Source organism: Bacteroidia bacterium (genome assembly GCA_026932145.1).
In the GTDB taxonomy this organism is placed as follows: domain Bacteria; phylum Bacteroidota; class Bacteroidia; order J057; family JAIXKT01; genus JAIXKT01.
On the sequence record JAIXKT010000008.1, the window covers coordinates 57,672 to 115,342 of the forward strand.

A 57,671-nucleotide genomic window follows, 5' to 3' on the forward strand; every position below is an offset into this window, starting at 1 on the left:
AAGACATTAGATAAGTTACTGATTATCATCACAACAGCAGGGATAGCTGCGCCCTCTTTTTTTATGGCTGTTTTGCTGATTCGGATTTTTGTTATTGATTTAGGGGGTATTACCAACTTACCCATTGCCGGCTATCTCATAGAGCGGGATATTTTTTCGGCAGACACACACATAGATTTCAGATACTTAGTTTTACCGGCATTATCTTTGGCAATCAGGCCGTTATCTCAGATTTTGCAATTGACTCGTGATGCTTGTTTGGGTGTTTTAGACCAAAACTACATCAGAACAGCCCGTGCTAAGGGATTGAGTGAAGGCTATATTTGGTTCAAACACATTTTGCCAAATGCTTTAAATCCGCTGATAACTGCAACCTCTGGCTGGTTTGCTTCGTTGCTATCCGGCGCGTTTTTTATTGAATATTTATTTGATTGGTTGGGTGTGGGGAAATTAACCGTTGATGCTATGCTTCAGCATGATTTTCCCGTTATCTTAGGAGGCGTGGTTATGTCGGCTACCATTTTTATTACCGTAAACACTTTTGCAGATATTTTAAACCGCCTTATAGACCCCAGAATCTCCTGAAAAATGTGATTTACGGCCTAAAATGTGGTTTTATTTTTTATTTTTGGCTACAACCATAATGGCCGAACCCAAAAACCAAGATTTCGCAGGAAGTCAATCAGCGTTAAACCCACAGATAATAAATGTCCATAAGTTCTTTGTATTCATATTCTGTGCTGATGTTTAGGTCTTTTAGCTTTCCGGTTCTTACGTCAAATATCCATCCGTGAATAATTGGGAAGCCTGTTTTTCTCCAAGAACGCTGAACGTGGTCAATCTTCATGATATTGAATGATTGCTCTAAGACATTTAGTTCAGCCATTTTATCAAGGCGTTTTTGGTTATCTTCGATAATATCTAGTTCGGCACGGTGTAATCTATAAACATCACGCAGGGTTTGCAGCCAACTGTTGAGTTGCCCCATATCTTCTGGTTCAAGGGCAGCCTTAATGCCCCCACATTCATAGTGCCCGCAAACGATTATATGCTTAACTTTTAAGTATTCTACGGCATATTGAACGATAGCATTCAGATTATTATCGGTGCTAACAACGAGGTTAGCGATATTTCGATGAACAAAGACCTCTCCGGGGTCAGCTCCCATGAGTTCTTCGGCTGTTACGCGGCTATCAGAGCATCCAATGTATAAGATTTCGGGAGATTGTCCCTTAGATAAATTTTCAAAATATTCCGAATCCGTAGCTAACTTTTCGGCAATCCAATTTTGATTATTCTGAAAGATTTCCTCAAAGTTCATAACAATATCCCCAATTATTGTGCGAAACTATGCAAATATTGTTCTTAGGTTTAAATGAACAGTTAAGATTTTAGAATTATTTATTTAGGCCCCAAAAAATACTTAGGCAGTAAAGTTTTTACCAAGATATTTGTATTGGCATTTACTTTGTGGTTACTTGGGTTATGAAATACATCAAAATATTCATTTTAGGGTTTATCTGGGTTAATATAGCTGTTTCGCAGGAGCTTATAGACCAGACTACTTTTTCGGCAGATGCTTACAACATAAATAAGGTTGGGTATCCCTCCCGAATCTGTGCTGACGGGCGCGGAAACGCAGTTTATGTGGAGCATTTTCAGGCTACAAACGGCAGAAGAACGGTTAATCGTTATATTCAGGCAGTTAGCCCCAAAAAGTATGAAGAGCTTTGGGCTAAACCGATTACCAAAGAGGGGCAACCCACGATGAATTTTAAGGACATTCGCCGCTTAGACCGTTCCTTTTTGGTATTTGGAACCCAAGAAGACCCCAAAACCAAAAGCTATAAAGTTGTAGGGCAATTCTTTTCTTTGGCGGGGTCAGAAATCGGGCCGCTTCAAAATATATCTAATTATGAAACTTTTGATACAAAGTCTAAAGGCTACGTAGATGAGTATGCTATTTCGCCTGATAGCACCAGATTTCTCTGGTTAGGAATGAATCCCGATGAAGATCCTAAAAAAAGAAGGCATTTTGCCTCTGTTTGGGGAGGAGACGGGCGTTATGTATGGTCGCAAGAATTACAGTTGCCTAAAACTACTGAACGTTATGTGGTTCGCCAAGCCCTCGTTGATAAAAGAGGAAATGCTTATTTCTTAATGACTTATGAAAAATATACGAATACTGTTGCCGATACCGCCAAGTTACCTATCATCGTTAAATATGACTATAAGCAAAAAAACTACGCCGAGTTTCCAATCGTCTTAAACGGAGCGTCTATTCCGGCTATAGAGCTTTTTTTAACTACCCAAAACGAAATGGTCGCTATCGGCGTAAGTGCCAAAACCTCCGGAAACGGAATCCTAAACGGCCAAAAAGCTTACAATACAGCCATTAAATGGAATGAATTTTTCTATAAAAAATTCAATATCATGGAAGGAATGCGCCTAAAACAAGAAAATTCTCTCGAAATACCTAAATCTTGGGTTGATAAATACAAAGATGGTGCAAACTTCACCCAAACAAAAGTAATCGAAAAAAACGGCCAATTACTTTGGCTCTTAGAAGAGGCTTATACCCAAAATAAAGACGGCGGAATCCAGTTTGTCCGTTATGATGTGGGAATTGTCTCCATTGACCTCAATGAAGGAAAAATCCAATGGGCTACGACTTTTGAAAAAAGACAGCGAGATTTTAACAATGATTTCCTTTTTTCTTACACCCCGGTAGTGGTTGGCGAAAAACTACATTGTATCTATGTAACCGAAAAAGGCGCGCAAGGTAAATTAGTAGCTACTTCTGTAAGCCTAACTGACGGAGAAACCACAACCAAAGAACTTATCTCAAACCAAGAATCATTATATTACTTTTTCCCAGCTCGCTCCGGCCTGATAGATAGTAAAGTAGTAATTCTGATGGGAGTAGGAAACCCAACTGCCAATGAATACAAACTGATAAAGTTGAAGTTTTAACGATAAAATTGATTTTATCTTACAGAAGCTCTATTCTGAGCTATTTCCTATTTTGGTAAAGTATTACGCCCTCCCAAGAGGAGTGGTTAAATTATTTCTAAACTTTTTTAATCCCTGAAAAAAACTAAGTTATATTTGGGCTGTGCATAGGTTTTACATCGTTTTTATTTGGTGGTTATTTTTTTACGGCTCTTTTGCGCAGGTTCAATTACCGGGGGAGCCGTTTAGTGTAAATTTTACCGCAAAGCAATATAATGCTTCTTCTCAAAATTGGGCAATTACCCAAGATGCAAGAGGTATCATCTATGTAGCCAATCATTCTTATGTCCTTGAATATGACGGGAGTCAATGGCGGCAAATTTTAGTAAAACTAAATGCACCAATTCGTTCTTTGGGTGTGGATTCCGCCGGAAAAGTATATGTGGGTGCCGCCGGCGAATTGGGATATTTAGCATCTGATAAAACCGGAAAACAATCCTTTGTTTCGTGGCTACCTAAAATACCTGAAAAGAACCGCGATTTTGCCGATGTTTGGCAAACCTATGCCACCAATCAAGGTGTTTTTTTTAGTACCGATAAATATCTATTTCACTTTTTGGGAGATTCTTGTACGGTATTTCAAGCCCAAGAATCTTTTCATTTTTCTTTTTGGGTCAATGGTCGCCTCTTAATTCGTGAGCGCGGAAGAGGTTTATTAGAGTTCAAAAACAACCAACTAAACTTAGTGCCGCTTGGTGAGCGTTTTGCAGATGAACGAATTTATACCATCCTCCCACTCAACACAACAGAACTTCTAATCGGGACACGCGAAAAGGGGCTATATCGTTATACTGGCCGTGAGTTGATTCCTTTTGATCCAACCTTAAATTCATCAATAGTAGAAAACCTACTTTATCACGGTGTGAAATTAACCGAAGATTTATTTGCTTTTGCAACCCTTAGATCCGGCGTGATTATCATCAACCAGCAAGGAAAAATCATAAAGCAGTTGGGAAAGTCCACCGGACTTTTAGACGATATGGCACTGTTTTTATACAAAGACCAAAGTCAGGCACTATGGATTGCGTGGAATAACGGTTTGTCTCGGGTAGAATATCCCTCTCCATTTAGCAGAATTTCAGAGATAAACGGGCTTGTGGGAATCCCGCTAATCGTTTTTCCCCGCCAAGAAATGGTGTATGTGGGCACCAGCACCGGCCTTTTTAGATTTGATAAATCAACTCAGCAAACATTTTTAGAACCGGTAAAAGGCATTCAAAGCGAATGTTGGGATATTAAAGAGCAGGATGGTAAGATATATGCTGCAACCTTAGAAGGTGTTTTTGAAGTTAATTCAAAAAAAGCTACGCTAATTTATGATTGCAGGGCGCAATGTGTGCTGCCCTCTAAATATTTTTCAGGAGATATTTGGGTGGGCTTAGAATCCGGTGTGCTGAGATTGACGCGCCGCCAAAATCACTGGGTAGCAGACGCTACCCTACCAAATATAACCGAAAAGGTTCGCAATATGGTTGAAACCAAATATGGAGAATTATTGATTGGAACTGATTATCAAGGAATTATAATTATCCCGATTGCTCAAAATAAGCCTGTTTCGAGAATTACTACCCAAAATGGCCTGCCGGATGGCGAATATTATCTTTTTTCTGCTGAAAATACCGGCGTAATCGCTACTCAGCAAGGGCTATTCACGATCTCTGATACCGGAAAGCTAATTCCAGATAACCGCTTTGGAAATAAATTTCTCTTAGGGCAAAAGAAGAAAAACCCTATCTTTAATTTATACGAAGATTTTAAAGGCGATGTCTGGATAGATGGCCATGAGGGGATCGGTGTGGTACGAAAATCTCAAAAAGCCATAGAATTTGAAGAATTAGACCTAAAACGCCTTCCTACGTTCAATATTCTGGATATAGCAGTTAGCCAAGATAATGTCGTTTGGTTTTCCGGTGCAGACGGGATAATTTGCTATCGTATTCAAAATAAAAATCTTTATAATCCTGTTTATCGGGCTATTATCAGAAGTGTTACGCTTTCTGGTGTAGATTCTACGATTTATTTTGGAGCTAAAAATAACTGGACACATACAGACTTTTTGCCTTATCGTTACAATGCAATCCGGTTTGAATATTCCGTACCTGCTTTTACCAATAGTCCACATAACCAATATCAGTATTTTTTGGAAGGGTTTGATTCAGCGTTTTCTAACTGGACTTACGAAACCAAAAAGGACTATACCAACCTTCCGGAAGGTTCTTTTCGTTTTCATGTGCGGGCACGGGATACTTTCGAGCAGCTTAGCCGAGAATCTGTTTTTGAGTTTGTTATCCTTCCGCCTTGGTATAGACGCTGGTGGGCTTATTTGCTCTATACAACTTGCGGGATACTAACTATTGTTGGATTTATCCAATGGAGAACCCACAAAATTCAGGTAGAAAAAATAGCATTAGAGCGAAAAGTAGCGGAGAGAACCCAAGAAGTCTTGCAGCAAAAAGAAGAAATCGAACGTAAAAATAAAGCCCTAACAAACTCATACACAGAAATTAACAAACAAAAAACTGAATTAGAAAAGGCAAATGTCAAAATTAAAATCCAAAATGAAACCTTAATCAGCGCGAACGAAGAAATAGAGAAGCATAACAAAGATATGATGGACTCTATCCGCTACGCACTGCGGATTCAAGAGGCTATCTTACCCCGAAAAAATGTATTAGCCCAATTCCTTGACGATTACTTTATCTTCTTTAAACCCAGAGATATTGTCAGTGGAGACTTTTACTGGTTCACAGCCTTAGATAACGGAAACAAGATTGTTTTAGCTGCTGCAGACTGTACCGGACACGGAGTTCCCGGCGCATTTATGTCCCTTATTGGATACACAATGCTAAACAAGCTAATTATAGAGCGAGGCCTAACCGACCCAGGAGAAATACTGACTAAACTTAATGACGAAGTAGTAACTGCCCTACGCCAGCAACAAAATAACGATTCCCAAACTACTATGGACGGTATGGATATAGCTCTCTTCATCTATGAAAAACCAACCCGATTCTTATCCTATGCCGGAGCCAACCGCCCTTTATGGCTCTTTGAAGAGGCCAACTTAATTGAGATAAAACCGGAAAAACAACCCATTGGAGGTAACCGCCCACTTAAACAGCCATTTATCACCAAAACAAAAACGATTAAACCCAACACAAGTATTTACATCACTTCAGACGGCTTCGCAGACCAGTTTGGCGGCGAATTTGGCCGAAAATTTATGACCAAACGCCTCCTCGAAATACTCACTTCACAACAACAATATCCCCTCGCAGAACAAGAAAAAAATATCCAAAATATCTTCCAAAAATGGATGGAAGGCTACTCTCAAATAGATGACATCCTCATAATCGGAGTCAAAATGACCTAAAATTAGTTATTATCCTTTGGTTATATCGCTCAGTATCTAAACAAATAAAGCTGAAATACGGATGGAATATCAAAATATCAGAGAAGAAGAACTAAAAAACAAGGTAGCCCAAGACTACTTTTGGCTTTACGACTGCACCAAAATAATTGGCAACGTGGACTTTTGTGTTTGTATGCACCAAAGCCAAAAGGAACTTTTTGAACAAGAATCTCTACTTTGGGCAGAAGCAAAAAAAGGTTCTTCGGACATTTACAATTCTATCGTTCAGCTAATATTGACAATTGGAAAAGCAAGAACTTTTGACAAGTTTTTGCCACCAGCAATGTTAGGAGCATTTGACGGAGAAAAAATCGCTTTTATTCCTTACAACGACATTCACGAAGTTTTTTACATTAACGACTTCAATTGGAATGTAACTCCTTCAAATCACACCACAAAAGAGTTCAAACTTATTCACGAAAAAGTAAAAACAGTAATTGACAGCAAAGCATTACTATTTAACTTTTTGACTGACGACCGAGAACTAAAGAAATTCATTAAGAAGAATTTTATTGTCGGCAAATTCGGATTGACCAAAACCAAAATTGACAAGAACAATTTTATGGTCATTTACAACAAATGGCTTCAAGCTGTAAAACCGAATATTGCCGTAAACTGGGACATTGCAAAGAAAACGGGAATTATTGACGGTGACTTTTATCTTGCCGACCTTCTTTCACAAGAAAACAATACTTTAAAAGAAAAACTTTTTGTTCTGTTAAGACACGACCATTACGAACTTGACAGAAAATTCGATGAAGCAGGAATGTTTAGCAGTAAAAGGACTGACTTCAAAGACAAACAACTTTCCCATACTCAATTCTGGAACAAATACGACCGACCACCCAAAGAAGAATATTGGGATTATATTGTAGAACGAAGAGATTTACTTGTTCCGCAGGACGTAAGAGAACGAAAAGGGAGTTTTTTCACTCCGCAAATTTGGGTAGAACTTTCACAAAAATATTTGACAGATGTTTTAGGCGAAGACTGGCAGGACGAATATTATGTTTGGGACTGTGCCGCTGGCACAGGCAATTTGCTTGCTGGTCTTACAAACAAGTATAATGTTTGGGCTTCGACTTTAGACAGTCAAGACGTTGAAGTAATGCACGACCGTATTAAAAACGGTGCAAACTTGCTTGACGACCACGTTTTCCAGTTTGATTTTCTGAATGATGATTTCAACAAATTACCCAAACCATTGCAATACGTCATCAACAATCCTGAGAAAAGAAAAAAATTAGTAGTATATATTAATCCGCCTTACGCTGAAACTGCGACTTTTGGAGAAAAAAGTAAAAAGGGATTGAATAATTCGATGGTTAATACAAAATACGGTGACAAACTTGGTAATGCAGCAAATAGAGAGTTATTCGTTCAATTCCTCACTAGGATATATTTTGAAATTTCTTATTGCAAAGTCGCACACTTTTCAAAATTAAAAATACTATCTGGAGAACACTTTAGAACTTTTAGAAATTTTTTCTTTGCAAAATGGGAAAAGGGGTTTTTATGCCCTGCTAAAACATTTGATAATGTAAAGGGGATTTTCCCAATTGGTTTTTTTATATGGGATACTCATATTAAGGAGCAATTTCAAGGAGTTAATTTTGATGTTTATAACGAAAAAGGGGAATATTTAGATATAAAAAACATCCCGAATTATGATAATGACAAATCAATTAATGAATGGCTGATTCAGACTAGAAAAAGATTAGGTGAAAAGCAAATAGGTTATATGTCTTACACAGGAAATGTATTTCAGACAAATGACCAAATATTTATTAAAAACACTATTAAGGATGTAGTGATGCCAAGGGGTAGTTGGATAACAGATAAAAATTTAGTGGAAGCATGCATTTATTTTTCGGTAAGAAAATCAGTAGAAATGACATGGCTTAACGACCGAGACCAATTTTTATTTCCAAATGATGGCTGGAAAACAGACAGTGCGTTTAAAAATAATTGTTTAGCCTATACTTTGTTTAGTAATAATATTCAATCAAAATTCGGCATCAATCACTGGATTCCTTTTACAGAAAAAGAAGTAAATGCAAGAGAAAAATTTGAGAGTAGTTTTATGACAGATTTTATTAAAGGTAAGCCGCAGCCACCCAAAAAATCAGGTTATGCATTGTCTATTCTGTTTGAACCGGAAGTTCCATATAACAAAGCTTCTTTAGAATTTTCGCCGGAGGCAACAGTAGTTTTTGATGCCGGTCGCGAGCTTTGGCAATATTACCACAGACAACCAAACTGTAATGTTAACGCTTCACTATACGACATAAGAGAGCATTTTCAAGGCAGAAACGAAGCAGGTAAAATGAATAATAAGAGTTCAGACGAAACATATATGAAATTAATCGGCGACCTAAGGGAAAAACTTAGGCAACTTGCCGATAAAATAGAGCCCAAAGTTTACGAATACGGCTTCCTAAAACAATGACCAAAAGTTAAGATATACTTCGGAAAGTATGCTAAAAAAATTGGCAATAAGGAGGTAACTTTGTGATTCAAGAATACTATAAAGCCCTGATTCCGTACCCAAAGTTCTATTATCAACACTTAAAAGCCTAAGAATCTTTAAAACAAGGCAAATTGCTTCGTATTCTGTATGAAGTTGAGGCAATGGCGGTGTTTGTATAAAACGTTAAGATGTATTTTTGCACGGTGTTTAGCTGGAAAAGATGCTGTTTAATTGTTGGGTATTTATGGTTCGCTGCTAACTGTATTACGGCAAAAATATTTCCATATCCATATTCTACTGAGTTTAAGCAATCTGTTTCTATACAAGGGTATGAATTACTGTTGTCATTAAATGGCTATTGGAATACAGCAGAGGGTTTAGCGTATCCGGTTCCGTTTATCTCGGATCAGCATAGCAGGTTGGAACTCAGCTATATAATTTCGTTACCTGCTAATATTCCGGACACTATCTTTTTTTACACACAGGGTTTAGGGCCGTCTTTTTCAATCTATCTGGATGATAAACTGCTGTATTATTCACTACATAGCCGAAAAAATTTATGGTTATCAATACCGAGGAGGCTCCTAAAAAACGCCTCTACGTTAAAGATAATGCTGCAAAGAGAATCCTATTTGGCTTCAACAGCTACCCATTCTTGGTTTGGGTTATATCATCCACTCTATTTATTAAGGCGTAGCTGTGATACAATACCTTCACTACACGCTGATTCCTATTTGCCGGTTCGCGCTGTTCAGGATAGCATCATCATTTTTTCAACCCTAAATTCCTCCTATGGTTTTCATCCAGATAGCCTTTGGTTCAGAAATCAATTGCTTCATTTAAGGCAGGCTGGTTATAGGTCAGTGTTTTTTACTGAACCCTTAGATGAGTTTCTTTGGCCAATAATCACTGAATCTGAAATTTATGTGATTTTAAGCATACCCAAGACGGCAAAAGTAGCCTATTACTTTCAGTATCAAGATAGTTCTCGCTCATGGTTAAATTCCAAAGAGCAAAAAACAATTTATTGGGGAAAGTTTTTTGACCAAATACACCAGAAACAGGAAGTTATTGCGCCAACTTATGATAGCCAAATATCTCTATTTCAACGAAGTAAATACGTTATACAGCTACTAATAGTGCTGCTTATATTAACGGTGCTTCGGATATATTCTGCTAAATTATTCAGCACGTTGCACAGCTTTTGGCTAACTCCTAAAGAATTGTATAGCCAGTTGTTAGACACCCAAAAATTACGAAATAATGGGATTGTATTTTTCGGTTTAGCAAAAATTCCGTTGGTTGCTATTGGCTTAGGCTTGATTCAAGAGCAACTGAGTATGCGATTTGGGCTGCTGATGTGGCATTACTCGACAGCGATATTGTGGTTCGTTTTATTATTTGGCTACGCTATATATTATGGTACTAAGTTTAGTACAATTTTTTTCATGGCGCATATTTATCGCAAACGTTATTTAAGTCAGATGGGAACGGGGTTGGATTTAGCTGCAGGGTTTTTTACTTGGGAATTAATGTTATTGGTAGCATTAGCGAGCTATATCGTTGCAGAAAAGGTTCAGAACTTACTGGTTTTAGTATGGTTAGGACTTCTAATATTCCATATTTTTCGTCGTTTGTATTTGATAAACAGTATATTAGGCAATTATTTTCAATTAGGATATTTAGCGAGAATGCTATATCTTTGCGGCTTTGAAATTCTACCTTGGTTATTGTTGTTTTCAATTAGATGAAGTTGGTTATTGGCACACGTAGCAGTTCGCTTGCACAATGGCAAGCAAAAGAAGTAGCAAATCAACTGCAACAAATAGGAATTGATAGTGAGCTATGCTTTATCCAGACCTTAGGGGATGCTGTTCAGAATATAGCCTTAACAACTATTGGAGAAACCGGAGTTTTCACCAAAGCGTTAGATGAGGCATTGGTATCAGGTAAGATAGATATTGCTGTTCATAGTGCTAAAGATATGCCGGGGCGTTTACAAGAAGGGATTCAGGTTTCGGCTGCACTTAAGCGAGCAGATGCTCATGACGTTGTGCTAACTTGTACCGAAGATGCTCATTTAGAAAATATGAACCGCCGTTTGGTGGTCGGAACGGGATCTGTGCGCCGCCAAGCCTTTATGAAACATTATTACCCTTTTCATGAAACTCGACTAATTCGAGGTAATATAGATACACGCATTCAAAAACTCCGAAACGGAGAATACGACTTGATATTATTAGCCAAAGCCGGCGTAATGCGCAGTGGTTACCAAGAATTAATTTGCCAACAACTTTCTCTACATACCTTTGTGCCTGCTGCTGGGCAAGGTACAATAGCCATCACCACTTGCACAGAAAATAAAGCTGCTCACCAGATAATATCAAAAATTTCACATTCAGAAAGTGCTATCAGATTAGCAGCAGAGCGCGCCTTTTTACAGGAAGTTGAGGGCGGCTGCCAATTACCGGTATTTGCCTACGCTACCATTATGGTAGATAACTTAATTATATGGGGCGGAATATCATCCACAGACGGTGTAACTTTGGTACAACACTCCTTAGAGGGCGTAACCTCAGAACCTACAAAACTGGGAAAAACACTTGCCCAAAAAATCCTTACGGAATATCCACTAACAACTAAACATTAAAGAATGGCCGGAAAAGTAAAATCAGTTCTTGTATCACAACCCAAACCCACAGACGAAAACTCTCCCTACTATGCTCTTGCCAAAAAATATAGTCTAAAAATTGACTTTAGAAACTTTATCCAAATAGAGGGAGTAACTGTTAATGAATATCGTAAACAAGGCTTAGACCCGGTTAAATTTACGGCTATTATTCTAACCAGTAAAAATGCAGTGGACCATTTTTTCAGGATAGTCCGTGAACTTAAAACTGAAATGCCCCCCGACACAAAATATTTTTGCGTGGGCGAAACTACTGCACTTTACTTGCAAAAATATATTGTAGTGCGAAAAAGAAAACTCTATGTTGGTGAAAAGACAACCGGAGACCTTATCGAAATAATTAAAAAACATAAGACAGAGAAATTTCTGTACCCATGTTCAGACATACACCGGACAGATCTAACGGACTATATGCACCAAAATAGCTTTGATATTAAAGAAGCTATTATCTACCACACAATCCCATGCGATTTAGCAGACTTAAAAGGAGTTAAGTATGATTTACTCTGTTTTTTTTCTCCCTCCGGCATAGATTCTTTATTCAAAAACTTTCCGGAATTTGTTCAAGCAGATACAAGGGTAGCCGTTTTTGGCCCAACAACAGCAAAAGCAGCTATAGAAAATGGTTTACGGGTTGATATTGAAGCTCCCCTACCAAATATGCCTTCCTTAACGGGTGCTATTGAGCTATATTTAAAGAACAACAAATAATTAAATAAAAAAACTTTATCTAATTATTAAAAAAATAGGCGGCAGGCACTTGTTTTTTAATAATAATGCCTAATTTAGCGCACGATTTCACAGTCAGCTTATCCAAATTTGGAATGAAGGATATTTGTCGCTTACTTTTAGTGGGCTCCGTTTTAATAACAGGAACCGTTTTTGCCCAACAAGACCCGCAGGTTAGTATGTATATGTTTAACCGCCAATTTTTTAATCCTGCGTATGCGGGGGCTGCAGGAGCACCTAATCTAACTTTGCAAGGTCGCGAGCAATATGTTGGAATACAAGGCCACCCTCGAACGTTTAACTTAGCCGGAAGTTTACCCGTAAAAAAATTACGCGGTGGAGTTGGAGGCTATATAATGGGAGACCAAGTCGGCTTTTGGAATACAACAAGCTTAAATTTAGCCTACGCATTTCACCTGCCTGTTGGCCACAATGGATCAGCATTACAATTAGGGATACAAGGAACTTTTTCTAATAAGTCCTTAGATTTTTCTAAGCTAAACCCAGCGGAGCAGGGAGACCAATTACTATTAAATGCTGCCGGAAGCGTAAAAAGCCAGTTTGCCCCAAGTGTAGGAGCCGGTATTTATTTCCATACAGCAGAAGATAAATTCTATCTGGGTATTTCCGCTAACCATATAAATAATCCCAAAATGACCGAATTTGGGAAAGAAACAAACCTGTCCTTAGCTACGTATCTAAATGCAGGTTATCGTTTTCGTCTTAATTCAAACGGTGATATCAACTTGACACCCAGCGTATTATTTAAGATGACTTCCCCTCAGAGTCAATTAGACTTTAACCTAAATCTAAATGTTAGCCCGATGGTCTTCGGGGTATCTTATAGGGGGCTCAAAAATACAGACGCTATTTTGGGTATTGTAGGCTTTCAAGCTAATGAAAGATTATTTGTAGCCTACTCTTATGATTACGTAATGAATGGTCTTCGTTCCTCAACAAGCGGATCCCATGAATTAATTGTTTCATATACATTCCCAACAGTATTTAAAATATATCCAGCAGACCGCGGTGTGCGTGATAATAAACCATTCAACTAAATTTTTGTTTAATTCAAGTTTTTTTCAAAACTTTTTGGATAATTCAACGTTTAAGCATATTTTTGTAAACAAATAAAAAGGATTCAACCATAACTTAGAAAACTCTATTTATGAGAAAATTGGCTATACTGGCTGTTTTATCAGCATCTTTCCTATCGAGTTGCGGCTTGTTTTCAGGTAAAACTGGAAAGAACGGCGAACTGACTGGCGTTGTAAAACGCCCAAAATGGGACCAACCGACACCATTTGGTATGGTGGTAATACCTCCGGGTAGTTTTCATATGGGACAAAATGACCAAGATGTGAATTATTCACAAGTCGCCCATAATAAACAGATTACAATCAGTGCGTTCTATATGGATGATACTGAAATTTCTAATAACGAATATCGGCAGTTTATTGAAGCAAATACAGGAGATAATCCAGACGGTGCTTTCCAAGATTCTGTTTTGAACTTTTTAGACTTATATTATAGCTATAAAGTAACTCCACAGGATTATACACAGTTAATTTATCCAGACACCCTTGTTTGGACTCGCGACTTTTCGTTTGCTTATAATGAGCCTTTGGTAGAAAACTATTTTTGGCATCCTGCATTTGACCAATATCCAGTAGTAGGAGTTAATTGGTATGGTGCTCAAGCATTCTGTTATTGGAGAACAATGCTTTACAATAACTATAGAGCACAAAAAGAAATGCCACCACTACCGCGTTTCAGACTACCTACCGAAGCTGAATGGGAATACGCTTCACGTGGAGGCTTTGAACATAAGATTTATCCATGGGAAGGACCTTATATCCGTAATTCCAAAGGATGTTTCTTAGCTAACTTTAAGCCTGGACGTGGCGACTATATAGCTGATAACTTTGAATATACATGCCCTATTAAATCATATTGGCCAAATGATTACGGTCTATATAATATGCCGGGTAACGTAGCAGAATGGTGTGAAGATGACTTTGAAGAAACAGGATATGTTTATGCACACGACCTAAACCCTGTGTATAGAGATCCTAAAAAATTAAATCGTAGAAGAGTTATTCGCGGTGGATCTTGGAAAGATATAGCATACTATCTATCTTGCGGCACTCGTACATACGAATATGCAGATACCACAAAATCTTTCATTGGCTTCCGTAGTGTAGTAACTATGCTCGGCAGATCTGGTGCAGCAAATCTCTAAAAAATGACAAGATAAATAATTTAATCTATTTTATTCAATACACACATAAAACAAAATTAAAATGGCACAGAAATCACAAAGTATTTTTGAATCTAAGGGCTGGAAAAATGGAATGAAATATCTCTATGGTTGGGGGGCTGCGGTCGTTATCATAGGGGCTTTATTTAAAATCTTACACTTACCTGGTGCAAACGAGATGTTGATAGTTGGACTTGGTACAGAGGCTGTTATCTTTTTCTTCTCCGCTTTTGAGCCACTACCTCACGAAGAGGCACATTGGGAATGGAATAAAGTTTTTCCACAACTTAATGAAGATGCGCCAGCAAGAGAAATAGAAGAAGAAGTAGAAACACCTAATGTGAACTTATCCAACTCAATATCATCTTCCATTAATAAACACTTTTCAAGCGATTTTTTTGAGTCCCTCTCAGATTCTCTTAAAGGATTAAAATCTAATGTAAGTAACTTAGCCGATATAGCCGATACTACTACAATAACCAATGAATTTAGCTCTAAAATGAAAAATGCATCTGTAAAAATAGACCAACTAAGTAGCGGATACTCTTCTACAATAGAGGCTATGAAGCAATTTTCTACTTCTATCAATGAAGTTAAAGGCTATCAAGAACAAGTAGTGAAAATAACTGGTAGTTTAGCTTCTTTAAACGCTATTTACGAAGTAGAATTGAAAGATACCCAAAATCATTTAAAGACTATTAACAAGTTTTATGCTAATGTACAAGGAGTTATGAATAATATGGTAGATACTTCTAAAGACGCAGAAGCATTAAAAGGCGAAGTTGTACGTTTGGCTAAAAATATGTCATCCCTAAACAATGTTTATGGAAATATGTTGGCAGCTATGGGAACTGCAACTAAGTAATATTTTAACTATAGTTTTTTTAAACTTTTAAATTTTCTAAATTATGGCAGGTGGTAAGCTTACTCCGAGGCAGAAGATGATTAACATGATGTATCTTGTGTTAACTGCTCTTTTAGCTTTAAACGTGAGTAACGACATATTGAAAAGTTTTCAAATTCTTGCCGACTCTCTGAAAAACTCTTCTACTGTATTCGGTGATAATAATGATAAATTAGCACAAGATATAACAGGAAGTGTAGATAAAGAAGTTGCGGAAGGAAATAGAAAGAACGAATACATAAAGCCTCTTATAGCGGAACTTGATAAAAATACTGATAATATTATAACTTATATTGAGGGAATTATTAAGGATCTTGAAAAAATAGGCATAAAAAGTCCTGAAACTGGAAAGGTTACCAAAACGGATGAAACTGAGGAAAACTACCAGTATTGGATGAGTAAAGACGACATGATGAATGGCGGAAGAGGAAACGGGAAAGCTCGTGAACTTAGAGAAAAACTGAACGGCTTTGTGCATTGGGCAAATGACTGGTATGCTAAAAACAACGGTGGACGTAAACCAGCATCTGGTACCGGATTTCCTGATATATGCATAGACCCTAAGGACGACCCAGGCATATCTAAAAAAGATGAGATGAAAGATAAACCTTGGGAGTATTTCACCTTTCACCGCTCACCATTGATTGCAAATATTGCAATACTCGAAAAGTATAAGATTGATGTTAACACAATAGAAGCTGAGTTACTTGATTTGATGAAGGCTAAATTACAGCAGGTTACGTTTAAAATTGACTCTCTAATAGCAGTTGATGCTCCTATTTCGGAGATAGTTCCAGCTGGCTTACCTTTTACAACACGCTTGTTTGTGGCTATGTCTTCTAAGGATATTAAACCAACCTTTTCTGGAAGTGGGCAAATAACAACAAAAGGTAATTCTGCTGAAATGAAAATTATGGCTAGCGGATCTGTAATTCCTCCAAAAGCTAGCGAAGGAGTACAAAACTATTCAGCTACTATTACAGTCCCAAAAGCAGACGGAAGTAAAGCTATTTTGAAAGTAAATAGTAAATTTAGAGTACGTAAGCCAGAAATTCAAATTACCTCTGCCGCTATCCAAATTATGTATCGTGAATGTGGTAATGATATTAATGTTGATGTACCAGCATTAGGTGATTTGTATGACCCTGTTATTACAGCTACTTCTGCTGAAGTTGAAATTAATAAAACCCAAAAACGTAAAGTTCGGGTAATTCCTAGCGGAGCAAAAACAACCTTAACAGTTAGTTCACGGACAGGTGGACAGATTATTAAAGTGGGTGATGTTGCTTACAACGTTGTTCCACCACCAAGACCTTCTTGGAAGTTCAAAGTAGATGGATCTTTATGGGACGGTATAGCTCCTGTTTCAACAAAATCAAAATTTGAAGTATGTATTGTTGCGGATAAAGACTTTGCAGCTTCCTTACCTCAAGATGCAAGATATGCCATGAGACAAATTAAGCTAATGGTTGGTTCTGGCTTGGGTGCTCCAAAAGTAATAGATCAAATAAACACATCCCCTACCTCCAAAGAATCTTGCGTTTCTTTTTCACTCGCAGGTGTAATGAAAGGAGTAGCTCCGGGAAGCCGAATGTACATACAATCTGAAGAAATTGTACGTGTTAATTTCCGAAATAAATCAATTCCTGAAACTTTCTCTCTTGCTGAACGTACCAAATCTGCAACAGTTAAATAAAATACAATAAAAAGATAATGAAAAAAATAGCAGTTTTTATTTGCGGAACATTTGCCATTTTTAATTTAATGGCTCAGTTCCCCCCACGTTTGGATGACCATATGTGGCGCAAAAAAGTGGTTAGCCGTATTGACCTTACTGAAAAAGTAAATGATCCGCTTGTATATGCAGAGACCAACATTTACACTAAAGGTGTGTATGGTGAAACCCATGGCATTGTAAACGCCCTCATTAATTGTTTCCATGACGGAAAGTACATCGGCTATAAGCCAGATTCCTTAACCTCTCCTATGACATACGATGATTTCGTTAATTCAATGAATCAGATAAACGGTGGAACTTCTTCTTCCTCAAGCGGAGTTGGAGGTGACGAAAGTGGAGGTGACGAAGGAGGAGACGAAGGGACTGGAGATGACGAATTTGGCGGTGAAGAAACTGACGATAGCGGATCTTCTGATGTCGTAGGTGGAGCAGGTGGGGATGACTCCCGTGCTAAAAATCAATTGATAGCTCCTCTTGAAACTGTCCTTGAAATTATTGAAGATAGAATCTTCGATAAAAATCGCTCTGATATGTACTATGATATTCAATATATTCGTTTAGTTTGGATTGATCCATCAGGTGCAGTACCGGATAAAAACGTTATCTGCTTTAACTATAAAGATGTAATGGGCTGTTTGGAAGATACTCAGTGGAAAAATAGATTTAATGACGCTGAATATAGAAATATGAGAGAAATTGTAGAACTACGCTTGTTCCATAGCTATGTTGTTAATGTCTCTGGGTGGGAGCCTAACAATCTCCAGCAATCGGACTTACGTAAAAATCAGATGGTTGAGTACGAACACCACCTCTGGTGCTATTAATCTTTATTTTAATTGATTTAATGGGAACTATTTAATAGTTCCCATTTTTTTTATCTTTTTTTAAATTGCACAAAAAACTATTCTCCGATTTAGGAGTTATTATTGCATTTAATCTGCTTTTTAAGCCAATATGGATACTGATTGATAATGCTTCTCAGAATGAAATCGGTCATTATAGTTATGGAATGTTTACAGCGGCCTTCTCTTTTACATTCTTATACTACCAGATTTTGGATATGGGCATTTCGCCTTTAATAACGAAGCATATTTCTCTGAGAGGGGGGCAAGTACAAACTTTAATCCAAAATGCCTTCCATTCAAAATTGATATTATCCTTTTTGTACAGTTCTCTTGTACTATTGATGTTTTTTACCTCTTACAATAAGCCAGAACTATTAAAATTTGTTTTAATATCTTCATTATATCATATTTTTTTATCTTTTTATACTTGGCTGAGAGCTGTTTTGCAGGGTTTGCAGAGATTTAAGATAGATGCCTTTTTTTCTACATTGGATAAACTTCTCTTAATCCTATTTTTATCCTATTTATATCTGCAAAAAAAAATGAGTATTGATAATTATGCGTATTCCTTTTTATTAAGTGCAGCTATTTCCTTATTGATTTTACTATTCTATTTTTGGGTTAATTTTAAGTTTAGAACGTTTACGGTTTCATTTGCCGGTGTATATTCACTTTTGGTAGGAACGATTTTCTTAGCCCTTGTTAATATTCTATTTGCCTTTAATGACCGCTTAGTTTTTGTGCTAATTGAGGGAAAATCAAGCTTTTCTGACACTGGTTTGTATTTTGCTTCGTATAGGTGGGTGAACGCAATTTCTACTTATATCTGGACAGTTTTGCCTTATTTTTATGCAAAATTTTCTTACGAATATACTTTAAAAGATTATCATAATGACTTTAGTTTTCATATAAAGCATTTACTTACGTTTATACCGGTTTTATTAGTTGCAGCTTTTATATTTACCCGAGGAGAAGTTCTTTTTTGGCAATTGAAAAAAAGTACTAATGAAGAACTTACTATTATGAAAAACCTCCTCTCTATTCAGATGATTGGTCTGTTAATTAATAGCTGGCTAACTATTTTTGGAACATTCTTAAATGCCACGAATAACGAACGTCTTGTATTTTATGTATTATTAATTGGGACTGTAATAAATTATGTATCAATATATTACGGTTTGGAATATTTTGGTGTCTATGGAGCTGCGTGGGCTGGCGTATTTTTTTATTGCCTAATTGGATTTGGCTTTTATGGGTTTTTTAAGAGCCGAAATCCCTATCAATATCTTCCCAAACACATAGTTAGCCAGTTTATATCAATCGTTATATTCATTGTATCTTGCTTTTTCATCAAAAAGTTTTCATTACCGATTTTGGTTCCTGAGATAATTTCAGTTTTATTATTCTTCGTATCTATGTTTCTTTTGGGAGAACTTAGACCAAATATGTTCCGAGAACTTTTTAAACAGATGTAACGAAATCTTAGCTGAGGGTTTTTGTTTTGTGCAAAGTAATATGCGTTATTTCCGGTAAAATACCTACCCTTCCCGGAAAGCCAATAAAACCAAACCCACGATTAACGTAAAGATATTGATTTTCAACTTGATATAAATCAGCCCATTTGGGATATTTATATTTGACGGGGCTCCAACGGATATTACCAAGTTCTATCCCAAACTGAAGTCCGTGTGTATGTCCCGAAAGCGTCAGATCTGCTCGATATTTATCTTTAGATTTTGTGATAACTTCATCAAAATGTGTTGGATCGTGGGACAATAAAATCCGAAATGGGGTATCGCTGATTTGATTAATAGCTTGCGCGATGTTTCCTTTTTGTGGAAAGGGAGGAAGCCCCCAATTTTCAACACCTGCGATACCAATCTTTTCTCCATTACGCTCAATCTCAACACCGGAATTTAAAAGTAATTGAAAACCAAGTTCTTGATGGTATTTTATTAATCTGTCTAAATTATCTTTTTTGGCTTCGCGACTTGGCCAACTGACGTAATCCCCATAGTCATGATTTCCCAAAACAGAATAATTTCCATATTTACTTTTTAAGTTACTTAAAATATTGAAGAATGGTTCAATTTCGTCAGCACGGTTATTTACTAAATCTCCGGTAAAGGTAATAATATCCGGCTTTAACTGATTGACCATACTGATACCTTCAGCAATAGCTGTTGTGTCAGAAAAACTACCTATGTGTATGTCCGAGATTTGAGCAATAGTAAAACCATCAAAACTATCGGGTAAATTAGGGAAAAAGATATTCACTTTTCTCACTCTAAATTGATAGCGTCCTCGAACGATGCCGTATCCTACGGCTGCCATTGGGATTGTTACTAATAAAATCCCCAAACGGCTTAAAAACTCTGACCGTGTGATTAAGAAAACGCTTTCATTACCACCGTATGCCGGGCTTGCTATTTGAGAAGCCAAACCTCTTGTTACCCGAAAAATATCTTCACCCAGTAAAAACAGAACGACTACTAGCTTCGGAACATACCAAAATACAAAAAATCCCATAATGAACTGGATGATTTGCTGCCCTTTACCTTCCCTTAATGAAGGTTGGGCTAAACCAACAGCAACTAACACAATGAAGGATATATATGCAGACCAGTAAAAAAAGTAAATCCAATTCCGAAATGATACACGCTGAAAAGCAATCTTGACTGCCTGAAATACATACCAATCTAAAAGCAGTAACACTAAGGCAACAAGTCCGGCTCGAATCAAAATAGAAAATACAGAAGTAGGCATTGTATTTGGTAAATGTAATTACAAACAAAAAACGACGTTTAAAAATCTAACAGCTAACTATATAATCCTGTTAAGTAGTTGTGCATCAATAGAGTTAAGGTTTAAAGTTAATGGCAGTAAAGAAATTCTAATTTTTGTTGTTCATTTTCCCAGTTTAAAATTTGGGCAGCTTTTTGGGTGTTTCGGCAAAGCCGTTGATATTCTGCGTTATCATTAAAAAGAAATTGTATCAAGTTAGCTAACTCTTTAGGGTCTCTTTCTTTCAGAATAAGGCCAATTTCGTAGTGGTCCACGATTTTTCGGATTTCCGGTAAATCAGATGCAATTACAGGAATACCGGCCTGAATATAATCAAACAGTTTATTAGGCAACGATAGCTCCGTGTTTAGGCCGGATTTATCTTCCAATGTTAAACCAATTCTTGCTTGGCATGTGATTGGATACAGATTTTCAAAAGGAATAAGCCCCCAAAAACGTATTTTATCTTCAACTCCCTCATGATGAATGAGATTCTTTACAGTATCTAAATAATCGGTGCCTCCTCCGATAATCCAAAGTTGAACATTCTCTAAATACCGCATAGATTTTACCATAAGTTCAATCCCACGCCCCAACTTAACATTTCCTTGATAAATAACAACATTAGATGGCTTCGAATCAGGTGTACGCTGTGTTTTAGAAAGCGGAACATTCCGAATAACAACAATTTCTTTGTTGTATTTTCGCGCGTAAATATCGGCGATGCTTTCGTTTACGGTAGAAATGTATTGCACACGGGGAAATAATAATCTTTCTAACCATAACCATGCAGATCGGGTCCAGCGGCGGTTTGCTAATTCCGGAACCTCCGTAAAGTATTCATGGGTGTCATAAATGAGCCGAGACTTATGCCAACGAGCTACCAAAAAGTTGGGTAATAATGTATCTAAGTCATTGGCGGTATAAACATCGGCTCTATGAAACAATAAATACCAAAATAAACGAATTGTAAATTCAAGGTAAAATAACTTTCCTGTATCAAACCACATAAGAATCCGGTGATAAGAATATGGACGCGATTGCAGTGGGAGGGATTTCTTTCGTAAACGGCCAACCAACTCCACTGAAAAGCCTAACTGTATCAACGACAACGCAACCTTGTGAACCCGCTGATCGTTAGTCAAATCATTAGTTACCGAAAGAATGACACGCAAAGCCAAATTTTTAGTATAGCAAAGTTACATTTTTTTCAGATTTATCAAAAACCTAACCGATTAATGGTTGAACTATTTGGTTGAAATAGGTTGCTGAATAGTTTAAGGCATGATTTATTCCCATTCAATCACAGCTTCTACGGCAAAATGGTCAGAAAGTTCTAAGGCCATCTTGGAATGTGCATCCCGCTTGCGAAATAAATGAATAACAAAATCACGGGCTTTAAAATATCTACCTGGGTTACGCCGGAACAACACATAATCAAAAAAGCGTTGATACTTAAGATGGTTCGCTTTTACAATAGCGTTGGAGTCAGAATCATAAGTAAAATCACTTTTATCTTTTTTACTACGGTGCGAATCTTCGGCACCAAAAATATCCAGCATACGTTTGTAAAATGGCCTTTGGGTAACTTTACAGGTATTTAAGTCCCCAACAATAAGTTGCGGAACATCTTCTCGATGAAAAGGACGTAATAGAAACTGCTTGATTTTTTCATACTGCCGAACACGAATGCCCTGAGAAATAGAATCTTCCATAGATTGCAGATGCGTTCCAACAATCTGAATTTTTTTGTGATTTTTTACAATTTCTGCTAACAAAGCTCCTTTATCGCTGAAACAATCACCTCCTTTGCACTTATCCCGAAAGGCAATCTGCTGCGAACTCTCTATCGGATACTTAGAAAAAATCATTACCCCACCATCTTGACGCAGAAACTTATCTGTACCACACGGACCATAATGATATGGATAGCAGTTGATTAAGCCTTTTACAAACTTACTCCTTACTTTTTCATAAAATATCTCTTGCAATACTAGCACATCGTAAGATGAATTATTTAAAAATTCAATAATAGCCTTACAACGAGGAATTTGGTGTGTCCGAAAAAAAGGTGGAGGAAGCATAAATACATTCCAAGACAAAATAGAGATTGTTTCTAACTCTCTATCACATTGCTCTATTTGTTCTGTGGTGGAATTATCTTGCCCCCGAAGTAAGGTAGTATAAAGCACCAACCCACAAAAGAGAAAAAAACGTAAATGCCTTATGAATTTCATAGATTTTAACACAAAGATAACTTAAAATTCACAAAATATTATAAAAGAAATTTTGAATTCGCTTAATATCGTGATGAGTTGCTTCAGTAAAGAAAATGAGCTACTATAAAAAATCATGGTGTTATACTTGATAAAAGACTATAACTTTGCAACTTCACAAAAATTATGGTTATTTCTAATAGTAAAGTCGTTACTTTATCTTATGAACTAAAGGGAAGTACACGCACAAACGAACTCGAGTTGATAGAGCAAGTAGGTACAGATGAACCCTTTGTTTATCTGCATGGATACAGTGGCCTTCCACCTCGTTTTGAAGAGCACTTAGCAGGAAAAAAAGAAGGGGATTTATTTGCATTTGTGATTTATGCTCACGAAGCCGGTTATGGAGAATACTCAAATGAAGATATTGTATCACTTCCGCTATCTGCATTTGAAATAGATGGAAATATTGATTATGAGGTAGTTAAAATTGGAAATAGAATTCCAATGGTTGATGAAAGCGGAAATACTATCCGTGGAGCAGTTTTAGAAGTTAGCCAAGATGAAGTTTTGATGGACTTTAATCATCCGCTTTCTGGTCGGGATTTACATTTTTCCGGCACTATTATCAGCCTTCGTGAAGCAGACCCTGAAGAAATTGCTCATGGTCACGTACATGGTCCAGACGGCCACCATCATTAATCAAAATCTATGAAAATACTCAATACAGCGTTAATTTACGTTCTACTGATAGCCGTAGCTGCATTGTTTTATCTACATTTTGCAAGCCTAAGCGGGCAAGCTCCTGTCGTTAAAAAAACAGAAAGCCTGTCATCACTTCCAATTGCTTTTGTGAACTTAGATAGCATTTACGAAAAATATACTTTTTGCGTAGATTTACGAAAAGATTTTACTGCTAAACAGGAAAAATCAGAAGCAGATATGCAAAACCGTTTCAAAGCATTAGAAAGAGAAATTGTTGATTATCAACAAAAAGGCGCAGCAATGACGGATGCTCAACGTGAATCTACTGAAAAAAAACTGATGCAAAAAGAGCAAGATCTTCGGGAATACCGGACAGAATTACACGAAAAACTTGAAAAAGAGGATGCCGAAATCCGCAAGAAAATATACGAAAAAATCACAAGCCACTTACAGGAATTTGCGAAGAAAAATCAGTTTAAATATATTTTAGCGCAAGGGCAGGGGAGCACTATTTTATATGGCGAATCCGGTTTAGATGTTACAGAAACCGTCTTACAAGCCCTCAACGAATCCTATAAGTCTGAAAAATAATGATTTAAACTTTTATTTACAATGCAAATAAAAGTTTGAATCATTGTATAGCGTTCCGTTATCGAGCAGCACCCGAATAGTTTGTTCTTGCTGTGGTCTTGTTCCAGTTTTAATGGATTGTAGTAATGCATCATAACGTAAAGGGTTTTGTTTCAGAAGGATAGAAACTTCGGAGCAAATTTTTTGAAATATAACAGAACCAACAAAGCCGGTGTGTCTTCCCAAACAAGCATCACAAATACCGCAAGGTTCTGAATTCATTTCTCCAAAATAGCTACAAATTAGCTGATTTCGGCAAATATTTTTAGTATCTATATAGTTTAAAATTGCGTTAAGTCTTTGATTAGCTTGCTCTAATAAGAATTTATATTTAAGTTGGTTAGGATTTTGGGTAGAAAATTGTCTGCGTGAAGTGCTTAGTGCAAAACTTGGTTCACCACTTGCCGGACGGTATTCTGCAATGCCATACTGAGAGCAATAGAGTAACATTTTCTCCCAATCTGCTGCTGTCCAAGGCATTTTATTGCGCTCACACCAGAGTTCTTCGTCTGGTGTAAGCGTAGCTCCTTGTTTAGTTTGGAGAAGCGAATTTCGCTCAAATGAAACAGAATCCACAAAATACTGTAAATCAATACTTTGTGTTCCTTGAAATAAAATACCGCCATATAATCTTAAAAGCCAATCTATTTTTTCTGCTATTGTAAAATGTTTTTCCTTGAAAGACAATAGTTCTTGGGGCGTACAAGTAAACTGGAAATAAGCATTTTTTTCGGGTTCTAAGAATAGTTGTACAAGTTCTTCATGTTCAAGAATTTGTATGGCGGCTAATACTTTGGCAGGGGATGTTTTCAATAATTCTGCCCAACGGTTGAGTTTTAGAGGGAACGTTCTTTCTGGGTATTCTCCGGGAAAAATGCTGTTCATATCGCAGATAAGGTTATAGGTTTGGAGTACAAAGTCCCATTCTGGATGGCTATCTTGGCATTGTTGCTGGGTGTAAAGTTTGTCTGCCGAGATAGAGAAGCAGATAGCGAATGCCTTTTGTCCGTCTCTACCGGCTCTGCCGGCTTCTTGATAGTAGTTTTCAAGGTCAGGAGGGGCATGATAATGCAACACTAAGCGAACGTCAGGCTTGTCTATCCCCATTCCAAAAGCATTGGTAGCAACGACCACTCGGGTATCGTTGGTAATCCACGCTTGCTGCACTTCATTACGCTGCTTAGGAGAGAGGCCGGCGTGGTATGCTTGTGCCGAAATACCATATTGATTTAGATAGTGTTGCAACTCTTCACAGGTTTTGCGTGCCCGCGCATACACAATAGCACTTCCCTGAACCCGTTGCAATATTTCTATAATTCGTCTAAGTTTATTTTCATCATACAAAACAGAGAAACTCAGGTTCTTTCGCACAAAAGATTGCTGAAATTTTAAATATTGCTTTAACTCAAGACGCTGGACAATATCTTCTTGAACCTTTGGCGTTGCTGTTGCCGTAAGTGCGATACAAGGAACGTTCGGTATTAACTTCCGAAAGTCTGCAATTTTCAGATAAGCCGGCCTAAAATCATGCCCCCACTGACTAATGCAGTGTGCTTCATCAATAGCTAATAAAGAGCTGTTTAGATAAGGTAAATACTCTAAAAATAAGGGAGTTAGAAGCCTTTCCGGTGCGCAATATAGGAATTTGAAACTTCCATTTACGCATCCAACCAAACGACTTTCTATTTCTGTTCGATTCAGGCTGCTATTGATATAAGTTGCAGCTATATTTCTATTGAGTAAGTTTTGCACTTGATCTTTCATCAAGGCAATCAATGGAGATATAACGATGGTAGTTCCTTTTAGCAAAATCCCGGGAATCTGAAAGCAGATAGATTTACCGCCTCCGGTGGGCAAGATTGTCAATACATCTTGTTTGTTCAGTACGGCAGCTATGATTTCATCTTGCAGGGGTCTGAATTGTGGATAGCCCCAAAACTCCTGTAAAACCTGAAGTGCTGCCTCCCTGTAATGCACGTGCTTAGCTGTTACAAATTTTCGGTGATAAAACGGGTCATCTTTGTGTATAGATGATAGCGTGTATTTCCGCCATAAATACCATGATTTCGGTTTGGATATAAAAACATTTCAAACTGAATATTTGCTTTGATAAGTGCATTAACCCACTCTAAGGTGTTCTGGCAGTGTACATTATCATCTGCTGTGCCGTGAATTAGGAGGTATTTTCCGGTCATTTTTTCGGCAAAGTTTATGGGGGAATTTTGGTCATAACCATTTGAATTTAGCTGTGGAGTTTGTAGGTAACGTTCTGTGTAGATGGTATCATAGTAACGCCAGTTGGTTACGGGGGCGACAGCGATCCCCATTTTAAAGTATTCTGCTCCTTTTGTTAGGCATAGAGAGGTTAAGAATCCGCCGTAACTCCAGCCCCAGATTCCAATTCGTTGGGGATCAACCCAAGATTGTTTTCCCAACCATTTGGCTACGTCAATTTGGTCTTCAAGTTCTAACTTTCCGAGATTTTTGTAGGTTATTTTTCTGAAGTTTGCACCGCGCCCGTCTGTTCCGCGATTATCAACAGACATGATGATGTACCCTTTATCTGCCAAAACTTGATACCAAAGCATATCATAGCTGCCCCATGCGTTGGTTACGGTTTGATGCCCCGGGCCGCCATACACAGCCAATAAAACCGGATACTTTCGTGTTGAATCAAAATTTTGAGGTAAAATACGCCAAGCATTCAACATAACTCCATCTTTTGTAGGAACTTGCATGAACTGTGGATAGGAAACCTTGTAGGCCGAAAGTTTGTCCTGTAAATTCTTTTTATCAACAAAAGTACGAATCTGTTTGCCGGAAATATGAAATAACGCTACCGAACGTGGTTGATTAGCAGCACTATGAGTAGCTATGTAGTAAGAAAACGCAGAACTCATCTGAATATCATACCAGCCGGCTTCCGGCGAAAGCCGTTGCTTCTTCTTGCCATCTAAACTAACAGAATATAACTGACGCTCCATAGGCGAAGTCTCCGTTGATATATAGTAAATAGTTTTTTTGCTTTCATCAACACCCAATAAATCCGTTATTTCCCAATTTCCGCTTGTAATCTGGCGGATAAACTTACCATCTAACGAATACAAATACAGATGATTGTAGCCATCCCGTTCAGATGCCCAAATAAACTCAGGAGATTTTTTGAGAAAAGTGATCTGATAATCAAATATCTCGACATAAGTGTCGGATTTTTCAGCTAAGAGAACTTTGGTACTTCCATTAGTAGCATCAGCTTCCAATAAATCTAATTGATTTTGAAGACGATTCATACGGAGCAAAACGAGTTTATTGGGGTTTTGTGTCCAAAAAACTCGCGGAATGTATTGGTCGCTTTCTGCGCCAATATCAACAGGGGTCGTTTTCTTTTGTGCTATATCATAAACGAAGGCTGTTACAACGGCATTTTTTTCGCCGGCCTTCGGGTATTTAAACGCTTGTTGGCTTGGGTAAAGCCCGTCATAAATATCCATAGAGAATTTACGAACCATACTTTCATCAAAGCGAAGGAAAGCAATTTTGCTGGCATCTTGATTCCAATAAAAAGCCCGTACTAACTTAAACTCTTCCTCATAGACCCAGTCTGTACTACCATTAATGATGTTGTTTTCTAACCCGTCTTGTGTGATTTGGGTAGTGGTATTGGTTGTTAAGTCAGTGAAAAATAGATTATTAGATTCCGTAAAGCCGATTTTGCTTGAATTTGGGGAAAATGTAGCATTACTGATGAGCTTTCCTTGATGCAATAAAGTAGTTTTGCGGCTACTGCGGTCAAATACATAGCAGCGTTCTTTGGAAGAACGTCTATAAATGGGCGTGATAGCCGCTTTAAGTAATACTTTGGATTCATCATCACTCCAAGCGTAGTCCTGAACTACGATTGGCTTTTGCGTAGCTGGGTCAAGAAAATGCTCGGGGTGCATGAGCGTATCTACCGGAGCATTTGTTTTTACAGAATAACGAATCAAAAATTTATTTGCGTCATCGAGTTCTGTGTAGTATTCATCATTTTGCATCCAGCGGATTTCGCTGGCATAACCACCGGAAAATTTATTTCGTAGCCAAAGATCTTCGATTGTGATAGATTTTTGCTGGCCAAAAAGTAAACTGTTCGTTGCAACAAATAGTAACAACGAAATGTGCCGTTTCAAGAAGTTTTGCATAATTAAAAACGCTTCAAATCTGCATATATTTTTTCAAAAAAACGAACCCAAATAGTGTGAAGCTCTATTCCCTAAATGCTGTACAAAATCTCCCACTGGAGAAATTTATATTTAAAGAAAGCTCTAAGCATAGATACTCCTAAGTCTTTAAGAAACAACAATTTACAGGCTGTCAATCACTCTTTTTAGTTTTTCTCGTACTTCTGCGGCTATTCCACCTAATTGGTCATTTTTTACAGCCATCATGGAGGCAACAGGGTCAATTGCGCTTACTTGAATCTTATTATCTGCTGTTTCTTGAACAATTACATTGCAGGGCAGCATCGTTCCGATTTCACTCTCTGCCGTTAATGCTTTATGAGCAAATGTGGGATTGCACGCCCCCAAAATTTTATAGTTCCTGAAATCAACATCTAACTTCTTTTTCAGGGTTTCTTTAACGTCAATTTCGGTAAGAACGCCAAAACCTTCTTTTTTTAGCTCGTCCGTAACCTTTGAAATTGCCTCTGCAAAATCATAATTGACTATTTTAGAAAAGGAATAACTCATAATAATTATTTTATAATGGTTCAAAAAAAATTAAAGTATTAAAATTAAAATTTGGAAAATTTACTTTTATGCTGAAACACAGTTTTCTGATAAATCGTTCTACCAGCTAAGTACAAAGATAGTTAAAAAAGTAGGTAGCTAAAATAGAGTGAAAGAATGCAAGTGGTTATTGCAAGAAGCTAAAAAAAATACAGGATAAAACAAGCGTAATTGTATATTTGTGCCAACTATGGTAAGGATGTTAGCCAACCGTATTTTATTGGGGATAATTTGCTGGGCGTTACCTTGTGTAGCCTTGTTTGCCCAACACGGCAACCTAAAAGGTACTTTACAAGATAAGCAAACTGGGGAAACCATTATCGGCGGAAATGTATTTATCATCGGAACATACAAAGGAGCTGTAACGAACGAAAACGGAGCATATCAAATAACAGACATTAAGCCCGGAGAATATTCAATTCGGTTTTCGTATGTTGGTTATACTGAGCAAATTATAAATGGAGTTAAGATTATGGCGGGGCAAACGGTTACGCTGAATGCCGCCATAACTTCTGCTGAAATCACCCTAAATACAGTAGAAATTTTAGGAGAAAAGAATCTGGTTGATTTAGAATCCGGAAAGTCTGAAGCTAAAATTGGATCAGAAGAAATTAAGGACATGAACGTTACGAACGTTCAAAGTATTGCGACCCTCCAGACGGGAGTTACCAAAACGCCGGACGGCTTGCAGATACGTGGTGGACGGGTCTATGAAACACAATATGTCGTTGACGGCGTGAACGCCCAAGACCCCTTAGCCGGAACCGGCTTTGGCGTTGACATTGCCAAAAACGCTATCCAAGAGGTTTCGATTACTACCGGCGGGGCTGATGCCGAATTTGGAGACGGAACGTCCGGCATAATCATAACCAAAACACGTGAAGGCGGCTCAAAATTCACCCTATCCGGCAACTATGCCCGCGATAACCTTGGTTTTAACATCCATCAAGGCCCTAGCTGGAACACAGAGCAAGGTAGCATCGCCTTCGGCGGGCCAATCCTACTCAAAAAAGAAAAAGAACCAGACAAACATTCAGCTAAAAGAGAACCTATTCTGAGTTTCTTTGCCAGTGGTAACGCAGCACTTTCTGATGACTTCACACGCTTTACGGCTAACCAGCTTCACTCTTCTCTGCTAACAAATACAACGGCTTGGTGCCCCAAACAAGATAACCGTTGGTCTGGTACCTTAAAATTTACTTGGCGCGTTCGCCCCGGCACCAAAATATCATTTTCACAGCAACAAAGCCTAAACATCAATCAAAACACACGTTCACTCCAAATTATTGGTAATGATGCAATTATGCTACCCGGCTTTCAATGGGCTTTTGCTCAAAACTTAGATAATGCAAATACTTACACCCATAAATCAAGCCTTACAGTATTGAATATCACACACTTATTACGCGAAAAATGGACTCTTGACGCAACAGTAGGTCGTTTGTTTACCAATCTACGGGTTGATGCCAATGGCCGCCCATTTCGCTATGAAACAATAAACCAACTGTATGACCCTGCCTCCATCGTTACGAACCCGATTTCCTTATTTAATCCAAATGATAGCGTTGTATATGTAAACCCTGGATCAGGATTCTACAACAATAACGGAATAGCAACATTATGGCACGACCACTATGCACAAGAATATACAATTAAAGCAAAGATAACTTGGAATCCCAGCAAAGTGCATTTTCTCAGTTGGGGAATCGAACACAGAGAACAGGAATATCAGTGGATAGATGTTACAAGACCTTGGTTAGGTGCCCCCATTCGGGTAAACGATTCAACGGTTTTTTCTTCCAATAGAATTGGCCAGTCTAACGACATCTGGAAAGCGAATCCGGCTACCGGCGGGATTTTCTTTCAGGATGAAATTCGTTATAAAGGAATCATAGCCTTTTTAGGGATGCGCTTTACCTATTGGGCACCCGGTAAATTTGCAGATAATGCAGTAGCCGACCCCAATGCACCCGTTTTGCAGCAAATCAGAGACCTTTACACCGAGCAAAGCACTCCTTTTGCTGGCAGAAGATTTAAAGCAAGGCTACTACCCAAGATTCGGGTATCTTTTCCGGTAACAGAAAACAACGTATTGTATTTTAATTACAGTCATTCTACACGACTGCCGCATCCCCGCTTTGTGTATGCCGGCTTAGATCCCGTATATCAAAATCGCTCTTACTTGGCTAACTTAGGAAACCCAAACCTAAACCCGGAAACAACCGTAGCCTATGAGGTTGGTATCAAATCTCAACTCTCAGCTAACTGGGCATTAACGTTTACAGCTTTCTACAACGATAAGTTTGACTTTATTGTGAATAGTAAAGTTACTATACGTGACCAAAGCGGCCGCTTTGTGGATAAAGCCTTTTCTATCAATCAAGACTATGCCCGCGTTCGTGGCTTGGAGCTAACCATCCAAAGACGTTGGGGAAAATGGCTAAAAGCAACATTATCAACCTCATATCAAGTTGCTACAGGGAAATCAAACACCGCCTTAGAGTCATTACTCCAAATTAAATCAAATTCCAGCACTTTAATCAAAGAACAGTACCTTGCTTGGGATAGACCTTGGGATATAAAAGCAATGGCTGTCATTAAACCGGATTCTAACTTTTCTATTTTTGGCCTAAAAATCAGAAATGTACGGATATTTATTACCTCAACATACAAATCTGGGTTACGTTATACTCCGGTAAACTTGGCCGGCTACGAGTCTAACGGCAGACCTATTTATGAAGTAGAATACAGTAAACCGCTAAGCAAAATTGGAAGCCCGTGGATGTGGACAGACATCCGCGTTACCAAAGACTTTTTCTTTACGAAGAAAAAAAACAATATATCTCTGTTTGTTGAGCTAAAAAATATCTTTAACCAACAAAATGCAGCTATTGTAAATCCAGTTACAGGGCGAGGTTATACCACCGGCGATGATATTACGAACGACTTACGCGATATTCGTTATCCGAATCCGTTGGATAGAGGAATGTTGCCAGATAACCCTGCACGATTTTTAGAGCCAAGACAATTAATGCTCGGAGTTGGCTTCGGCTTCTGATTACGAATAATTATGAAATATTCAGGACACCCCCTTCATTCAAAACTTCCTGACCAAGGAGTAACTATTTTTACCCGAATGACCCAACTTGCGCAGGAGTATGCAGCCATCAACCTTGCACAGGGATTTCCCAATTTTATGTGTGATGCAGACTTGGTTGCAAAGGCTGCTAAGTTTATGCAACAAGGTCATAATCAATACGCTCCAATGATGGGACTGCAACCACTAAGGGAGCAAATTGCTACCCAAATTCAAACACTCTATGGCGCAAATTATGACCCGAATACAGAAATCACCATAACATCAGGTGCCACAGAAGCGATCTTTAACGCTATTGCCAGCATCATTCATGAAGGCGATGAAGTAATTATCTTAGAACCCTGTTATGATTCTTATGTGCCTGCCGTAAAACTTGCCGGCGGAAGACCTAAGTTTGTACCACTTGACCCAGAAACATTTGCAATCAACTGGACATCTGTACGCAAATCAATTTCCCAAAAAACAAAAGCAATTATTTTAAATTCACCACACAACCCCACCGGAAAAATATTGTGTGATAGTGATATTCAGGAACTTATTAAAATAATAGAACATACAGATATTGTTATTGTTGCTGATGAAGTGTATGAATTTATGGTCTTTGACGGCGCAACCCACAAAAGTATGTGCCGCTATCCAGAACTTGCATCCCGAAGTTTTGTTATCTCTTCATTTGGAAAAAGCCTACATATAACCGGCTGGAAAATAGGCTATTGTGTTGCCCCAAAACAACTAACAACTGAATTTAGAAAAGTACACCAGTTTAATACTTTCTCAACAGCAACACCCTTGCAATTAGCAATTTATGAATACATTACTCAATTTTCTACTTATTCTCAAAGCGTTCAGGAACTGTATCAGCAAAAACGAAATTTCTTTAAAGAGTTGTTAGCTAAAACAATTCTAAAAGTTTTGCCCTGTGAAGGAACGTATTTTTTGCTGGCATCTTTTAATACGAAAGAATTTGCAGGTAAATCAGATATGGAATTTGTGGAAGATTTAACGAAAAGACAGGGAGTTGCAGCTATCCCGCTTTCTGCCTTTTACTATAATCGGATGGATAATAAACTTATTCGATTGTGTTTTGCCAAAACAGATGAATTACTGATTCAGGCAGTTGAACGACTTCAGCAGTTATGAGATTTTCTGGTAAACTATTTTCTGGTATCGTTTTATTTGTAACTATTTTACAGTCAATAGTATTTGCGCAGTCCAAGCAACGTTATCTGGAGGGAGGAATACAGCCCATTTCGTTTTTCAACACCCGCCAATTTGGTGGAGATAAACAAAACTGGGCAATTACACAAAGCAAATACGGAAAATTATATGTTGGAAACAATCGCGGAGTCTTAGAATTTGACGGGGCACGCTGGAGGCTAATCCCAACAGACCGAGGAACCACCGTTCGTTCGCTCTGCACAGATACCGCCGGAAACATCTTTGTAGGTGCTACCGGAGAAATCGGTATCCTAAAATCAAATGAACTCAACGAACAGCAATTTGTATCACTAAACAAATATATTCCCCAAAAACAGCAAACCTTTGAGCATGTTTGGCAGACGATTTGCCTAAACGGCAAAGTTTATTTTGTAACCGAAAAAAAGATATTCATCTTTGATGGAGCTAAGATTCAGGTAGTTGAAACTTCAGGGAGCTATATTACCGCAGCTATTGACGGAAAATCACTACTTGTTTTGGAAAGCCCTCGCGGGTTACTTCATTTGGTTGGCACAGAATTTACACCAGTTCCCGGCTCCCAAAAATTAGTTCATCTAACTACCCCAGATGCCCTAAACGACCAAGTTGTTGCCCTTTTTCCTACAGAAAATCGACTTCTATGTGCCACCGAAAAACAAGGAATACTGCTCTACAAAGACTCTCAGATAACCCAATTTGCCACCGAAGTTGATGCGTATCTTTTTGAAAATGAAATATATAATGCAGCAATAACTGAAAATGATAACTTGATAATTGGCACAAATTACGGTGGAGTAGTCATCTTAAAAAAGGACGGTTCATTGCTCAATGTATTTAACAAAAAAACCGGCCTAATTGATAACGAAATAAACTTTGTTTTTGAAGATAAACAGCAGGGTGTTTGGGTAGCCTTAAATCGAGGTGTTGCCTACATTGAATTACTTTCCCCGCTTTCAACAATAACCCGCAGGGGAAAATTAGAGGGAGATATTCATGCTTTATTGCGCCACCAAGATTATCTTTGGGTAGCTACCAGTCAAGGTCTTTTCCGTATGGTGCCTCCTGAAACCCGTATGGAATTACCTTATTTTAAGGTAGAAAGCCCAGCGCGCATTGATTGTCGCACACTATTATCCACCACCTATGGATTATTGATAGGCACAACGGAGGGCGTAACGCTGTATCATAACCAAAACTATCAGCCTGTAGAAACCAGCGGCTGGTACACATTAAGTTTATTAGAATCCAAAAAATTTGAAAACTATATTTTTGCCGGTTTAACGGATGGTATCGGAATATTAAAATATGAACAAGGAAGATTTCGAGAAGTCGGCAGAATAGCAGAATTTGATAAAGCGGTTAATTCCTTTATTGAAGATAAAGTAGCCGGAATTTTATGGGTAGGCACTGATAATGGTCTCGTTAGAATAGACTTTACAGATGGATTTAGCTTAAAACCCAAAATACAGCTCTATGATTCAAGTAAAGGAATCCCAAACGGATACACCCAGTTATTTCGCTTAGGAAATAAATGGATTGTGAATACAACTTCCGGATTAAGAAGGTATAACAAAGTCAAAAATATTTTTGAAAAAGAATATGCTTTTGGGAGTGAATTTGCCAATGGCATAAAAGCCCAAACCAGCCTGATGGTTCAAGATGCCAATGAGGTAGTTTGGATGACAGGGCCTTCGGCTATGGGTGCTAAAAACGAGGTTTTAACAGCTCGGTATGACCCCATTAACCGCAAAAAACCACTTCCTCCAATATTCAGAATACCGGATGATGATATCAGCGTGATTTACCCGGAATCGGACGGCGTTATCTGGTTCGCTACCGAAAATGGCCTAACTCGCTATGCATCATTTGACTCCCTACCAACAATACCTCTTTTCCCACCGGTTATTCATTTTCCAAAAATCGCCGCTGATTCCACTATTGATGCAGAAAAACCGATTCCATGGAAATATAATACCGTCAAAATCAACTATGGATCGCCTAACTTCAGAAACTTAGGCCAGCAATTGTATGCTACAAAACTTGATGAAATAGAAGACGAATGGTCGCCCTGGACTACCGCGACATCCAGAACGTTTGAAAAATTACCGGAAGGAACTTATACCCTATCGGTAAAAATCCACTTACCGGGGACAAGTGAAGAGCAGGTTCAGCAAATTTCTTTTGCTATTTCACCTCCTTGGTATAGACTTTGGTGGGTAAAAGTCTTGTATGGTCTTGCAGCTATAATGATTATTGGAGGTATTATCTACCTCCGTGAAAGACGCTCTAAACGCTATCAAGCTGAATTGGAAGCCGAAGTTACCCGAAAAACATACGACTTAAAGCAAGCGAATGAAGAACTACAAACAACCTTAGAGCACTTACGTCTTACTCAAAATCAACTCATTCAATCTGAAAAATTAGCTGCTATTGGGCAATTAGTAACCAATATTGCCCATGAAATCAACACACCTTTGGGGGCAATCAAAGGAACTGTCTTTAATATGAATGGCATCCTACCCAGAATTGTTCACGAACTACCGAAGGCTATTACAACCTTAGACGCATCATCATTACCACTTTGGATACTGTTAGCTGACCGGTCTTTATCAGCTTCACATTCCTTGACCTCAAGGGAACAGCGTACCTATAAGCGAAATATCCGAGAGGAATTAGAAAAGTGGCAATTAACAAATGCTGACGAACTCGCCGCTACCCTTGTAGATATGGGAATATGGGAAAATATCGAAGAACTACAACTGCTCTTACTACACCCTAATAGCCTAAAACTCCTCGAATCAGTGTGGGCACTAAATAGAATCAAAGCCTACCTTAAAACAATTGATACAGCGGTAGATAAAACCCAACGCGTTGTCTTTGTTCTCAAAAGTCTGGAACCCGATACAAGCGAATCTCCATTAGAGCAGGTTTTGGTACATGATACCATCCAAAAAGCATTGCAAGAATATGAAGACTTACTACGCCAAGACATTCAGGTGATTTTTACCGAAGATGATTCAATTAAACTGACGGCTAATCCAGAAGAACTTAGTCAGCTTTGGGGAAATTTATTGCACAATGCCATCATGAGTATTAAATCTACCGGAGCTCCGGGAGAAATTAATATTCATGTTTCTAAGCAAGAAAATACCGCCGTTGTGTCTATACGTGATAACGGCTGCGGAGTTTCGGACGATATTCAGTCAAAGATATTTGAGCCGTTCTTTACCACTAGGCCACCTGGGCAGGGGTCGGGCTTAGGACTATTTCAATGCAAAAACACCTTAACCCGCTATCAAGGAAATATCACCTTCCGTTCCAAATCCGGCGAAACAATTTTTATCGTAACAATTCCCATCACTACCGGATAATTCATAAATACTACAATTACCCAAAACAAATTGATAGAATTCTTATTGTTGAAAAATAATTAGAATTTACCTAAATTTACCACGAATAAGCCTAAATTAAGTATCTAAAACTTGGTAAATAAAATTTTGGTAAAAAACTTAGTTCTTTTCGGATTGATATATGGTTTGGGGATATTCGATGTATTCTCTCAGGGAGTTATTTTGCCGCAAGAGATAACTATTATGCGCGATAGCTTTGGTGTTCCACATATTTTTGGAAAGACAGATGCAGCCGTAGCTTATGGTCTTGCGTGGGCACATTGCGAAGACGATTTCTCCTCAATAGAAGCAAACTTAGCCCCTGCCAAAGGATTAAGTAAAATCTTAAATACAAATGAAGGAGAGAAAAAAGACTTTTTTCTCGAATGGTTAAATGCCCGAAAAATTGTTACCGAAAAATTTGACCATGAACTTTCTCCTGAATATAAGGCTATCTTGCAAGGATATGCCGAAGGCTTAAATGCTTATACTGCCGCAAATCCATCTAAACTACGGCTGAAAAAACTATTTCCGGTTACTACTATAGACTTAGAGGTTGCCTATTTGGGAATATTTGCAACTATATCTGGCGCAAATACCGCTTTTGAAGCAACGATACTGCAAAAACCGTTTCGACATTCAATAAACTATGACTCTAATGCCTTTGCATTTAATTCAAATAAAACTGACGATGCCTCTACTGTCATTATTAGCGACCCTAATTGGCTAATAAACAACACACTAAATTTTTTTGAGGCAAATTTGTATAGTGATGAAGGCTGGACTTTAAGTGGAGCCTTTCTCCCCGGAATACCGCTACCGTTAAACGCAATTACCCCAAATCACGCATGGAGTCTGACCTATAATTCTCTTGATTTGATAGATATTTATCAATTGAAAATAAATCCACAAAACCCTGAGCAATATCGTTTTGAAGGCGCTTGGCTAAATTTTCAAAAAAGAACACTTCCGGTAGCTACCAAAACAGGATTTTCTGAATTGAAAGCAACAAAAGAAATCCTGCAAACAATTCATGGGCCTGCTATCCGAACGAAGCATGGAGTATATGCATTTAGCATAGCAGCACTCTCCAGTATTGGTGCAGTACAAGAACTCTACGAAATGAGTAAATCTGAAAACTTTGACTCTTTTCGCAAAGCAGTATCATCATTGAAGATGCCCCTTTTTAATGTTGTTTATGGAGATAAAAATAACCAAATTTGGTATATTTTTAACGGAAAGATACCACCAAGAAATACTGATTTTAACCGGATAAATATTTTGCAGGGAGATAGCCAAAAGTTTATCTATCAGGGTTTTATTCCAATAGAAAAACTTCCGCAGGTAGCAGATCCTGTATGCGGATACGTCTATAACACCAGCGGTTCTCCGTTTTTATGTACCGCACCGCCGGAAAACCCAGATTCAAATCACTATGATAAAAACACTGCCTTTCTGCTAAATCCAGATAATGACAAGGCCAAGCGTTTTCGAGAAATTATGAATGCTAAAAATGGCCGATTGTCATATCAGGATATTGTCAATATAATCTATGATACCCACTACCCAAAAGATAATGTTATTCAGAAATCACGATTGCTAATCAGTCAGTTAGATCCTCGTGTGCTGGGAAAAAAATATATTGAAGCCGTTAAAGTATTGCAACAATGTACCTTAGATGTTTCTGAAAAAAATCTAAATATTGCTTTTTTTCTACTGGTTTTCAATCGGTTATTTGAAGTAGTGAACCCGGATAGAGCGCAGTTTTTGCAAAATGGATTGCAATATTCATTAGAGCAACTCAAAGAAGCGGTCGTTTTTTCGGATGCTTGGATGCGTAAATACCACAAAGGCCTACAAGTTCCACTAAAAGAATTTGTAAAATTGGTGCGAGATAGAAAAGCCCTTGAACTGCCCTTATTACCACAGTTGCTACACTCATGTGAAGGAATACCGGATAATAAAATGGGCGTAATTCGCATAAATAGAACAAGTTCTTTATTACAAATTGCAGTTTATCAAAATGGTAAACTGTCCAAAATAGAGAGTATTCATCCGTATGGTAATTCTAACAATCCGCAAGACTCTCATTATACTGACCAAATGAATCTATTCATTTGCCATGAACGCAAGACAATGTCTTTAGATAAGAACGAAGTGCTGCTAAAAGCACAAAGAATGTACACCCCGGAGGCAGAAAGTAAAACTAAACCACCTAAGTAGCAAAAATTTGGCTATTGAAATTGCACACCACTGGTTTCCTGTAGCCACTCCAGATAAGACGGATTTTCTTTATCAACGGGAACAGAAAGTATTGTTGGAGAATATAAAGTATGCAGTAAGCGAATATGCTGAACTACTTTTTCTAACATAACCTCATGTGTTTTAAACATGATAAAGGCGTGAATTTCTTCTACTACTTCATTTTCCTGTATGCTCAGAGTACGGATATTATCCAAAATATGTACATGAGCAGTTAGGCGCATTTGTAGCAGAACCTTTGATATATTCTCGGCTTCAGTTCGAGAAACACAGGGTACATAAACTAACTTTAACATTTTAATAGATTGAGAGGTTTTTTTTGAAGAATTTTTCGGACACAAATGTAGGGTATTTTGCGGAATTTTAGTAAAAAAATAGGTATAAAATATGAGTTTTTTCGATAAAATTTATTTAAAAATAATATTAAAAATATAAAATGGGAGATATACCTTTTGTGATAGAGTTTGGTTACAAATAATCTGCTTGATAAAAGATAATCTATAAGATTTGTTTTTGTACGTTATTCAAAACGCAAATGTTTCACAGATTCGCCTCTATTTTTTAATTCAATTAGAGCGTCTATACCAACTTGTAGGTGTTTTTGGGCAAATTGGGAACTTACGCGCTTATCGCTTTCGGATGTTTTTACACCTTCGGGTATCATGGGGTTGTCAGAAACGAGCAAGAGAGCCCCTCGCGGTATTTCATTAATAAATCCAACAACGAAAATGGTAGCTGTTTCCATATCTATTGCCATAGCTCGTGTTTGGCGTAGATAATCCTTAAAATCTTCATCGTGTTCCCAAACACGACGGTTAGTTGTGTAAACTGTTCCAGTCCAATAATCTAACTCATGTTTTATAATCATGGAAGAAATAGACCGCTGGAGACGAAAGGAAGGCAAAGCCGGTATTTCTGGTCTGATATATTCGTTGCTCGTTCCTTCCCCTCGGATAGCTGCAATAGGCAAAATAAGATCCCCAATTTGACTTTTCTTTTTTAATCCTCCGCATTTCCCTAAGAAAAGTACCGCTTTGGGAGTAATCGCACTGATTAAGTCCATTACGGTAGCTGCCATAGCACTGCCTATCCCAAAATTAATGATTGTAATTCCCTCAGCAGTAGCACTTTGCATAGGCTTATCTGTGCCCATTACTTCTACGTCAAATTTGTTTGCAAACATTTTGACATAATCATAAAAATTAGTCAGAAGAATATAGCTGCCAAATGTTTCTATTGGTCTGCCGGTATATCTGGGAAGCCAATCCCGAACAATTTCTTCTTTTGTTTTCATAAAAACAAAAGTAAGCTAAAATAAGCTAAAAACAGGTGATAATTTTTTGAAAGAGGTAAATTAAGGCTGCAAAATATCCCCCCACCGAAGCCCGTTATGGGGGATAGAAAGCTGGTCTAAAATCCTAAATACAACGGTATCAATGAGTTGTTCTATGGTTTGAGGGTTTGTATAAAAGGAGGGGACGGCCGGTAGTATTAAGCCGCCGGCTGAGATTATCAATTTCATATTTTCTATATGAATCAAGTTTAAGGGGGTTTCTCGTATTACGCAGATTAACTTTCTGTGTTCTTTAAGCATAACATCAGCAGCGCGGGTTATCAAGCTGTCTGAGATACCGTGGGCTATTCTGCCCAAAGTTCCCATAGAGCAAGGAACAATAACCATTTGCTGATAGCGGGCAGAGCCGGAAGCAAAGGGCGCAAAAAAATCTTGACTGCTAAAAACAGGAAAAACGAATTGAGGTAATTCGTTAAGTTCTTGCTGCCAAACAATTTGCGCATTATTGGAAACCACAATTCCAACTTCTAATTCGATATTTTGGGCTGCTAAAGCTAAATAGTGTAACAAACGTTTAGCATAAATGCTGCCGCTTGCACCCGTTATCGCTATCACTAACTTTTGTTTGGCTATCACTTAGCTAAGAAACAAAGATTTAGTTAAGTTAGTTTCAGATAAAATAATGAGCATTACTTCCATATTGAAAATAAAAGAAATATGGATAGGACAACCTTTTTTTCCGCAAACAGCGTATTTCAGCTATTTATTTATTTGATATAATTGTAAATTTGCACAAAGTATGATGATAATTACGTCTCGATTAGTTGGTATTGTGATGGTTGGCTTGTTTTTGCTATCTGGATGTCAAGAAAAGTCCAAACAGTCTTTGGTTGCCTATGAAGATAAAGGAACTACTACGAACACTCCCAAAACAGTAGCTTCTTTTACTCCCTATACCATTGATTCTACTCAAATCAAAACTACTCCATCGGGTTTAAAGTACTATATCGTTTCTGAAGGCAGTGGAAACTTTCCCAAGAAAGGTGAAAAAGTGATTGTAAATTATCATGGGATGTTATTAGATGGTGCTATTTTTGATAGTTCTTTTCAGCGTGGCCAGCCATTTGAGTTTGAGATAGGCTCGGGGCAGGTGATAAAAGGTTGGGATGAAGGGATTCCTTTATGTAAAATAGGGGGCAAAATAGTGCTTATTATTTCTCCTGATCTTGGCTATGGAAGCCAAAATATGGGAGCAATTCCGCCACAATCAACATTGGTTTTTGATGTGGAAGTATTAGGAACCTATAATTAATTACGAATGCTGAAATGGCATCTGCGCATCAGTTTTATTATTGGAATATGGCTCTTTAACGGCTTGTCAATTCTATCTATTGCGCAAAGTTATTTAAAGCCAGACCCTTATAATCATACACGAAAAAAATCTTTTTCATTAGGTGCTTTTGCGCATACGTATGGAATTGGTATTTCATTAGATCAACTTCGTTGGATAACGGATAAACATGGCCTAAAATTTGGCTTAGATATAGCATCTTACAAAAATCGTAGAGAAAACAGGATAGAATCTTTGTACAGAGACCAAGGCGGTAAACCTTATATCTATGATAAGCTAAATTATTGCTATTTAGTGAGTTTTCAGTTTGGGTTTGTAAAGCCAATTATACGCAGGACGGAGTTTTCCAAATTGCATCTAAGTGCCTATGCGCAAGCCGGATTTAGCTTGGCGATGCTTAAACCTTACTTGGTCGAAGTTGCCGTACCTATTCCCGGAACAGGAAATGCGGTCGTTAAAATAGATCAAAATAGTAGCCAATATGTTTTTCAAGATATTGTTGGCGAAGCTGACTTCTTTACGAGTATGAGTAACTTTACTGCTGTACCCGGACTACGTCTTAAAAGTGGTACACAATTAGATATTGCCACTAATAGTTTGATTATTAGAGCTGTAGATATTGGGTTGCAATTAGATATTTTTGGTAAACCTCTTCCAATTATGGATATAACGCCTAATCCACAGTATTTTTTGGGTGGGTACATCGGACTTATGATTGGCAATAATTGGGATTAATGGAGCAAGACTTTTTGATTCAGTTTAAGCCCCCGTTTCGGACTCAAGATGGTCGTTCAGAATTGTGGGACGGTGTTCGGAAAAAATGGATAGCAGCAACTCCCGAAGAGCACGTTCGCCAACGGATGATAGCTTGGTTGGTTTGCTATGCCATGATTCCGATTTCCAGAATTTCTGTAGAGCGAACTGTGCCGGGCATCTCGGGAAGGTGGGATATAGCCGTTTTTAATAACTTTGGCAAACCAATATTATTAGCTGAATGTAAAGCCAATTCGGAGCAAGCCGAGTCTGAAAGTATTTTTCAGGTTGCCCACTATGCGCAAGCAATCCCAAGCGTTAGCTGGCTATGGATATCTAACGGAGCTTGGCTACATTGGCTGCACCGAGAATCAAATCAAGTTCCTTGGCAATATACCTCAGAACGTTCATTTCTGCAGTACTCAAAGGGAAGTCGTTAAATTTGACTTAACTTGATTTATGTAAAATTAATAGCGGAAGATCAACATTTTCAGCTAATTGGGTCGTGAGGCTCGAGTCTAAAAAACGTTCTATAAAAGTACGTTCCCGCATAACCATACACAGTAAATCTGTTTTGAATGAATGGACTACCCGGCTTAGCTCATGCAGTAATTCACCCGAAGAAGTGTGCAAATGCAACTTGTGTTGAATATCAGCAGGAAGATGAGTTATGATTTTTGAAAAGTTTGCCTTTAAGGTGGTTTCTGACTCCTGTGGTTCTCTCACATAAACGGTAGTGATGTCTGCCTCACATAAACCAGCTAAAACAAACAAAGGCTGCACCGCAGAAGCCTGTTTTATTTCCAAGTCGCTTGCCCATACAAAATGCTTTAAATCAGTGCTATTAGCTTTTAATGGAATGACTAAGGTAGGGATACTGAGTTTGTCTATTACGTTGGTAGTAGTGCTGCCCAAAAAATCTCTTGTTCCAGTGCCCTTAGTGCCCATCACGATGAGGTCGTATGGTTCTTTTTTAGCTAAACTTTGTATGGCTATTTCGGGAATACCCCATTGTGCTTGTAGCTTAAACTGAATAGTTGGATATTTTTCCTTAATACGATTTCCAAGTTCATCGAGTTTTTGGTCAGCTTCAGCAAAAAGCTGTTTCTCTGCGTATTCAAAATGCGCTGGAGAAAGGTCTTTCTTTAATGACCCTACATGATAAAAATGCACAACATCAAGTACTGCACCTGATAAATTAGCAATAGTAATACCAAACTCAAGTGCATTGTTGGCATAATCAGAAAAGTCTGTTGGCAATAGAATCCGCTTAAACATAACTCCTTTTGGCAAGCAATTTACGGTTTTTTGGGATAGTTAAAAAATCTAAAACGTATCTTAATGTGAATGGCTAATACAATTATTAACCAATAAGTTAATGCGTTTAGATAAAAAACATAAAGTTTGTAGAAAACTATGACTTTGTGGGCTTATGGTAATAGGCTTTAATCCCAACTACTGCACCGGTAGGAAACAAATATTTATTAACCTGATGTACTGAGTTCGCATAAATAAAAGTTTGAATTCTTTTTCGGGAGGTGAGGGCAAATTCTAACCCAAGCCTTATGTTCAAAATAGTTTTATTGATATTGGAGATGTCATATTTAAAGGATTCGCGAAAGGGGTGGTCTGGATCTCCTCCGGGGGGCACATAATCTACGATTCTGGTAACTCCAATGCGGTACAATAAATCCGGACCTATAGTAAAAGATAATTTTTCTTCGGTTAAAATATCAAATTTCCATAATCCAGAGAAACTTAAAAAGTGCTGAAGATCACGGACACCGGCATCATTGACCACGAGGCCACCGGAAACGATAATATTGGATTGTATTGAGCGAGAATTACCCATAAAGTAGCCAAATTCCGGCATAAGATGCCATTTTCCGAAAGTAAATTTAGCACAGCCGCCTACTTCAATACCTGCTCCAGGAGGGCTTAACGGAATATCTATCCTCGGTTGGTATAAAGTTGTAGCAATTTTTAACCCAAAATGGCTTTGCCCACGAGTATTGAAAAAAGCGATAAAAACAAAGCAGCAAATAAAAAAAATAAATCTCATTATAGTAAAAAGTAAATGGGAGTTTGACTAACGGGTGTAAAATCGGTGTTGCGCTCAGCAGAGACTTTGGGTAAATCAACGTTAATCGAATTTGGATTCAGATAATGTGTAACCCCAATTAGGCTTTGCTGTTTTTCCCGATACCGCTTAACGAGTTCTTGTTTACGGAGGGCAAAAGCAGGTGTTAGTTCGTTATGGAGCAGTAATGTTTTAAGGTTTCCCTTTGGATTAAGTTCTTTTAATTTGGCTGTTACCTGATTAATAATCTGTTGAGCTAATGTTTCCGGATAATGTGCCCCTGCTGAGGGGTCTGCTGTTGCGGCCAAATAAGATTCTTCTTTCAGGATATGCTGTATGTTTCTGGCTATACGCAGCCCAAATTCTACCGGAGAAATTGCTGATTCAGGACAAGGGGAAATCAATAATTCATCAACAGTTCCTACAATAGAAGAGAAAGCGGCTCCTGTAGCCCGCAAAATATCTGTGTGCGGGTCAGCGGGCGAAAAATTCCAAATCGTTGTCTCCGCAATTAGGTAAGCCGGAATAGATTCAGTATCAATATTATAGCCTTTCCAAAATTTATTCCATAAAAAACGAACTGCCCGATATTTGGCTATTTCGCTCATTATATGCGGGCCGGTAGCAAACCTAAGTTGAATTCTATTGGCTAATTCGTGAAGAGAAACGTTTCTGACCAATAACTCTTGAACGATATAATCCATTGCTAATAAGGCTGTTGTTACTTCATCTACAACTGTTCCTCCGCCATTTCTAACGGGAGCTACTGAAATGGGCAAGGGCTTCTGAAACCCTTGAATGTACTGTATAAGTTGTTCCCAATCCGGTTCGTGCCAAATTCCGGAACATAAAATGGACGGTAAAAAGCCCTCTGCCCAGCTAATTTGGTGCTGGGAAAATTGATGAATAGCCGCTAAAACTTGGCTAAGAGAAACTTCATATAAGCCGATTTGAGCCGGTTTTAAAATTTCTGAAAGAATAGGAATATTATTGATTTCTAATATATTGACCCCACTGTTAAAGCAATTTTCGATGCTTTTTAATGCTTCAGGTTTTTTGGTATTAATTCTTTGGCGGATTTTCCAGCCGGCTTTTTGGTTATCTAAAACCAACGGTTCTGATTGGGTGTAAAAATAGGATTGCGATAATCCTTCTTGGTTACGAACCTCCGGAACGGTTTCACCCACAATCTTAGTTTCTTTAAAAAATGCTTTTTCCCAACTTCCGGCTTCCGGCTTTGGAAATAAATCCTGAAACTTCACAATACAACAAATATTACGCAAATATAAGCTAAGCTGCGTATTATTATTCAGAATAATCGTTTTCTAAATAGGTTTTACTTAACGCTTTCGCCGCGTAATTTTCGGATTCTTTTTCTGGCTTCAACGCGGTATAAACTTCCTGAGTACTTTATCAGGAGGTCAAGGTACAGTTTTTGGGCTTCTTGGGGTTTGTTTAGAACGAATTGGTATATCTCTGCTTTTTTGAATAGGGCATCATCGGCATAAATCCCGTCGCTATGCCCATCTAAGAGTTTATCTATCCAAAATAGGGCTTTATCTGTTTGGTTTTTAGCTAAAAAGATATTTACTCGTTCCCAGATAATTTCATCGGCGAGGGGGTGTGTCGGGAAGCGATAGACTAAGGAGTCTAACATTACTAAGGCGGTATCTAACCGCCGTTGATAGACCATAAGCTGTATTTTGGCAAATATTTCGAGGGCTGTGGTATTGCTATCTAAGCCAATATTATCTTGGATTAGTAGATAAAGGCGTATTGCATCGTTGGAAATATCATTGCTGGTGTTGTCTTTGAGGGATTTTAATCGTGCTTTGGCGATGTCAAATTCACCTTTGTAATAAGATAGTTGCGCAAATTTTAGCTTTGCAAGTGCCCCAATTTGGTCTTCTTTAAATTTATCTTCTACTTCGGAGTAAATCAGCCGCGCTTTGTTGTAATCTCCCATAAGCAGCAGAATGTCGCCGTACAATAACTTAGCCTTAGCTTTTTGGTTAGCCGGAACATTTAGCTTTTCAATTTCAGTAAGTTCTTGAATAGCAATATCTAAGTTGTTTAGATAAAATACGGCTAAGTACGCTTTGCGGTACATGGCATCGAAGAAATTATCCTTACGGCCGAATTGGTCAAATAGTGCGTCATAATTTTGAATAGCCGAGCGGACACTGAGGGTGTCGAATTTTTTCTCGTCAAAAATTTTGAAGTCAAAGTTTTTGGCTTTTTCCAAATAGGAAAGATAGTAATACGGGGAATCCTTATGGTTGGTGATGATATAATCTAAGGCGGCATTAGAGCGTTCGTATTCTTGATTGTTTTGAAGTATCTGCGCGAGGCGATATAGACGTTCTCCTTTTTCTTTATTGAGTTTATCTATTGCTTTTGCTTGCAAAAAGGCTTCATCGTATTTGGTAGCTGCGATGTAAAACTCAAATAGTAAATCTCTGAGATTAGGGTCATTTTGGTTTTGTTGTGTTTTTTGCAGAATTCCGGCTTCAATAGCGTCAGAGGTTTCTGAACTACTAAAGTTTAAAATGGTGTTTTTTACTTCATTATAGGTAATGGGCTTTTCTAAATAAACGTTTACCCATTCGGTAGCGGCTTTTTCGTATTCGCCGGATTCTAAGTAGATATTTGCCAGTTCTCTGGCAAATAGATAATTATTTTTTAGGATTTTTCTCCCTTGTAGATAGGTATCTTCTGCCCATTTAAACATTTTGAACTGCAAGAAAGATGCGCCTACTGCCCGAAATTCCGGTTCTTTTTTGATTTTTTTGGTGATTATTTCTTGCCAGAGAGCTGTTGCTTGATCGGTTTGCCCTTTGGCTTGCAGGAACTTACCTTTTAAGACTTGGTATTGAAAGGCGACTGGGTTCTTTTTGGATAGTTTGGTTGCGAAATCTAAGCCGTCATCATAGTTTTTGGTGCGTAGATAGCAGTCTGCAATGCGAAATGTGTAATAATCTTCGGAGTCTTGGCTTTTAAGAAGTTTTAGATAAATAGTAACGGCTTTTTCGTATTCTCCATCGTTAAAGTATTCATTAGCAAGCTCTACTTCTTTGGAAATAGGCTGAGAAAATGAATGAAAGCTAAGAGCAAAGAGCCAAAAGCCCACCAATAGAGAGCAGATACACCGAGTGGTAGCCATGTAGCGTTTATGTAGCTAAGAAAGTATTGAAAGTATCTCCTCGTAAGCCGAGGCGCAATGTTTCTAAGCCCAGCACTTCGTTAGGGGAAACGTTTCCTAAGTTCACATTAGAGCCTAATAACTTAATGAAGAACACTTGTTGTTCTTTTCGGGGGGCTTCAAAGAGGAGTTGTTCGGGTTTAATGGTATGGACGATTTCGTCCACCAAGCCGCTTCTGATTTCGCCACTTGCGTGATACATTCCCACGGTACCGCTTTCTCGGGCTTCTGTAATAACCTTCCAAGATCCGGCTTGTAATTCTTTCTGGATAGAATCAACCCATAAATAGGGAGCAATTTCTTTATTGGCATCTTTGCTGCCCACTTCACTCAACACTGTAAAGTCTTTTGCAAAACTATTGATATAAGATAGCTTTTGGTCGTGTGGTATGCTGGTGCTTCCATCTGATATTTCGATATGTGTAAGCCGGTAGTGAGATACCATGCGTTTGTAATCATCTAACTGATTTCTAATCAGAAAAGCCTCAAAGAGAGTTCCGCCGAAATAAACTGCGATATTTGATTGTTGGTATAGCTGTATTTTTTCGGTAAGTTGTGGTGTAAAGAGGGCTGTTGTCCAGCCGAATTTTACTATATCAATATAATCTGCGGATACCGAGAGCAATGCTTCCACCTCCCGCAGTGATAGCCCTTTATCCATCATCATTGTAACGCCATATTGGCGAGGTCTTTGCGGGCGGGCGGGGAGGTTCTTTAAAGGAAATAACTCATTAAGAGGCATATAGTTCTATTATAGAATGAATGTCGGCATCATTTTGTAGTTGTTCACAAAAGTAAAACAACAGCGAGTGCTGGTTATAATCCAGCAAGAGGGCGTTTTCTAAGTTAATGAAAGCATTGGTTCTTTGATAGGTTTCAAACTGGTATGCGGCAAGTTGGTATAGCAGTTTCACAGAAGTGCTGTTAAACTCGATAGCTTCCGTTAAGAATGAGATAGCTCTATGGGTCGCGCCTTCTTTGTGCAGTTTTTCTGCCCATGCTTGCCATAAATATTCATTGGTTAGGTCAAGACTCAGGGCTTGTTTTAGGGCTTCAAAGGCTGAGTATTCGTTACCGATTTCACTTTCACAGATAGCAAGGCCAAACCATGACTCAGAAGTCTCTGGAGCAATTTCTGTTGATTTTTTGTAATAATATGCAGCTTCATGGTATTTTTCTTCGGATTCTAAGGTTTCCGCTATTCCTAACCACGCATCACCGATGAGTTCAGATTGCTGAATACATTTTGAATAATAATATCGTGCGCGCTCAAACTCCTGTAGCTCTTTGTAGCAATCTCCAATACTAAGCAGTATCGGCAGATTATCTTTATCATAATAAACGCCTTCTAACAATACGGGCAAGGCTTCATGAAAACGTTCAAGTTCCATAAGCGCATTCCCTTTATGGAAATAAGCTAAGGGATAATCTTCTTTTAAATCTATGGCAAAATTAAAACAACAAATACTTTCTTGATAATCAGCATTTTCATATTGTAAAACACCTAAGTAGTACCATGCTTCTTCTGAAAACGGATTTTGGGATAAATAGTTATTTAAGAAAGTAATGCCTTCGGTAACTTGCTTTGCCATTTGAAAGCAATAGGCTATTTCCGGAATATCGTCTTGAATATCCAATTTTTTGGATAATTTTTCCTGAAATAGCTGTATGGCGCATGGATAATCTTCGTTTTCTATGGCAATATCACACATCAAGTTGTATAATTCTGCTGCGTTAACGGATGATGTCTGGGATAAAACACTGCGTAAGGCTTCAAGGGCTTCTTGAGGCTTGCCAAAATTGGTTAGCAAAGAGGCTTTTAACGAAGTATATTCCTGTGAATCAGGATGTTTTTTTAAAATCTCTTCAACCAAAGAGAGTGCTTCTTCATAGCGATTAAGCTCTTGTAGAATGAGAATTTTTTTGGAAAGCAACTCTAAATTATCCGAATATTGAACTAATGCGAAGTTTAGCAGATTTAATGCCTTAACTAAGGCATCTTCAGAATAATAAAAGTTGAATAAATCTTCCAGTTGGTACAGGTCTATGAAAAAACTGTGTCCGTGTCGTAGTTTTTCCTCAAAAAGCTTTGCTTCTTGCCGGATTTGACCAGACTTCCAGTCTTCTTCACTATTAGGGTCATCAAAAAAAGCCATCTTACTTAGATGAGGTTATCAAATTAATACTTAGGTTAACAAGGTGCAATTCTTTCACAGCAATTAACATATTTCTACGAGAAAAAGAAGGAAATAGATGCAACAAATACCGTCAAAAACTTGAGCGCAAGTTCGGTATTTTTTAACAAGCCCACAACATATTTATCAATTGGGAATGTGAATAACTCCGGAGTGAGTTTGTGTAAGGGGATCCAGCGAAAAGATAACGTGCCACTATACTCCGTAATAGGAGGTGGTAAGCTGCCCGGCAAAACCCCTAAGGCCGTAGTTAGATAATAAACGCTTAAAATCTGGTCATTCGTATTAAAAGCAGATTGCTGAAAAAAGTCTGTTGTGTAAAAATGCTGAATATCAGCTAAATGCAAATTTGTTTCTTCTAAAAACTCACGTTTTAAGGCATCTACTAAACCCTCTCCCCACTCCAAACCTCCTCCCTGAAACTTACTGAAATTCCAGCCGTTACGCTCTTCATCCGTAATTAACACCTCTTTATTCGGGTTAAATAACAACCCATACACCCGCACTACAACCCGCTTATCAGAAGCTTGTGTGTTCATAAATTTTAGCAAAGTAAATAAAAATAATCAGGATACGTTCTCCCCAACCGTTATCGGCGGGGGCTGATGTTAAAACTGTATCTCCCCAATTTTTGCATCTAATAAAAAAAGTCTGCTTAAAATACTTTTGAATGTAGTATGCCACTAATTTTGTACCTTAAATGACAGAGAGTTTATCTTTAAGTGACCAAGAATTAGCTCGGCGGGAGGAGTTAATGCAGTTAAAAAGTCTTGGTATTGAGCCATATCCGGCGGCAGAGTTTTTAGTTACGCATCATTCTGCGGAGATATTAGCAGGCTTTGACGCGCATCCTGAGTCTTTTCAGCAGGTACGCCTTGCCGGGCGGCTAATGTCTAAACGGCTGATGGGAAAGGCCGCCTTCTCTGACCTCCATGATGCACAAGGCCGTATCCAACTCTATATCGCAAGAGATGCCATCTGCCCCAATGAAGACAAAACCTATTTTGACCAAGTATTCAAAAAATTATTCTCCTTAGGAGACATCGTTGGCGTTATCGGATATGCTTTCAAGACAAAAACAGGTGAGACTTCAATTCATGTTCAGGAAATAGTACTTCTTTCTAAGGCACTACGTCCGCTACCGGTTGCCAAAGAAAAAGATGGCGTTGTGTATGACGCTTTTACGGACCCTGATTTACGCTACCGAATGCGTTATGTGGATTTAGTGGTGAACCCGCACACCCGAATGGTGTTTCAAAAACGCGCCCAAATCGTAAACACAATGCGAAATTACTTTAACCAACGGGGCTACTTAGAGGTGGAAACCCCTATCTTACAACCTATTCACGGCGGAGCATTGGCCAAACCTTTTGTTACACATCATAACGCCTTGGATATGAAACTCTACCTCCGAATTGCTAATGAACTTTATCTAAAACGGCTTATCGTTGGCGGCTTTGACGGAGTATATGAATTTTCCAAAGACTTCCGAAACGAGGGAATGTCCAGATTCCATAATCCCGAATTTACCCAAGTAGAACTCTACGTGGCCTACAAAGATTACCGATGGATGATGAACCTCGTAGAAGAACTCATAGAACAAGTAGTGCTCGCCCTGCATAACACAACCACAATCACAGTTGGAGAACATACAATTGATTTTCAACGCCCGTGGAAAAAATTCACCATGTTTGAAGCGATTCAAAACTTTACTGGTTATGACATCTCTAATGCTACCGAAGCTGAACTCAAAGCTATTTGTGTAGCCTTAAAACTCCCGATAGATTCTTCTATGGGAAAATCTAAATTGATTGATACTATTTTTGGAGAATGTGTGGAAAGACAACTGATACAGCCTACATTTATTTATGATTATCCGTTGGAAATGAGCCCATTATCGAAGAAACACCGAACAAAGTCCGGCTTGGTTGAACGCTTTGAGCTTATCTGCAACAGTAAGGAAATCTGCAATGCCTATTCAGAATTAAATGACCCAATAGACCAGCGGGCTCGTTTTGAGGAACAATTAGATTTAGCCAAACGTGGAGATGATGAAGCAATGGCACTGGATGAAGACTTCTTACGTGCCTTGGAATTTGCCATGCCGCCTACTGCCGGGTTGGGAATCGGAATAGACAGATTAACCATGATTTTAACCAATCAGCCGTCTATTCAAGATGTATTACTTTTCCCGCAAATGCGCCCCGAAAAAAATGAACAATAATGTGGGCGGCATTTACCCAAAAACCTGATAAAAATAACCTAAACATTTCCGGTTTGGTAAAACAAAAAATGATATAAATCCTCCAATTCTATGGAAGCAGCCGATAACTTTTGGGTATCTCTATTTTCTAAACGATATTTTAGAATTGGAACTTTGATTGCTATTGCCGTTATCAGCTTTTTGATGCACTTTAATCATTTTTCTAAAGAGCTGATTAGCATACACGTTTGGCGGCAAACCCAAACCCAGTCCAATATCGTTAATTTCTATGAAGAAGATATGAACATACTAAACCCGCGGAGAAACGACCGAGGGAATGGAGATGGTATTTTCAGAATGGAATTTCCGCTGATGCAATGGTTAGTTGCTTGCAGCTATCATATATTTGGAAATAGTGTGTTGATAACCAGAATAATAATGTTCCTAACAGGCTTATTATCAGTGCTGGGAATGTATTATTTGCTAAAAAATATTTTTAATCAGGAATCTGCTGCTTTGCTTGGGGCTTGGGCATTTAACTTTTCACCGTGTTTTTATTATTACACCATAAATCCTTTGCCGGATAATATGGCATTGTGCTGTGCAATATGGGGGCTGAGTTTCTTCTTTTTGTGGTACCAAAACAAAAAAGTCAGTAAGCTCATACTTAGCGGGTTATTTCTGTCTATTGCAGCACTTTGTAAACTTCCGTTTATCCTGTATTTTATCGTTCCAATTATTTTTTTGGCACAAAATATCTTCAAAAACGGTGTTACTCGTTCTTTGTGGTTACAGGGTATCGCTGTTTTTAGCTGGGGGATTTTTCCCTTAGCTTGGTATGCTGTTGTGATCCCACAATGGCATGGAAACTCAATTGTATCCGGAATGTTGGATAATCAGGATTCAATATGGTCATTGATTGATTATTTGCACCATAATTTGATTTCTACATTACCGGAATTGCTGCTCAACTATGGGTCTTTGCCTTTTTTTATAGCGGGTTTTTATTTTTTGTATCAGAAAAAATCGTATCGTGATGAAAAGTTTTTGATGTTATTGGGTTTAAGCACAATGGTTCTAATTTACTTTTTGTTTGAGCTAAATGCAATCCAAAAAATCCATGATTATTATCTTTTTCCGTTTTTTCCGTTGCTATTTATGCTGGTTGCTTATGGTGGCTATCAGCTACTTTGTTCAAAACAGTCTTATATTCAATATTTTAGTGTTTTTTTGTTACTTATTCTTCCGATTACGTGTTATTTGAGGATGCAGTATCGTTGGGATTTGAATGAACCCGGCTTTAACCCAGATTGGCTTATTTACAAAAATGAGTTACGAGAGATTGCACCTAAAAACACCTTAGTAGTAGCCGGAAACGATAATTCCCACTTTATTATGTTTTATTATATTGACAAAAAGGGCTGGGGCTTTCAGGAAAATAATTTAACTCCCGCACAATTAAGTAGTATGATTTCGTTAGGTGCAGAATATCTATATACTGATTCAGCAGATATGGTTTCTCAAAATAGCCTTACTCAATACATAGATAAACTTCTGTTAGAGCGGGGAAGCGTTAGGGTATATCGCTTAAAAAAGGCTATATAAGTTTAGTGGATTTTGGGAAGAAGTATTTAATAGCGCAAATTTTGTTTTATACAGTTAAAAGAACGGTTAAAATTCCCTAATTTCGCAGGTTTTTAGTTTGGCTAATGGAAACTATACGGCAAAAAAAAGTTGCTCGGTTATTACAGCGTGAGTTAAGTACCATTTTGCATTCAAAGTTGAGTGCATCTGGGGCGCTTGTTACGGTAAGTGACACTCGGGTTTCTTCGGATTTTTCTATTTGTCGAGTTTATATTTCTTGTTTTCCCGATACACGTACATCTGAGGTTTTTGAAGAACTCAATCGTATTCAGGTGCCTATTCGGCATGAGTTGGCACGTAGGCTTCGGCATGAAATGCGTACCGTTCCGGAGCTGCATTTTTTTGAAGATGAAATTCCCAAAGAAGCAGCACGCTTAGATACTATTTTCCAAAATATTCATAAAAACTCGGCTGTTAATCCTCCTCTTGAAGAAAACGACTTGTGAATTTAAGTTTATCCGTTTCGCCGTTTGGGGTTTTAGGGGTATTGGCTTTTACCGGAATAGTTGCTTGGTGGGCATACTATAAACTTCCTATTCCGCTCTCTAACCGGATTCGTTATAGTTTAGTTAGTTTACGCTGGATAGGGCTTTTTTTGTTGTTTTTATTGCTTTTAGAGCCATTATTAACCGCTATTTTTCAGGAAAAACACCCCCCGTTAGTTGTTTTGCTTCAAGATAACTCTAAGAGTATGACAGCCTCTCCGGATTCAAATTTTTTGCGGCAAGAATTACCGAAGCAAATTCAGCAGTTTCAGGAGAAATTAAAGGAGCAAAATATCCAAACAGTCCTGTTGAAATTTGGTAAGGACGTTAAACCATTGCACCCAGATTCATTGCAGTTTGATGCAAGTGCCACTAACCTGAGCAATGCGTTGCAATATGTAGCAGATAGATTTCATAATCAAAATGTTGCAGCGATTTCTTATATTTCAGATGGAATTCCTACTGAAGGGAGCAACCCCATTTATGACATAGATAAAATTCCGATTCCTATTTTTACCTATTTAGCCGGAGATACTGTTCAGCGTAAAGACGTTCTTATCTCCGCAGCGATTTACAACGAAATAACTTTTGTGGATGCAGAAACGCCCATCAGAACCACCATAACAGCCAAAGGGATTCAGCAAGAAACAGTAAAAATCAACTTAAAGCGCCAAAATACGGTCATAGAAACCCAAACAGTTACTTTGTCATCGGCAAATTCACAGCGGGATTTAGATTGGTCAGTAAAACCCAAAGAACCGGGCTTGATGATGTATGAAGTTGAGATAGAACCAATTCAGAATGAAATTAGCTATCACAATAACCGCCGGAAGTTATTCATTCAGGTTCAAGACACCCGCATTCAGGTAGGGATTATTGCGGGAGGCCCTCATCCGGATTTAGGTGCGTTTTACAAAGCCTTTGCCAATACAGCACAATTTCAGCTGAAAGAATTTATCCGAAAATCTAACAACGAATTTTATACCCAGCCTACCCAGAATGAATTAAAAGAACTTGACTTAGTTATCTTATACAACTTCCCCAGTATCCCGGCTGATAGAGAAATACTTGAGGCTGTTTATCAGGAGGTTACGCATAGAAATATTCCGCTTTGGCATGTTTATGGCAGCCAAACCCGCTTTAATATCTCTAACCGTCAGCCGGAATTTGCTGCCTTTACACCCCAAAATTATACAGAGAGTTTTTCGGATGCCTTTCTGTATTTCGATGACCGCTATCAAATGCACGCCACCTATACCTTTGATGAGTCTTTTCTGAAATGGATAAAGTCTTCGCCCCCCTTGTTGCGAAATAACTCTGACTGGAAAATGAATGGCCCAACCGAAATCTATGGAAAAGCTAAAATCAAAAATGTAGCCTTAGACTATCCGATACTTGCTTTTCAGGACTTCCGTGGCCGAAAGAATGTGGTTATGATAGGCGAAAACTGGTGGCGATACCGAATGAACTGCTTCCTTGAAACAAATTCTTTTGACCAATTTGATACTTGGATTCAGAACATTGCCCAATGGTTGACTACCCGCCAAGATAAACGTAAATTTCGAGTAGTTCCGGCCAAAAATCTATTTTCAGGAGATGACCCAATCATTTTTCGGGGAGAACTCTATGATGATACTTACAAACCAATTCACGATGCAGAGATAAAACTCACACTTATTGATGCTTCGGGAAAAAAACAGCCCTATTTTTTAACCCAAAGCAACCAAAGTTATTCTGTGGAGATTCCGGCATTACCGGCAGGAACGTATTCTTATGAAGCTACGGCCACTAAAAATAACATTCAGTTGGGCAAAGACCAAGGGCGCTTTTCGGTAGGTTCTTATGAGCCTGAGTTTTTGGAACTTCGTGCTGACGCTTCGCTAATGCGTCAGTTAGCGATACGATCAGGAGGGCAAGCATTTCATCTGCGCGAACTAAGCCAAAGTACGAATGCAATCCTCCAGCTACCGCACCTAAAGCCGGCCATATCCACCAAAAGCCAAACAAGAGGGCTACAACGCTACATCTGGCCAATGATTGTAATCTTGATAGCTTTCTCTGCCGAATGGATTATCCGAAAAAGATTCGGGTTGCTGTAATTTAAAATTCTAATGGATTATACCAACCCATTAGCATAACGACCAAGTAGGCACAAAATCCCGCTACCGCTACCGGAATAATGTAAGTCGCCAAATCTAAATATTCAGGAATTAGCTGCTTAGTTCTTCCTGTTTCTAATGCCAAAGTGATGTTTGTTATACAGCTTATAATTTCTTCTGAACTATTTAAAGCATAAAACCTCCCATTTGTACCATCAGTAACTTTCTTTAGTTCCTGATAATCAATATTTTGCTTTGTTGAGTCAATACCAATACCGATAATATAGATTGAGGTTTGGTTTTTTTGGCATATCGGCACTAATGATTGTAATGAAACTCCTTGATTAGAAGCCCCGTCTGTTAGCAATACAATAGCTGAATGGCGTGCAGCCACCGAACTGTCATACAAAAGCGGAACGGTCGTTAAGATAGCATCAGAAAGATTTGATTGATTTCTGGGCAGTTGATTAATAGGAACTTGTCTAAAAATTTCTTTTAGGAGTTCGTGGTCATTTGTGAGTGGCGAAATAACAATAGGCTGGCTACCTACAACACCTAAGCCAACTTCATCAGTTGGGCGTTTTTGCAGCAACTGTTCAAAACAAAGCCAAGAAATTGCTGCTGCCGAAGTATTTTCTATAGGTTTATCCATACTGGCAGAAATATCAACCCACGCATACCAACGCTGCCCCGCTAATACGGATTCTTTTTCCCCCATAAGCCGTTGAGGGCCTGCCAAAGAAATAACAACCGCTACTAACGTTAATAGCTGTAAAATAGGCAAAACATATAATTTCCCCAAAAAATATCCTTTTTTAGCGGGTAAATAAGCTACAACTAAACGAGGCCGCCGAGCACGATAAAAACGAAAATACCAATATCCCGCTAACGGAGGTATAACCCCCAACAACCAAAACCAAGCAGGATAAGTAAAGACAAAAGAACTCAATTTCTCCTAAAAAATCATCGAATAAGAAAATATCCCTAACTTAATTACTTGATAACTAAGTTAGGAAGCGAAAATTAGTTTTGCAAAAATAGCGAATAAAAAATTAGAATTGTAATTAGGTATTTTTATGGGTTAATTTTTTGGTAATCAATAAGTTATTAATTTTTTCTGAAATCTAATACAAATTCTTAACAAAAAGGTTGAAATTCACGCTTTGAAAGTAGCGATGAATAAACTATTAATAGGCGGGTTAATTTGGTTTTGGTTGTTATGTGTTGGTAGTTTTGCTCAAAGTGTGCCTAAACCTG

Annotated in this window: 45 protein-coding genes (2 of these 45 cut by a window edge); 27 read left to right on the plus strand and 18 right to left on the minus strand. The window is 38.2% G+C overall.

From position 1 onward, the window contains the following. A protein-coding gene (locus LC115_03315; GenBank protein ID MCZ2355714.1) for an ABC transporter permease crosses the window boundary here: on the plus strand, positions 1 to 585 show its 3' portion. It extends 462 nt beyond the left edge of the window; the window shows 585 of its 1,047 coding nt (coding positions 463-1,047); its start codon lies beyond the left edge, outside the window; it ends in the stop codon at positions 583 to 585. Positions 586 to 688: 103 nt separating this feature from the next. Here LC115_03315 and LC115_03320 read toward each other — a convergent pair whose 3' ends face one another. Further along, positions 689 to 1,327, minus strand: coding sequence for a carbonic anhydrase (locus tag LC115_03320; protein MCZ2355715.1), 639 nt, complete (start codon positions 1,325 to 1,327; stop codon positions 689 to 691). Between the two features lie 158 nt (positions 1,328 to 1,485). Here LC115_03320 and LC115_03325 point away from each other — a divergent pair, with 158 nt between their 5' ends. The 12 genes from LC115_03325 to LC115_03380 all read left to right on the plus strand — a co-directional run bounded on the left by LC115_03325 (position 1,486) and on the right by LC115_03380 (position 19,534). Continuing rightward, on the plus strand, positions 1,486 to 2,973 hold the full coding sequence (locus tag LC115_03325) for a hypothetical protein (GenBank protein MCZ2355716.1): 1,488 nt from the start codon (positions 1,486 to 1,488) through the stop codon (positions 2,971 to 2,973). Positions 2,974 to 3,115: 142 nt separating this feature from the next. Beyond that, the gene (locus LC115_03330) at positions 3,116 to 6,385 is read left to right on the plus strand and encodes a SpoIIE family protein phosphatase (GenBank protein MCZ2355717.1); all 3,270 of its coding nucleotides are present in this window, start codon (positions 3,116 to 3,118) and stop codon (positions 6,383 to 6,385) included. Between the two features lie 61 nt (positions 6,386 to 6,446). Next, positions 6,447 to 8,873 (plus strand): hypothetical protein, encoded by a 2,427-nt coding sequence (locus LC115_03335; GenBank protein MCZ2355718.1) that lies wholly within the window; start codon positions 6,447 to 6,449, stop codon positions 8,871 to 8,873. Between the two features lie 209 nt (positions 8,874 to 9,082). Continuing rightward, positions 9,083 to 10,645, plus strand: coding sequence for a hypothetical protein (locus LC115_03340; protein ID MCZ2355719.1), 1,563 nt, complete (start codon positions 9,083 to 9,085; stop codon positions 10,643 to 10,645). Further along, positions 10,642 to 11,544, plus strand: a complete 903-nt coding sequence (hemC, locus tag LC115_03345; protein MCZ2355720.1) for a hydroxymethylbilane synthase — start codon at positions 10,642 to 10,644, stop codon at positions 11,542 to 11,544. The genes LC115_03340 and hemC overlap by 4 nt, the downstream gene beginning before the upstream one ends. 3 nt (positions 11,545 to 11,547) lie before the next feature. Next, positions 11,548 to 12,294, plus strand: a complete 747-nt coding sequence (locus LC115_03350) for a uroporphyrinogen-III synthase (GenBank protein ID MCZ2355721.1) — start codon at positions 11,548 to 11,550, stop codon at positions 12,292 to 12,294. 65 nt (positions 12,295 to 12,359) lie between these two features. Beyond that, the gene (locus LC115_03355; protein ID MCZ2355722.1) at positions 12,360 to 13,370 is read left to right on the plus strand and encodes a type IX secretion system membrane protein PorP/SprF; all 1,011 of its coding nucleotides are present in this window, start codon (positions 12,360 to 12,362) and stop codon (positions 13,368 to 13,370) included. Positions 13,371 to 13,480: 110 nt separating this feature from the next. After that, positions 13,481 to 14,554: an SUMF1/EgtB/PvdO family nonheme iron enzyme gene (locus LC115_03360; protein MCZ2355723.1), complete on the plus strand. Its 1,074-nt coding sequence runs from the start codon at positions 13,481 to 13,483 to the stop codon at positions 14,552 to 14,554. A 61-nt stretch (positions 14,555 to 14,615) separates the two neighbouring features. Then, a complete protein-coding gene (gene gldL, locus LC115_03365; GenBank protein ID MCZ2355724.1) occupies positions 14,616 to 15,437 on the plus strand; it encodes a gliding motility protein GldL in 822 nt (273 codons plus the stop codon). A 43-nt stretch (positions 15,438 to 15,480) separates the two neighbouring features. Continuing rightward, positions 15,481 to 17,172: a hypothetical protein gene (locus LC115_03370; GenBank protein MCZ2355725.1), complete on the plus strand. Its 1,692-nt coding sequence runs from the start codon at positions 15,481 to 15,483 to the stop codon at positions 17,170 to 17,172. 68 nt (positions 17,173 to 17,240) lie between these two features. Next, positions 17,241 to 18,038 (plus strand): hypothetical protein, encoded by a 798-nt coding sequence (locus tag LC115_03375; GenBank protein ID MCZ2355726.1) that lies wholly within the window; start codon positions 17,241 to 17,243, stop codon positions 18,036 to 18,038. A 65-nt stretch (positions 18,039 to 18,103) separates the two neighbouring features. Beyond that, positions 18,104 to 19,534, plus strand: coding sequence for a polysaccharide biosynthesis C-terminal domain-containing protein (locus LC115_03380; protein ID MCZ2355727.1), 1,431 nt, complete (start codon positions 18,104 to 18,106; stop codon positions 19,532 to 19,534). Between the two features lie 7 nt (positions 19,535 to 19,541). Here LC115_03380 and LC115_03385 read toward each other — a convergent pair whose 3' ends face one another. From LC115_03385 to LC115_03395, 3 genes are all read right to left on the minus strand, one after another. Beyond that, the gene (locus LC115_03385; GenBank protein MCZ2355728.1) at positions 19,542 to 20,825 is read right to left on the minus strand and encodes a metallophosphoesterase; all 1,284 of its coding nucleotides are present in this window, start codon (positions 20,823 to 20,825) and stop codon (positions 19,542 to 19,544) included. Positions 20,826 to 20,932: 107 nt separating this feature from the next. After that, a complete protein-coding gene (locus tag LC115_03390; GenBank protein MCZ2355729.1) occupies positions 20,933 to 22,024 on the minus strand; it encodes a glycosyltransferase in 1,092 nt (363 codons plus the stop codon). Between the two features lie 108 nt (positions 22,025 to 22,132). Beyond that, on the minus strand, positions 22,133 to 23,080 hold the full coding sequence (locus LC115_03395; protein ID MCZ2355730.1) for a sphingomyelin phosphodiesterase: 948 nt from the start codon (positions 23,078 to 23,080) through the stop codon (positions 22,133 to 22,135). A 165-nt stretch (positions 23,081 to 23,245) separates the two neighbouring features. On the opposite strand from LC115_03395, the gene LC115_03400 reads away from it, so the two are divergent. Continuing rightward, positions 23,246 to 23,761 carry a peptidylprolyl isomerase gene (locus LC115_03400; GenBank protein MCZ2355731.1) on the plus strand — a complete coding sequence of 172 codons (516 nt, stop codon included), beginning with the start codon at positions 23,246 to 23,248 and terminating at the stop codon, positions 23,759 to 23,761. 9 nt (positions 23,762 to 23,770) lie between these two features. Then, positions 23,771 to 24,355 (plus strand): OmpH family outer membrane protein, encoded by a 585-nt coding sequence (locus LC115_03405; GenBank protein ID MCZ2355732.1) that lies wholly within the window; start codon positions 23,771 to 23,773, stop codon positions 24,353 to 24,355. Between the two features lie 12 nt (positions 24,356 to 24,367). On the opposite strand, the gene LC115_03410 is transcribed toward LC115_03405, so the two are convergent. The 3 genes from LC115_03410 to LC115_03420 all read right to left on the minus strand — a co-directional run bounded on the left by LC115_03410 (position 24,368) and on the right by LC115_03420 (position 29,124). Further along, entirely contained in the window at positions 24,368 to 26,371 is a 2,004-nt protein-coding gene (locus tag LC115_03410) for a RecQ family ATP-dependent DNA helicase (protein MCZ2355733.1), read from the minus strand. A gap of 11 nt (positions 26,372 to 26,382) precedes the next feature. Beyond that, entirely contained in the window at positions 26,383 to 28,575 is a 2,193-nt protein-coding gene (locus LC115_03415) for a S9 family peptidase (protein ID MCZ2355734.1), read from the minus strand. Positions 28,576 to 28,737: 162 nt separating this feature from the next. Further along, the gene (locus tag LC115_03420; protein ID MCZ2355735.1) at positions 28,738 to 29,124 is read right to left on the minus strand and encodes a DUF302 domain-containing protein; all 387 of its coding nucleotides are present in this window, start codon (positions 29,122 to 29,124) and stop codon (positions 28,738 to 28,740) included. Positions 29,125 to 29,353: 229 nt separating this feature from the next. Here LC115_03420 and LC115_03425 point away from each other — a divergent pair, with 229 nt between their 5' ends. The 4 genes from LC115_03425 to LC115_03440 all read left to right on the plus strand — a co-directional run bounded on the left by LC115_03425 (position 29,354) and on the right by LC115_03440 (position 39,069). Continuing rightward, the gene (locus LC115_03425; GenBank protein ID MCZ2355736.1) at positions 29,354 to 32,221 is read left to right on the plus strand and encodes a carboxypeptidase-like regulatory domain-containing protein; all 2,868 of its coding nucleotides are present in this window, start codon (positions 29,354 to 29,356) and stop codon (positions 32,219 to 32,221) included. A 12-nt stretch (positions 32,222 to 32,233) separates the two neighbouring features. Further along, on the plus strand, positions 32,234 to 33,400 hold the full coding sequence (locus LC115_03430; GenBank protein MCZ2355737.1) for an aminotransferase class I/II-fold pyridoxal phosphate-dependent enzyme: 1,167 nt from the start codon (positions 32,234 to 32,236) through the stop codon (positions 33,398 to 33,400). Further along, positions 33,397 to 36,828, plus strand: coding sequence for a GHKL domain-containing protein (locus LC115_03435; GenBank protein MCZ2355738.1), 3,432 nt, complete (start codon positions 33,397 to 33,399; stop codon positions 36,826 to 36,828). Before LC115_03430 ends, LC115_03435 begins: the two co-directional genes overlap by 4 nt. A gap of 126 nt (positions 36,829 to 36,954) precedes the next feature. After that, positions 36,955 to 39,069, plus strand: a complete 2,115-nt coding sequence (locus LC115_03440; GenBank protein MCZ2355739.1) for a penicillin acylase family protein — start codon at positions 36,955 to 36,957, stop codon at positions 39,067 to 39,069. An 11-nt stretch (positions 39,070 to 39,080) separates the two neighbouring features. Here LC115_03440 and cutA read toward each other — a convergent pair whose 3' ends face one another. From cutA to LC115_03455, 3 genes are all read right to left on the minus strand, one after another. Beyond that, positions 39,081 to 39,404, minus strand: coding sequence for a divalent cation tolerance protein CutA (gene cutA / locus LC115_03445; protein ID MCZ2355740.1), 324 nt, complete (start codon positions 39,402 to 39,404; stop codon positions 39,081 to 39,083). Positions 39,405 to 39,628: 224 nt separating this feature from the next. Continuing rightward, on the minus strand, positions 39,629 to 40,402 hold the full coding sequence (locus LC115_03450) for an AMP nucleosidase (GenBank protein MCZ2355741.1): 774 nt from the start codon (positions 40,400 to 40,402) through the stop codon (positions 39,629 to 39,631). 60 nt (positions 40,403 to 40,462) lie between these two features. Beyond that, positions 40,463 to 41,035 carry a UbiX family flavin prenyltransferase gene (locus LC115_03455; protein ID MCZ2355742.1) on the minus strand — a complete coding sequence of 191 codons (573 nt, stop codon included), beginning with the start codon at positions 41,033 to 41,035 and terminating at the stop codon, positions 40,463 to 40,465. 166 nt (positions 41,036 to 41,201) lie between these two features. On the opposite strand from LC115_03455, the gene LC115_03460 reads away from it, so the two are divergent. From LC115_03460 to LC115_03470, 3 genes are read left to right on the plus strand one after another with little or no spacing between them, the layout of a single operon-like run. Further along, complete coding sequence (locus LC115_03460; GenBank protein MCZ2355743.1) at positions 41,202 to 41,714, plus strand: FKBP-type peptidyl-prolyl cis-trans isomerase; 513 nt, start codon at positions 41,202 to 41,204, stop codon at positions 41,712 to 41,714. Between the two features lie 6 nt (positions 41,715 to 41,720). Then, positions 41,721 to 42,488: a hypothetical protein gene (locus LC115_03465; protein ID MCZ2355744.1), complete on the plus strand. Its 768-nt coding sequence runs from the start codon at positions 41,721 to 41,723 to the stop codon at positions 42,486 to 42,488. Next, a complete protein-coding gene (locus tag LC115_03470; protein MCZ2355745.1) occupies positions 42,488 to 42,946 on the plus strand; it encodes a type I restriction enzyme HsdR N-terminal domain-containing protein in 459 nt (152 codons plus the stop codon). Before LC115_03465 ends, LC115_03470 begins: the two co-directional genes overlap by 1 nt. A 7-nt stretch (positions 42,947 to 42,953) precedes the next feature. On the opposite strand, the gene LC115_03475 is transcribed toward LC115_03470, so the two are convergent. The 7 genes from LC115_03475 to LC115_03505 all read right to left on the minus strand — a co-directional run bounded on the left by LC115_03475 (position 42,954) and on the right by LC115_03505 (position 50,522). Further along, complete coding sequence (locus LC115_03475; GenBank protein ID MCZ2355746.1) at positions 42,954 to 43,784, minus strand: universal stress protein; 831 nt, start codon at positions 43,782 to 43,784, stop codon at positions 42,954 to 42,956. 136 nt (positions 43,785 to 43,920) lie between these two features. Then, on the minus strand, positions 43,921 to 44,568 hold the full coding sequence (locus LC115_03480) for a hypothetical protein (GenBank protein MCZ2355747.1): 648 nt from the start codon (positions 44,566 to 44,568) through the stop codon (positions 43,921 to 43,923). Next, positions 44,568 to 45,848: a methylmalonyl-CoA mutase family protein gene (locus tag LC115_03485; GenBank protein ID MCZ2355748.1), complete on the minus strand. Its 1,281-nt coding sequence runs from the start codon at positions 45,846 to 45,848 to the stop codon at positions 44,568 to 44,570. Before LC115_03485 ends, LC115_03480 begins: the two co-directional genes overlap by 1 nt. 74 nt (positions 45,849 to 45,922) lie before the next feature. Then, on the minus strand, positions 45,923 to 47,749 hold the full coding sequence (locus LC115_03490; GenBank protein MCZ2355749.1) for a tetratricopeptide repeat protein: 1,827 nt from the start codon (positions 47,747 to 47,749) through the stop codon (positions 45,923 to 45,925). 7 nt (positions 47,750 to 47,756) lie between these two features. After that, positions 47,757 to 48,530 carry a phosphosulfolactate synthase gene (locus tag LC115_03495; GenBank protein MCZ2355750.1) on the minus strand — a complete coding sequence of 258 codons (774 nt, stop codon included), beginning with the start codon at positions 48,528 to 48,530 and terminating at the stop codon, positions 47,757 to 47,759. Continuing rightward, the gene (locus LC115_03500) at positions 48,520 to 49,944 is read right to left on the minus strand and encodes a tetratricopeptide repeat protein (GenBank protein MCZ2355751.1); all 1,425 of its coding nucleotides are present in this window, start codon (positions 49,942 to 49,944) and stop codon (positions 48,520 to 48,522) included. The genes LC115_03495 and LC115_03500 overlap by 11 nt, the downstream gene beginning before the upstream one ends. A gap of 74 nt (positions 49,945 to 50,018) precedes the next feature. After that, positions 50,019 to 50,522: an NUDIX hydrolase gene (locus LC115_03505; GenBank protein ID MCZ2355752.1), complete on the minus strand. Its 504-nt coding sequence runs from the start codon at positions 50,520 to 50,522 to the stop codon at positions 50,019 to 50,021. Positions 50,523 to 50,683: 161 nt separating this feature from the next. Between LC115_03505 and lysS the strand changes: the two genes are divergently transcribed. The 4 genes from lysS (at position 50,684) to LC115_03525 (ending at position 56,414) form a co-directional block, all read left to right on the plus strand. Then, positions 50,684 to 52,207 (plus strand): lysine--tRNA ligase, encoded by a 1,524-nt coding sequence (gene lysS, locus LC115_03510; protein MCZ2355753.1) that lies wholly within the window; start codon positions 50,684 to 50,686, stop codon positions 52,205 to 52,207. Between the two features lie 90 nt (positions 52,208 to 52,297). Further along, the gene (locus tag LC115_03515; GenBank protein MCZ2355754.1) at positions 52,298 to 53,791 is read left to right on the plus strand and encodes a glycosyltransferase family 39 protein; all 1,494 of its coding nucleotides are present in this window, start codon (positions 52,298 to 52,300) and stop codon (positions 53,789 to 53,791) included. Between the two features lie 104 nt (positions 53,792 to 53,895). Next, positions 53,896 to 54,276 carry a 30S ribosome-binding factor RbfA gene (gene rbfA, locus LC115_03520; GenBank protein ID MCZ2355755.1) on the plus strand — a complete coding sequence of 127 codons (381 nt, stop codon included), beginning with the start codon at positions 53,896 to 53,898 and terminating at the stop codon, positions 54,274 to 54,276. Next, the gene (locus LC115_03525; GenBank protein ID MCZ2355756.1) at positions 54,273 to 56,414 is read left to right on the plus strand and encodes a VWA domain-containing protein; all 2,142 of its coding nucleotides are present in this window, start codon (positions 54,273 to 54,275) and stop codon (positions 56,412 to 56,414) included. Before rbfA ends, LC115_03525 begins: the two co-directional genes overlap by 4 nt. A gap of 1 nt (position 56,415) precedes the next feature. On the opposite strand, the gene LC115_03530 is transcribed toward LC115_03525, so the two are convergent. Next, complete coding sequence (locus tag LC115_03530; GenBank protein ID MCZ2355757.1) at positions 56,416 to 57,363, minus strand: VWA domain-containing protein; 948 nt, start codon at positions 57,361 to 57,363, stop codon at positions 56,416 to 56,418. 226 nt (positions 57,364 to 57,589) lie between these two features. Between LC115_03530 and LC115_03535 the strand changes: the two genes are divergently transcribed. After that, positions 57,590 to 57,671, plus strand: the beginning of a protein-coding gene (locus LC115_03535) for an amidohydrolase family protein (GenBank protein MCZ2355758.1). It continues 1,199 nt past the right edge of the window; only the first 82 of its 1,281 coding nucleotides appear in the window; its start codon is at positions 57,590 to 57,592; the stop codon falls past the right edge of the window.

Coding starts and splice junctions, on each gene's coding strand:
- LC115_03325 (MCZ2355716.1), top strand. CDS start 1,486: ATGAAATACATCAAAATATTCATTTTAGGGTTTATCTGGGTTAATATA.
- LC115_03335 (MCZ2355718.1), top strand. CDS start 6,447: ATGGAATATCAAAATATCAGAGAAGAAGAACTAAAAAACAAGGTAGCC.
- LC115_03340 (MCZ2355719.1), top strand. CDS start 9,083: ATGTATTTTTGCACGGTGTTTAGCTGGAAAAGATGCTGTTTAATTGTT.
- hemC (MCZ2355720.1), top strand. CDS start 10,642: ATGAAGTTGGTTATTGGCACACGTAGCAGTTCGCTTGCACAATGGCAA.
- LC115_03350 (MCZ2355721.1), top strand. CDS start 11,548: ATGGCCGGAAAAGTAAAATCAGTTCTTGTATCACAACCCAAACCCACA.
- LC115_03355 (MCZ2355722.1), top strand. CDS start 12,360: ATGCCTAATTTAGCGCACGATTTCACAGTCAGCTTATCCAAATTTGGA.
- LC115_03360 (MCZ2355723.1), top strand. CDS start 13,481: ATGAGAAAATTGGCTATACTGGCTGTTTTATCAGCATCTTTCCTATCG.
- gldL (MCZ2355724.1), top strand. CDS start 14,616: ATGGCACAGAAATCACAAAGTATTTTTGAATCTAAGGGCTGGAAAAAT.
- LC115_03370 (MCZ2355725.1), top strand. CDS start 15,481: ATGGCAGGTGGTAAGCTTACTCCGAGGCAGAAGATGATTAACATGATG.
- LC115_03375 (MCZ2355726.1), top strand. CDS start 17,241: ATGGCTCAGTTCCCCCCACGTTTGGATGACCATATGTGGCGCAAAAAA.
- LC115_03385 (MCZ2355728.1), bottom strand. CDS start 20,825: ATGCCTACTTCTGTATTTTCTATTTTGATTCGAGCCGGACTTGTTGCC.
- LC115_03395 (MCZ2355730.1), bottom strand. CDS start 23,080: ATGAAATTCATAAGGCATTTACGTTTTTTTCTCTTTTGTGGGTTGGTG.
- LC115_03400 (MCZ2355731.1), top strand. CDS start 23,246: ATGGTTATTTCTAATAGTAAAGTCGTTACTTTATCTTATGAACTAAAG.
- LC115_03405 (MCZ2355732.1), top strand. CDS start 23,771: ATGAAAATACTCAATACAGCGTTAATTTACGTTCTACTGATAGCCGTA.
- LC115_03415 (MCZ2355734.1), bottom strand. CDS start 28,575: ATGCAAAACTTCTTGAAACGGCACATTTCGTTGTTACTATTTGTTGCA.
- LC115_03420 (MCZ2355735.1), bottom strand. CDS start 29,124: ATGAGTTATTCCTTTTCTAAAATAGTCAATTATGATTTTGCAGAGGCA.
- LC115_03425 (MCZ2355736.1), top strand. CDS start 29,354: ATGGTAAGGATGTTAGCCAACCGTATTTTATTGGGGATAATTTGCTGG.
- LC115_03430 (MCZ2355737.1), top strand. CDS start 32,234: ATGAAATATTCAGGACACCCCCTTCATTCAAAACTTCCTGACCAAGGA.
- LC115_03435 (MCZ2355738.1), top strand. CDS start 33,397: ATGAGATTTTCTGGTAAACTATTTTCTGGTATCGTTTTATTTGTAACT.
- cutA (MCZ2355740.1), bottom strand. CDS start 39,404: ATGTTAAAGTTAGTTTATGTACCCTGTGTTTCTCGAACTGAAGCCGAG.
- LC115_03450 (MCZ2355741.1), bottom strand. CDS start 40,402: ATGAAAACAAAAGAAGAAATTGTTCGGGATTGGCTTCCCAGATATACC.
- LC115_03460 (MCZ2355743.1), top strand. CDS start 41,202: ATGATGATAATTACGTCTCGATTAGTTGGTATTGTGATGGTTGGCTTG.
- LC115_03465 (MCZ2355744.1), top strand. CDS start 41,721: ATGCTGAAATGGCATCTGCGCATCAGTTTTATTATTGGAATATGGCTC.
- LC115_03470 (MCZ2355745.1), top strand. CDS start 42,488: ATGGAGCAAGACTTTTTGATTCAGTTTAAGCCCCCGTTTCGGACTCAA.
- LC115_03475 (MCZ2355746.1), bottom strand. CDS start 43,784: ATGTTTAAGCGGATTCTATTGCCAACAGACTTTTCTGATTATGCCAAC.
- LC115_03480 (MCZ2355747.1), bottom strand. CDS start 44,568: ATGAGATTTATTTTTTTTATTTGCTGCTTTGTTTTTATCGCTTTTTTC.
- LC115_03490 (MCZ2355749.1), bottom strand. CDS start 47,749: ATGGCTACCACTCGGTGTATCTGCTCTCTATTGGTGGGCTTTTGGCTC.
- LC115_03495 (MCZ2355750.1), bottom strand. CDS start 48,530: ATGCCTCTTAATGAGTTATTTCCTTTAAAGAACCTCCCCGCCCGCCCG.
- LC115_03500 (MCZ2355751.1), bottom strand. CDS start 49,944: ATGGCTTTTTTTGATGACCCTAATAGTGAAGAAGACTGGAAGTCTGGT.
- LC115_03505 (MCZ2355752.1), bottom strand. CDS start 50,522: ATGAACACACAAGCTTCTGATAAGCGGGTTGTAGTGCGGGTGTATGGG.
- lysS (MCZ2355753.1), top strand. CDS start 50,684: ATGACAGAGAGTTTATCTTTAAGTGACCAAGAATTAGCTCGGCGGGAG.
- LC115_03515 (MCZ2355754.1), top strand. CDS start 52,298: ATGGAAGCAGCCGATAACTTTTGGGTATCTCTATTTTCTAAACGATAT.
- rbfA (MCZ2355755.1), top strand. CDS start 53,896: ATGGAAACTATACGGCAAAAAAAAGTTGCTCGGTTATTACAGCGTGAG.